Source organism: Paracoccus sp. MA (assembly GCF_020990385.1).
Lineage (GTDB): Bacteria > Pseudomonadota > Alphaproteobacteria > Rhodobacterales > Rhodobacteraceae > Paracoccus.
Genome location: NZ_CP087597.1, coordinates 1,092,394 through 1,140,875, shown reverse-complemented (window position 1 = coordinate 1,140,875; position 48,482 = coordinate 1,092,394). Strand labels below are relative to the sequence as shown.

The 48,482-nt window shown below is 66.4% G+C and carries 75 protein-coding genes and 2 tRNA genes (2 of these 77 only partly in view); 37 read left to right on the top strand and 40 right to left on the bottom strand.

What is annotated here, in order from left to right:
- The 10 genes from LOS78_RS05740 to LOS78_RS05700 form a co-directional block, all read right to left on the bottom strand.
- Positions 1-445: the 5' portion of a hypothetical protein gene (locus tag LOS78_RS05740; protein ID WP_230376068.1), read on the bottom strand. The gene continues 182 nt to the left of window position 1, outside the view; only the first 445 of its 627 coding nucleotides appear in the window; the start codon lies at positions 443-445; the stop codon falls past the left edge of the window.
- A 1-nt stretch (position 446) separates the two neighbouring features.
- Positions 447-812: a hypothetical protein gene (locus tag LOS78_RS05735; protein ID WP_230376067.1), complete on the bottom strand. Its 366-nt coding sequence runs from the start codon at positions 810-812 to the stop codon at positions 447-449.
- Positions 809-1,195, bottom strand: a complete 387-nt coding sequence (locus tag LOS78_RS05730) for a recombination protein NinB (protein ID WP_230376066.1) — start codon at positions 1,193-1,195, stop codon at positions 809-811. The genes LOS78_RS05735 and LOS78_RS05730 overlap by 4 nt, the downstream gene beginning before the upstream one ends.
- Before the next feature lie 2 nt (positions 1,196-1,197).
- Positions 1,198-1,389, bottom strand: coding sequence for a hypothetical protein (locus LOS78_RS05725; RefSeq protein WP_230376065.1), 192 nt, complete (start codon positions 1,387-1,389; stop codon positions 1,198-1,200).
- A gap of 9 nt (positions 1,390-1,398) precedes the next feature.
- Complete coding sequence (locus tag LOS78_RS22080) at positions 1,399-1,629, bottom strand: HNH endonuclease signature motif containing protein (RefSeq protein ID WP_371824708.1); 231 nt, start codon at positions 1,627-1,629, stop codon at positions 1,399-1,401.
- A gap of 202 nt (positions 1,630-1,831) precedes the next feature.
- Positions 1,832-2,275: a single-stranded DNA-binding protein gene (gene ssb / locus LOS78_RS05720; protein WP_230376064.1), complete on the bottom strand. Its 444-nt coding sequence runs from the start codon at positions 2,273-2,275 to the stop codon at positions 1,832-1,834.
- Positions 2,275-2,973, bottom strand: coding sequence for a hypothetical protein (locus LOS78_RS05715; RefSeq protein WP_230376063.1), 699 nt, complete (start codon positions 2,971-2,973; stop codon positions 2,275-2,277). Before LOS78_RS05715 ends, ssb begins: the two co-directional genes overlap by 1 nt.
- A gap of 8 nt (positions 2,974-2,981) precedes the next feature.
- Entirely contained in the window at positions 2,982-3,782 is an 801-nt protein-coding gene (locus tag LOS78_RS05710) for an ERF family protein (RefSeq protein WP_230376062.1), read from the bottom strand.
- Positions 3,783-3,791: 9 nt separating this feature from the next.
- Complete coding sequence (locus LOS78_RS05705; protein ID WP_230376060.1) at positions 3,792-4,124, bottom strand: hypothetical protein; 333 nt, start codon at positions 4,122-4,124, stop codon at positions 3,792-3,794.
- On the bottom strand, positions 4,124-4,327 hold the full coding sequence (locus tag LOS78_RS05700) for a hypothetical protein (protein ID WP_230376059.1): 204 nt from the start codon (positions 4,325-4,327) through the stop codon (positions 4,124-4,126). The genes LOS78_RS05705 and LOS78_RS05700 overlap by 1 nt, the downstream gene beginning before the upstream one ends.
- Positions 4,328-4,799: 472 nt before the next feature.
- On the opposite strand from LOS78_RS05700, the gene LOS78_RS05695 reads away from it, so the two are divergent.
- Positions 4,800-4,988 carry a hypothetical protein gene (locus LOS78_RS05695; RefSeq protein WP_041529929.1) on the top strand — a complete coding sequence of 63 codons (189 nt, stop codon included), beginning with the start codon at positions 4,800-4,802 and terminating at the stop codon, positions 4,986-4,988.
- Positions 4,989-5,226: 238 nt separating this feature from the next.
- Here LOS78_RS05695 and LOS78_RS05690 read toward each other — a convergent pair whose 3' ends face one another.
- The 4 genes from LOS78_RS05690 to LOS78_RS05675 are packed head-to-tail and all read right to left on the bottom strand — an operon-like array spanning position 5,227 to position 7,106.
- Complete coding sequence (locus tag LOS78_RS05690; RefSeq protein WP_230376057.1) at positions 5,227-5,931, bottom strand: DUF3800 domain-containing protein; 705 nt, start codon at positions 5,929-5,931, stop codon at positions 5,227-5,229.
- Positions 5,928-6,122 (bottom strand): hypothetical protein, encoded by a 195-nt coding sequence (locus tag LOS78_RS05685; protein WP_230376055.1) that lies wholly within the window; start codon positions 6,120-6,122, stop codon positions 5,928-5,930. The genes LOS78_RS05690 and LOS78_RS05685 overlap by 4 nt, the downstream gene beginning before the upstream one ends.
- Positions 6,123-6,124: 2 nt before the next feature.
- On the bottom strand, positions 6,125-6,349 hold the full coding sequence (locus LOS78_RS05680; RefSeq protein WP_230376054.1) for a hypothetical protein: 225 nt from the start codon (positions 6,347-6,349) through the stop codon (positions 6,125-6,127).
- A 7-nt stretch (positions 6,350-6,356) separates the two neighbouring features.
- The gene (locus tag LOS78_RS05675) at positions 6,357-7,106 is read right to left on the bottom strand and encodes a S24 family peptidase (protein ID WP_230376052.1); all 750 of its coding nucleotides are present in this window, start codon (positions 7,104-7,106) and stop codon (positions 6,357-6,359) included.
- On the opposite strand from LOS78_RS05675, the gene LOS78_RS05670 reads away from it, so the two are divergent.
- The 8 genes from LOS78_RS05670 (at position 7,105) to LOS78_RS05635 (ending at position 11,591) form a co-directional block, all read left to right on the top strand.
- A complete protein-coding gene (locus LOS78_RS05670; RefSeq protein WP_230376049.1) occupies positions 7,105-7,374 on the top strand; it encodes a hypothetical protein in 270 nt (89 codons plus the stop codon). The genes LOS78_RS05675 and LOS78_RS05670 overlap by 2 nt on opposite strands.
- Entirely contained in the window at positions 7,371-7,547 is a 177-nt protein-coding gene (locus tag LOS78_RS05665; protein ID WP_230376047.1) for a hypothetical protein, read from the top strand. Before LOS78_RS05670 ends, LOS78_RS05665 begins: the two co-directional genes overlap by 4 nt.
- On the top strand, positions 7,544-7,717 hold the full coding sequence (locus LOS78_RS05660) for a hypothetical protein (RefSeq protein WP_230376045.1): 174 nt from the start codon (positions 7,544-7,546) through the stop codon (positions 7,715-7,717). The genes LOS78_RS05665 and LOS78_RS05660 overlap by 4 nt, the downstream gene beginning before the upstream one ends.
- Positions 7,701-7,937, top strand: a complete 237-nt coding sequence (locus LOS78_RS05655) for a hypothetical protein (RefSeq protein ID WP_230376043.1) — start codon at positions 7,701-7,703, stop codon at positions 7,935-7,937. The genes LOS78_RS05660 and LOS78_RS05655 overlap by 17 nt, the downstream gene beginning before the upstream one ends.
- Positions 7,938-8,210: 273 nt before the next feature.
- Positions 8,211-8,480: a hypothetical protein gene (locus LOS78_RS05650; RefSeq protein ID WP_230376042.1), complete on the top strand. Its 270-nt coding sequence runs from the start codon at positions 8,211-8,213 to the stop codon at positions 8,478-8,480.
- A gap of 73 nt (positions 8,481-8,553) precedes the next feature.
- Positions 8,554-10,122, top strand: coding sequence for an IS21 family transposase (istA, locus tag LOS78_RS05645; RefSeq protein ID WP_028717560.1), 1,569 nt, complete (start codon positions 8,554-8,556; stop codon positions 10,120-10,122).
- Positions 10,052-10,780 carry an IS21-like element ISPkr1 family helper ATPase IstB gene (gene istB / locus LOS78_RS05640; RefSeq protein ID WP_024843951.1) on the top strand — a complete coding sequence of 243 codons (729 nt, stop codon included), beginning with the start codon at positions 10,052-10,054 and terminating at the stop codon, positions 10,778-10,780. Before istA ends, istB begins: the two co-directional genes overlap by 71 nt.
- Positions 10,781-11,060: 280 nt before the next feature.
- Positions 11,061-11,591, top strand: a complete 531-nt coding sequence (locus LOS78_RS05635; RefSeq protein ID WP_230376038.1) for a hypothetical protein — start codon at positions 11,061-11,063, stop codon at positions 11,589-11,591.
- Positions 11,592-11,600: 9 nt separating this feature from the next.
- Here the strand turns inward: LOS78_RS05635 and LOS78_RS05630 are convergent, their stop codons facing one another.
- From LOS78_RS05630 to LOS78_RS05620, 3 genes are all read right to left on the bottom strand, one after another.
- Positions 11,601-11,822, bottom strand: coding sequence for a BrnA antitoxin family protein (locus LOS78_RS05630; RefSeq protein ID WP_230376037.1), 222 nt, complete (start codon positions 11,820-11,822; stop codon positions 11,601-11,603).
- Positions 11,806-12,078 (bottom strand): BrnT family toxin, encoded by a 273-nt coding sequence (locus LOS78_RS05625; protein ID WP_230376035.1) that lies wholly within the window; start codon positions 12,076-12,078, stop codon positions 11,806-11,808. The genes LOS78_RS05630 and LOS78_RS05625 overlap by 17 nt, the downstream gene beginning before the upstream one ends.
- 103 nt (positions 12,079-12,181) lie before the next feature.
- The gene (locus LOS78_RS05620; RefSeq protein WP_230376033.1) at positions 12,182-12,493 is read right to left on the bottom strand and encodes an Arc family DNA-binding protein; all 312 of its coding nucleotides are present in this window, start codon (positions 12,491-12,493) and stop codon (positions 12,182-12,184) included.
- A gap of 98 nt (positions 12,494-12,591) precedes the next feature.
- Between LOS78_RS05620 and LOS78_RS05615 the strand changes: the two genes are divergently transcribed.
- The 12 genes from LOS78_RS05615 (at position 12,592) to LOS78_RS05560 (ending at position 17,670) form a co-directional block, all read left to right on the top strand.
- Positions 12,592-12,801, top strand: coding sequence for an Arc family DNA-binding protein (locus LOS78_RS05615; protein ID WP_230376031.1), 210 nt, complete (start codon positions 12,592-12,594; stop codon positions 12,799-12,801).
- Positions 12,802-12,844: 43 nt separating this feature from the next.
- Positions 12,845-13,690 carry an ORF6N domain-containing protein gene (locus LOS78_RS05610; protein WP_230376029.1) on the top strand — a complete coding sequence of 282 codons (846 nt, stop codon included), beginning with the start codon at positions 12,845-12,847 and terminating at the stop codon, positions 13,688-13,690.
- On the top strand, positions 13,687-13,962 hold the full coding sequence (locus LOS78_RS05605) for a hypothetical protein (protein ID WP_230376027.1): 276 nt from the start codon (positions 13,687-13,689) through the stop codon (positions 13,960-13,962). The genes LOS78_RS05610 and LOS78_RS05605 overlap by 4 nt, the downstream gene beginning before the upstream one ends.
- Positions 13,963-14,034: 72 nt before the next feature.
- Positions 14,035-14,418: a hypothetical protein gene (locus LOS78_RS05600; RefSeq protein ID WP_230376026.1), complete on the top strand. Its 384-nt coding sequence runs from the start codon at positions 14,035-14,037 to the stop codon at positions 14,416-14,418.
- 32 nt (positions 14,419-14,450) lie between these two features.
- Entirely contained in the window at positions 14,451-14,633 is a 183-nt protein-coding gene (locus tag LOS78_RS05595) for a hypothetical protein (protein WP_230376025.1), read from the top strand.
- Positions 14,634-14,694: 61 nt separating this feature from the next.
- Positions 14,695-15,708 (top strand): hypothetical protein, encoded by a 1,014-nt coding sequence (locus LOS78_RS05590; RefSeq protein ID WP_230376024.1) that lies wholly within the window; start codon positions 14,695-14,697, stop codon positions 15,706-15,708.
- Positions 15,708-16,058 carry a hypothetical protein gene (locus tag LOS78_RS05585; protein ID WP_230376023.1) on the top strand — a complete coding sequence of 117 codons (351 nt, stop codon included), beginning with the start codon at positions 15,708-15,710 and terminating at the stop codon, positions 16,056-16,058. The genes LOS78_RS05590 and LOS78_RS05585 overlap by 1 nt, the downstream gene beginning before the upstream one ends.
- Positions 16,055-16,303, top strand: coding sequence for a hypothetical protein (locus tag LOS78_RS05580; protein WP_230376021.1), 249 nt, complete (start codon positions 16,055-16,057; stop codon positions 16,301-16,303). Before LOS78_RS05585 ends, LOS78_RS05580 begins: the two co-directional genes overlap by 4 nt.
- A 10-nt stretch (positions 16,304-16,313) precedes the next feature.
- Positions 16,314-16,586, top strand: a complete 273-nt coding sequence (locus tag LOS78_RS05575) for a hypothetical protein (protein WP_230376020.1) — start codon at positions 16,314-16,316, stop codon at positions 16,584-16,586.
- 1 nt (position 16,587) lies between these two features.
- Positions 16,588-16,785: a hypothetical protein gene (locus LOS78_RS05570; protein WP_230376019.1), complete on the top strand. Its 198-nt coding sequence runs from the start codon at positions 16,588-16,590 to the stop codon at positions 16,783-16,785.
- A gap of 61 nt (positions 16,786-16,846) precedes the next feature.
- Positions 16,847-17,446 (top strand): glycoside hydrolase family 108 protein, encoded by a 600-nt coding sequence (locus LOS78_RS05565; RefSeq protein WP_230376018.1) that lies wholly within the window; start codon positions 16,847-16,849, stop codon positions 17,444-17,446.
- Between the two features lie 5 nt (positions 17,447-17,451).
- The gene (locus tag LOS78_RS05560) at positions 17,452-17,670 is read left to right on the top strand and encodes a hypothetical protein (protein ID WP_230376017.1); all 219 of its coding nucleotides are present in this window, start codon (positions 17,452-17,454) and stop codon (positions 17,668-17,670) included.
- 489 nt (positions 17,671-18,159) lie between these two features.
- Here LOS78_RS05560 and LOS78_RS05555 read toward each other — a convergent pair whose 3' ends face one another.
- From LOS78_RS05555 to LOS78_RS05545, 3 genes are read right to left on the bottom strand one after another with little or no spacing between them, the layout of a single operon-like run.
- Positions 18,160-18,465 carry a hypothetical protein gene (locus tag LOS78_RS05555; protein ID WP_230376016.1) on the bottom strand — a complete coding sequence of 102 codons (306 nt, stop codon included), beginning with the start codon at positions 18,463-18,465 and terminating at the stop codon, positions 18,160-18,162.
- Positions 18,462-18,674, bottom strand: coding sequence for a hypothetical protein (locus tag LOS78_RS05550; protein WP_230376015.1), 213 nt, complete (start codon positions 18,672-18,674; stop codon positions 18,462-18,464). Before LOS78_RS05550 ends, LOS78_RS05555 begins: the two co-directional genes overlap by 4 nt.
- Before the next feature lie 31 nt (positions 18,675-18,705).
- Positions 18,706-18,972, bottom strand: a complete 267-nt coding sequence (locus LOS78_RS05545; RefSeq protein ID WP_230376014.1) for a hypothetical protein — start codon at positions 18,970-18,972, stop codon at positions 18,706-18,708.
- A 127-nt stretch (positions 18,973-19,099) separates the two neighbouring features.
- On the opposite strand from LOS78_RS05545, the gene LOS78_RS05540 reads away from it, so the two are divergent.
- Positions 19,100-19,183: transfer RNA gene (locus LOS78_RS05540), tRNA-Leu, on the top strand.
- A 374-nt stretch (positions 19,184-19,557) separates the two neighbouring features.
- On the opposite strand, the gene LOS78_RS05535 is transcribed toward LOS78_RS05540, so the two are convergent.
- The 5 genes from LOS78_RS05535 to LOS78_RS05515 form a co-directional block, all read right to left on the bottom strand.
- A tRNA-Val gene (locus tag LOS78_RS05535) sits at positions 19,558-19,632 on the bottom strand.
- A 56-nt stretch (positions 19,633-19,688) separates the two neighbouring features.
- The gene (locus LOS78_RS05530) at positions 19,689-19,982 is read right to left on the bottom strand and encodes an HU family DNA-binding protein (RefSeq protein WP_028711358.1); all 294 of its coding nucleotides are present in this window, start codon (positions 19,980-19,982) and stop codon (positions 19,689-19,691) included.
- Between the two features lie 70 nt (positions 19,983-20,052).
- The gene (gene lon / locus LOS78_RS05525) at positions 20,053-22,470 is read right to left on the bottom strand and encodes an endopeptidase La (protein WP_230376012.1); all 2,418 of its coding nucleotides are present in this window, start codon (positions 22,468-22,470) and stop codon (positions 20,053-20,055) included.
- A 205-nt stretch (positions 22,471-22,675) separates the two neighbouring features.
- A complete protein-coding gene (locus LOS78_RS05520; RefSeq protein WP_028711356.1) occupies positions 22,676-22,876 on the bottom strand; it encodes a CsbD family protein in 201 nt (66 codons plus the stop codon).
- A gap of 97 nt (positions 22,877-22,973) precedes the next feature.
- Positions 22,974-23,822: a glycosyltransferase gene (locus tag LOS78_RS05515; RefSeq protein WP_230376010.1), complete on the bottom strand. Its 849-nt coding sequence runs from the start codon at positions 23,820-23,822 to the stop codon at positions 22,974-22,976.
- Between the two features lie 63 nt (positions 23,823-23,885).
- Between LOS78_RS05515 and LOS78_RS05510 the strand changes: the two genes are divergently transcribed.
- Together LOS78_RS05510 and LOS78_RS05505 are read left to right on the top strand one after the other, a co-directional pair.
- A complete protein-coding gene (locus LOS78_RS05510) occupies positions 23,886-24,107 on the top strand; it encodes a hypothetical protein (protein WP_156933628.1) in 222 nt (73 codons plus the stop codon).
- Positions 24,108-24,410: 303 nt separating this feature from the next.
- Positions 24,411-25,637 carry a hypothetical protein gene (locus tag LOS78_RS05505; protein WP_230376009.1) on the top strand — a complete coding sequence of 409 codons (1,227 nt, stop codon included), beginning with the start codon at positions 24,411-24,413 and terminating at the stop codon, positions 25,635-25,637.
- A gap of 64 nt (positions 25,638-25,701) precedes the next feature.
- Here LOS78_RS05505 and ileS read toward each other — a convergent pair whose 3' ends face one another.
- Positions 25,702-28,632: an isoleucine--tRNA ligase gene (gene ileS, locus LOS78_RS05500; protein ID WP_230376008.1), complete on the bottom strand. Its 2,931-nt coding sequence runs from the start codon at positions 28,630-28,632 to the stop codon at positions 25,702-25,704.
- Between the two features lie 182 nt (positions 28,633-28,814).
- Between ileS and LOS78_RS05495 the strand changes: the two genes are divergently transcribed.
- The 4 genes from LOS78_RS05495 to LOS78_RS05480 are packed head-to-tail and all read left to right on the top strand — an operon-like array spanning position 28,815 to position 30,117.
- A complete protein-coding gene (locus LOS78_RS05495; protein ID WP_230376006.1) occupies positions 28,815-29,141 on the top strand; it encodes an FAD-dependent monooxygenase in 327 nt (108 codons plus the stop codon).
- Positions 29,120-29,305, top strand: a complete 186-nt coding sequence (locus LOS78_RS05490; RefSeq protein ID WP_230376002.1) for a hypothetical protein — start codon at positions 29,120-29,122, stop codon at positions 29,303-29,305. The genes LOS78_RS05495 and LOS78_RS05490 overlap by 22 nt, the downstream gene beginning before the upstream one ends.
- 40 nt (positions 29,306-29,345) lie before the next feature.
- Positions 29,346-29,747 carry a group III truncated hemoglobin gene (locus LOS78_RS05485; protein WP_230376001.1) on the top strand — a complete coding sequence of 134 codons (402 nt, stop codon included), beginning with the start codon at positions 29,346-29,348 and terminating at the stop codon, positions 29,745-29,747.
- A 46-nt stretch (positions 29,748-29,793) separates the two neighbouring features.
- On the top strand, positions 29,794-30,117 hold the full coding sequence (locus LOS78_RS05480) for a VOC family protein (RefSeq protein ID WP_230376000.1): 324 nt from the start codon (positions 29,794-29,796) through the stop codon (positions 30,115-30,117).
- Here the strand turns inward: LOS78_RS05480 and LOS78_RS05475 are convergent.
- The 6 genes from LOS78_RS05475 to LOS78_RS05450 all read right to left on the bottom strand — a co-directional run bounded on the left by LOS78_RS05475 (position 30,114) and on the right by LOS78_RS05450 (position 34,040).
- Positions 30,114-30,746 (bottom strand): trimeric intracellular cation channel family protein, encoded by a 633-nt coding sequence (locus LOS78_RS05475; RefSeq protein WP_230375998.1) that lies wholly within the window; start codon positions 30,744-30,746, stop codon positions 30,114-30,116. The genes LOS78_RS05480 and LOS78_RS05475 overlap by 4 nt on opposite strands.
- Complete coding sequence (gene rnhA / locus LOS78_RS05470) at positions 30,743-31,210, bottom strand: ribonuclease HI (RefSeq protein ID WP_028711349.1); 468 nt, start codon at positions 31,208-31,210, stop codon at positions 30,743-30,745. Before rnhA ends, LOS78_RS05475 begins: the two co-directional genes overlap by 4 nt.
- Entirely contained in the window at positions 31,207-31,812 is a 606-nt protein-coding gene (locus tag LOS78_RS05465) for a glutathione S-transferase family protein (RefSeq protein ID WP_230375996.1), read from the bottom strand. The genes rnhA and LOS78_RS05465 overlap by 4 nt, the downstream gene beginning before the upstream one ends.
- Positions 31,813-31,890: 78 nt before the next feature.
- Positions 31,891-32,841 (bottom strand): 4-hydroxy-3-methylbut-2-enyl diphosphate reductase, encoded by a 951-nt coding sequence (gene ispH / locus LOS78_RS05460; RefSeq protein ID WP_230375993.1) that lies wholly within the window; start codon positions 32,839-32,841, stop codon positions 31,891-31,893.
- Between the two features lie 39 nt (positions 32,842-32,880).
- Complete coding sequence (locus tag LOS78_RS05455; protein ID WP_051476385.1) at positions 32,881-33,444, bottom strand: adenine phosphoribosyltransferase; 564 nt, start codon at positions 33,442-33,444, stop codon at positions 32,881-32,883.
- Positions 33,444-34,040 (bottom strand): flavin reductase family protein, encoded by a 597-nt coding sequence (locus LOS78_RS05450; RefSeq protein ID WP_028711345.1) that lies wholly within the window; start codon positions 34,038-34,040, stop codon positions 33,444-33,446. Before LOS78_RS05450 ends, LOS78_RS05455 begins: the two co-directional genes overlap by 1 nt.
- Positions 34,041-34,250: 210 nt before the next feature.
- Here LOS78_RS05450 and LOS78_RS05445 point away from each other — a divergent pair, with 210 nt between their 5' ends.
- The gene (locus tag LOS78_RS05445; protein WP_230375991.1) at positions 34,251-34,823 is read left to right on the top strand and encodes a GNAT family N-acetyltransferase; all 573 of its coding nucleotides are present in this window, start codon (positions 34,251-34,253) and stop codon (positions 34,821-34,823) included.
- On the opposite strand, the gene LOS78_RS05440 is transcribed toward LOS78_RS05445, so the two are convergent.
- Positions 34,811-35,326: an Ivy family c-type lysozyme inhibitor gene (locus LOS78_RS05440; RefSeq protein WP_028711344.1), complete on the bottom strand. Its 516-nt coding sequence runs from the start codon at positions 35,324-35,326 to the stop codon at positions 34,811-34,813. The two genes, LOS78_RS05445 and LOS78_RS05440, sit on opposite strands and share 13 nt — an antisense overlap.
- Before the next feature lie 178 nt (positions 35,327-35,504).
- Between LOS78_RS05440 and LOS78_RS05435 the strand changes: the two genes are divergently transcribed.
- Positions 35,505-36,326, top strand: a complete 822-nt coding sequence (locus LOS78_RS05435) for an EcsC family protein (RefSeq protein ID WP_230375990.1) — start codon at positions 35,505-35,507, stop codon at positions 36,324-36,326.
- Here the strand turns inward: LOS78_RS05435 and LOS78_RS05430 are convergent.
- Together LOS78_RS05430 and LOS78_RS05425 are read right to left on the bottom strand one after the other, a co-directional pair.
- Positions 36,323-37,858 carry an ATP-dependent RecD-like DNA helicase gene (locus LOS78_RS05430; RefSeq protein ID WP_230375989.1) on the bottom strand — a complete coding sequence of 512 codons (1,536 nt, stop codon included), beginning with the start codon at positions 37,856-37,858 and terminating at the stop codon, positions 36,323-36,325. The genes LOS78_RS05435 and LOS78_RS05430 overlap by 4 nt on opposite strands.
- A 142-nt stretch (positions 37,859-38,000) precedes the next feature.
- Positions 38,001-38,474 carry an Lrp/AsnC family transcriptional regulator gene (locus LOS78_RS05425; protein ID WP_051416112.1) on the bottom strand — a complete coding sequence of 158 codons (474 nt, stop codon included), beginning with the start codon at positions 38,472-38,474 and terminating at the stop codon, positions 38,001-38,003.
- A gap of 70 nt (positions 38,475-38,544) precedes the next feature.
- On the opposite strand from LOS78_RS05425, the gene LOS78_RS05420 reads away from it, so the two are divergent.
- A complete protein-coding gene (locus LOS78_RS05420; RefSeq protein WP_230375985.1) occupies positions 38,545-39,135 on the top strand; it encodes a LysE family translocator in 591 nt (196 codons plus the stop codon).
- Here the strand turns inward: LOS78_RS05420 and LOS78_RS05415 are convergent.
- Together LOS78_RS05415 and hemE are read right to left on the bottom strand one after the other, a co-directional pair.
- Complete coding sequence (locus LOS78_RS05415) at positions 39,122-40,000, bottom strand: EamA family transporter (RefSeq protein ID WP_230375983.1); 879 nt, start codon at positions 39,998-40,000, stop codon at positions 39,122-39,124. The genes LOS78_RS05420 and LOS78_RS05415 overlap by 14 nt on opposite strands.
- Before the next feature lie 16 nt (positions 40,001-40,016).
- Positions 40,017-41,045 (bottom strand): uroporphyrinogen decarboxylase, encoded by a 1,029-nt coding sequence (hemE, locus tag LOS78_RS05410; RefSeq protein WP_230375982.1) that lies wholly within the window; start codon positions 41,043-41,045, stop codon positions 40,017-40,019.
- 76 nt (positions 41,046-41,121) lie between these two features.
- Between hemE and hemC the strand changes: the two genes are divergently transcribed.
- Positions 41,122-42,063, top strand: coding sequence for a hydroxymethylbilane synthase (hemC, locus tag LOS78_RS05405; protein WP_230375980.1), 942 nt, complete (start codon positions 41,122-41,124; stop codon positions 42,061-42,063).
- Here the strand turns inward: hemC and cbiB are convergent.
- Together cbiB and LOS78_RS05395 are read right to left on the bottom strand one after the other, a co-directional pair.
- A complete protein-coding gene (gene cbiB, locus LOS78_RS05400) occupies positions 42,060-43,001 on the bottom strand; it encodes an adenosylcobinamide-phosphate synthase CbiB (RefSeq protein ID WP_230375978.1) in 942 nt (313 codons plus the stop codon). The two genes, hemC and cbiB, sit on opposite strands and share 4 nt — an antisense overlap.
- Complete coding sequence (locus tag LOS78_RS05395) at positions 42,998-43,564, bottom strand: histidine phosphatase family protein (RefSeq protein ID WP_230375977.1); 567 nt, start codon at positions 43,562-43,564, stop codon at positions 42,998-43,000. The genes cbiB and LOS78_RS05395 overlap by 4 nt, the downstream gene beginning before the upstream one ends.
- A 176-nt stretch (positions 43,565-43,740) precedes the next feature.
- Between LOS78_RS05395 and LOS78_RS05390 the strand changes: the two genes are divergently transcribed.
- Genes LOS78_RS05390 through LOS78_RS05380 form a run of 3 tightly spaced genes read left to right on the top strand, consistent with a single transcriptional unit; the run spans position 43,741 to position 45,895 of the window.
- A complete protein-coding gene (locus tag LOS78_RS05390) occupies positions 43,741-44,901 on the top strand; it encodes an isovaleryl-CoA dehydrogenase (protein ID WP_028716461.1) in 1,161 nt (386 codons plus the stop codon).
- A complete protein-coding gene (locus LOS78_RS05385) occupies positions 44,901-45,413 on the top strand; it encodes a lysozyme inhibitor LprI family protein (protein ID WP_028711333.1) in 513 nt (170 codons plus the stop codon). Before LOS78_RS05390 ends, LOS78_RS05385 begins: the two co-directional genes overlap by 1 nt.
- A complete protein-coding gene (locus LOS78_RS05380) occupies positions 45,410-45,895 on the top strand; it encodes a lysozyme inhibitor LprI family protein (protein ID WP_230375974.1) in 486 nt (161 codons plus the stop codon). The genes LOS78_RS05385 and LOS78_RS05380 overlap by 4 nt, the downstream gene beginning before the upstream one ends.
- Before the next feature lie 50 nt (positions 45,896-45,945).
- Here the strand turns inward: LOS78_RS05380 and LOS78_RS05375 are convergent, their stop codons facing one another.
- Entirely contained in the window at positions 45,946-46,557 is a 612-nt protein-coding gene (locus LOS78_RS05375; RefSeq protein ID WP_084637748.1) for an OmpW family protein, read from the bottom strand.
- Positions 46,558-46,702: 145 nt separating this feature from the next.
- On the opposite strand from LOS78_RS05375, the gene LOS78_RS05370 reads away from it, so the two are divergent.
- Positions 46,703-48,307, top strand: coding sequence for a carboxyl transferase domain-containing protein (locus tag LOS78_RS05370; protein WP_230375972.1), 1,605 nt, complete (start codon positions 46,703-46,705; stop codon positions 48,305-48,307).
- A gap of 5 nt (positions 48,308-48,312) precedes the next feature.
- Positions 48,313-48,482 carry the start of an O-acetyl-ADP-ribose deacetylase gene (locus tag LOS78_RS05365; protein ID WP_028711329.1) on the top strand. The gene runs 340 nt beyond the window's last position, so only the first 170 of its 510 coding nucleotides appear in the window; its start codon is at positions 48,313-48,315; its stop codon lies beyond the right edge, outside the window.

Below are 48,482 nucleotides of genomic sequence, written 5' to 3'. Positions count from 1 at the left end.
CGTGGCCTTCAAGCTCACCGATCCGAACCGTGACTTGTTCGCGGCATGTCTGAAATCCATTTGCCCAGATGCGTTGTTTGTTCAGCGATCCAGCTTGGTCCCGCCAATCAGCGGGGAATGTCAGCGCGGGTGCAATCGCGTCCCACCACGCCACCGGCCCCGCCTCTTGCGCGGTCGGGGTTGCGGCCTGCGGGGCTGGCGTCAGGGCGGCGAGGATGCGGCGCTCGACTTCAAGCGCGATGGCCTCAACGGCCTCAAGGTCGATGCCATACCCCCAATCACCCGCTGCGGCTCGAATGGCCTGCAAGTCATCGAAGGAGATGATCCATCCCGCCTTGCTTTCATCGCCAGCAGCACGGGTCAGCGCCCGCACCTGCCCCGAGGCGCAGAGGTCTGCCGTTTCGATGGGGGCCCGCGGCGGCCCGCCGTGTTGAGATTTGGTCATGTCATTTCTCCAGCAAATGCCGCAGGCGGTCCTGAATGCGCGGCGTGTAATCGAAATCGTTGCCGTAGACCTCGCGCCATTCCGTTTTGGCGAGGTGGATGGCGATCTTGGTCTTGTCGGGGCCGTTGCCTTCGTGATGGTCGAGGCAAAGGGGGACGGCCATTTCGTCAGGCGTCTTGCGTTGGCTAAAACGGCCGTGAAAAACGTGGTGAGCCTCGGTGCGACTAAGCTGCGGCAAGCCCCATTCCTCGCAAATGATGCAGGGCATTTGGCGCACCGCAGCGAGGTAATCAGGGCGAGCCTTGGCCTTGGGCTGCTTGAGTCCAAGAGACGGCTTGCCGGCGAGGTTTCCGAGGCGCGCGTTCATTGCACTGCCCCGTCAGACCATTGGACACCGTGACGGTCGCCATAGGCCATGACGAACGTGATCAGATCCGCGAATTGCGACTTCGACAGTCTAGAGGTGCGAAATCCCGCCGGGAATGGCGGAGCGCCTTCGATGCCGGGCTGCCAGACAATCTCATAGCCAAGCGCCGACATGAATGCCGCTTTCCACATCTCTGGCGACATGGTGCGGCCCTCTGGCTTGGCCCGGGCAATATCGGAAAGCATCGCCCAAAGCTTGGCATTCTGATCCAGCGAGCGCGTTCCCTCCTTGACCGTCACCACCGCGTCAACCGGGGCACGGTCGATGATCGACTTTGCCAATATGCGTTGCACATCGCCACGGATGATAACGGTCTGCGCCATGATCAGCACGCGCCCCCGATGTGGAACCGCTCGTTCCAGACCTTGCGCACAGCCTTCTCGTCAATCGACAGGGTGTAGGCGGTTGCGGTGATCATCCAGGCCGGATCTTCGGCATGGTCGGCATTCAACGCGATCAGGTGGTGGAATTCGTCCACGATGCGCTGTTCCTGACGGGCCTTGGTGAGGGCGGTCATTGGCGGGCCTCAAACCTTTCCGCGCAGGCGCTCGATAAGCGCAGCTTTATATTTCGGCATGTTTAGGTTTTCCTTCTGCGTCCCCCACCGGAGGTTTTCGGGACGGTTGTTGTGTGCATCTTCGTCAAGGTGGAGAACCACCGCGCCGGGAAATGGCTTCGGGCCATGAAATGCCTCGCACACCAGTTGATGAACCTTCCGCGGTTGCTGTCTCGGGCCGTTTCCGACGCGCTTAAGCATGATGTGTCGGTAGGTGTGCTTAGCGTCCTTGTTAGCCCTAGATATTTGGCCGACCTGCGGCTCAGGCGTGTAAAGCCGATACCCACCATTCGGAAGCGGTGCATATACCGGCGATTGGAGGACTCGCCCAAGTGAGCTTGCCATAACTCCCGGTTCGCTCGGGACAGGTTTCCATATTTCGGTGGTGTCCTTCATCCCGACCTCAGAATGGTATCGAATCGTCGTCAAAGTCAGGACGGCTCGGGGGCAGGTTGTCGCCACCGTAGCTTTCCTCCTGACCGCGCGCCGCGCCGCCGCCTTCCGGCCAGTCGATCACGTCAAGGCGCGCGCCAAAGCCCGACAGAACAACCTCGGTCGAATATCGATCATTTCCGCTCTGGTCCTGCCATTTGCGGGTGCGCTGCGGACCTTCCGCATAGACGCGCTTGCCTTTCGCCAGATACTTCTCTGCGATCTGGGCGAGCGGTCCCCAAGCGACGACCGTATGCCATTCTGTGCGCTCTTTCTTCTCGCCAGTGTTCTTGTCCTTCCACTGTTCGCCCGTGGCGATGCGGAAGGTTGCGACCTTCTCCCCGCTCTGGGTCTGGCGGATTTCAGGATCGGCACCGAGACGGCCGAGAAGGGAAACGCGGTTCAGGTCAGCCATCAGAAAGCCTCTTTTTCTTGCCAGACGCGGACGCCATTGATCGACCGAGCCTTGTGGTTGCAGCGCACGTAGTCCTCGATGAATGCGGTGACGGCGTCCCGGTCATTGGTAGCTATGTCGTGTAGGGCGGCACGATGGTCTTCGATCTGGTATTTCGTGACCGTGCGCAGACCCTTCACGGTGTCCTTGCTTGCGGCTGTTGCGCGGCGCTGCGCTTCTTCGGCCTCGCGCTGAGCTTCGGCTGCGGCGCGCTGCGCCTCAATGTCAGCGGTGTTCGCAGCACGGGCGGCTTCTTCGGCCTCGCGCATCTTACGCGCCGCCTCGGCCTTGGCCGCGCGCTCGGCGGCTTCCTTCTCGGCGGCCAGCTTCTTCTTAAAGCCGTCAACCAGAGCGACTAGACCGCCCTCGATGCGCTTAGCGTCGTCAATGCTCGGCTTCCAGCGCGCGCCCTCGGCCTTGTAGGCGTCATAGAGCGGGGCCGTGGCCGATTTCTGACCAGCCTCAAGGCCAAGTCGGAACTCGCGCATTGCCTTGCGCAGCACATCGACTGCTTTCATCTGGCCTTCGTTTTCAACCGGCGTTCCATCCAGCCAGTTTTCTGCTTCCATGCGCTCACTTTCGTATTGAGCGCAAATAGCGTCGATGGGATCAGGAGGGTTGTTGCCTCCCATGACGGCGCGCGGATTCATCTCGTTCATTTTGAGCCTCAATAGGGGATTTCGCTGGCGTCGATCACGTCCGGCTTTCTGGCGTTGATCGTGGCTTGCAGCTTTCGCATCAGCGGCGCGAAGCTGTCTGCGGGAAGGTCGTGCAAATGCTCGATGCCTGCAGCTTTGGTGATCTGGTCCTCGGACACGCCGGCCTCGTCTGCCTTTTCGCGGATCTGGACGAATTGCTCCTGGCTGATCGTTTTCACCTCGGCCTGGTGCCGCATCTGGCTGTCAGGGCGCGGCGCGGCGCTCTGCGCATCGTCGTCAATCTCGGCTGACAGGCCGAGAGCCGCCTTGAGCGTGTATCGCTGCAAATAGGTGACCGCACTTCCAACAGCCTGGAACGGGTTCTTGCTGCCCGAGCCGTCCGGCGCGCACGTCAGCGACGTTTCCTCGCTATGCCCGTGGGCGTGAGCGATGATGCAGGTGACGCGGACACCGCCATTGCCCTGATCGGTTCGGAACCGATACGACAAGCCGAACTCCGATAGGATCGGGTCGATCACCTTGGCGATGCCGGCCAGCGTCTCATGCTTGTAGTGCGTCCGCCCCTTGCTTGACGTGAAATCAACGGTGGCGTCTTTGACAATCGGCGGAATCTTGGCCCGGGCCGCTGCCAGCGCAGCAGCGAACGCAACTCGGGCATTGTCCCGGTCGTGGTCGCGCTTGAGCGCCAGCATCCGTTCCAGTTTGTCGAGATCGGCATCAGGGTTAAGCACCAGCCGCTCGATCATGTTGACCATGGGGTCGGCGGGCAGATGCGTGACAGACCCATCATGCTTTGCGATAGCGTTCATGGAATGCTCCTATTCCGCTGCCAGATCGTGGCGCAGGTCGCGCATCTGATCGGCGTATTCGTCGGCGTCGTCTTGCTCTGCGGTCTGGCGCCATTCGACCAGCGCAAGATCCTCCTGCCGCGCGACCTCATCTTCTCCCAGCAGCGCAACCGCGGTTTCACGGGTCTGCTTGCGACCGTCGAAGGTCCAGCTATCCAGAGAGATGTTGTTGACCCACTGGATGGACCGCATGCCGTAGCGGTCGCGGTGGCGTGACCAGAAGGCATCAATTTCAAACAGCGCCTCGGCCTCGACATAGCCTTCTGCGGCGTCCATGGTCAGGGTGCCGGTGTGATAGTCCATCACCGCTCCCCCATGACAGCAGCGCAATCCGAGCGGGCATAGCCTGCGCAGGCGGCGGGATTGCTGGCGGCCTCTACGATGGCCTTGGCGGCCGGGATGGCGATGAAAGCGATGATCGCAATCCATACAGCGATGGACCAAGCAAGGAGCGCGGACCAGACGAAGGCGCGCAGGCGGTAATCGGCGGGGCTGCGGTAGGTCATTGCCGGACCTCACACACCGGGCGCTCGGGAAGCGGGGCGGAAAGCGTGACGCCGCCCATGCTGATGAAGCAGTGCCGGATCGCGTCAACAACGTCCGGGTTGTCGAGGCAAAGACCGGCAATCAGGCCGGGCGGGACGGGGGATAGCGGGGCTTGCATGGCAGGGGGTGCCTCCATCTCGGGGGTGGGCCGGGCACGTCTTTGTCGCCGGCTGTGAGATGAAGGTAGTGGGGAAACTCCCCCACGTCAACACCAAAGTGGGGGAACGCCCCCATTTTTGTTTTCCGCCATCCCTGCACCCATGCTATACCTGCCGTGCCGGGACTCGGCCGCTCGGCCCGCTGGGGCTGGGTGATTCGTAGCAAAAAGCCCGCCGGTGAGGCGGGCATATGAGTCCGTGCTATTAATGCTGACTCGTGTTACAGTATATCATCCCGGCGGAATTCTCGCCGTGGTGTGATGGAGGACCAGCCATGGTCCGCGAAAGCAAAGTCCCGCAAACCGAGGCCCAGATGCTTCAAACTGCGGTGGATGCCATGGACAACGAGGGCGGCCCCGGCAACGCTACCGAAGTCAAACGCGACAAGGAAAAGGCGGCGCAAGCGGCTCACGACGCCAAGGTCGATGCCTGGAACAAGGGATACGAAGCCTTGGCCGACTAGCGGCGCGTTCATGGGCAAGTCGGCGGCGGGGGAAGCCTCGCCGCTTTTCGTTTGAGCCATGAAGAAGCCCCGCCGGAGCGGGGCTGGCTGTGGGGATTGGCGGTTTACTCTGGCTTAGTATCTATATAAGATTCCATCACTCCGGTGCGGTGCCTCCTCCGCCAGCCTTCGGGCGTAAGAGCGAAGCGAGCCTACCCCAGGTAGGGGCTGATTTGGTTCAGCAGCCGCACCGGACCCTTCATCTTAGCCGGCGATGCCAGATGCAGAACTTTCCTGTCACGGCAGTGTCCTGAAATGGGTTCTGGACAGAAGCTCGCCCGAGGATATGCCGACAAAGGTCCTGCTTCGATGAGCTAGCGCCTTCGGCAGTGTCTCGTGCGTTCAGGCGATAGGCCAGCGCGCCATTCATCAAGTCTGGCAACGCCAGCATCGGAGTGCTTTTCGAGCACAAAAACTGGCACCTTCGGAAGGGATGGCGTCGAGCATCACCGGCTCTAGCCCGGCCCCTGTTCAAGATGATCCGCAGTTCCTCCGGCGTGTTGTTCGTGGATCGCTGATCAAGATACAGGTTGAACGGTCCGCTGGTGTAATGCTTCGCCAGTTTGTTCGCTAACTGGTAGATTTCTTTATTGAACCCTACATCCGATGAGCCGCCGTTGAAGTCTTCATGGCGCTGCTTCTGCCGGTCTACGACCACGCAATAGTAGTGCAGACGGTCATACTGGAACAGAACGTCGCAGACACGCTTATACGCTTCCAGCTTGGCACGGGATACCTTGCCCCACTTCAACTCACCCTTGGGCAAGTCCGGCAATCTCGCTGCGCTAAGTCGAGCCAGTATTTCTGGCTCCTCAGACGCTCGAAGAATAACGCCGCCAATTATCAGGTAGCGGGATTTCGTCTGGCTGCTTTCGTCTACATAGACATTATACGATTCACTCAAGGGGATCGAAGCCTCTCCGCCGCCTCCCTGAACACCTCGGCCACGGCGGGGTGCGCCCGCTCGGCCTGGTCCAGCATCGACCGCGCCGCCTCGGCCCGCCCTTCCGGCGAGGTCAGCAGCACCGTTCCCATGTTCACCAGCGTCTCCAGCAGCGCGGCGCGCAGGGCCTGCTCGGCGGTTTGTTCTGGCATAGCTAACCCTCCCAGTCCCTCAACACATCCGCCCAGTCACACAGCATCCGCTCGGCGCCATAGTCGCCCTGGCGGTGGCGTTCCTCGGCCGCTTCCAGCAGCAGGAAGGGCAGGGCCTTCATCTCTACGGACCCCGGATGCTCGACCAGGCTGCGCACCAGCCCCAGCACCACGCGGGCGGCTATCGCGACTTGCTCAGCATCCTCCTGGTCGTGGTCGATGGGCATGGGCGTCTCAGTCTACCCGCTGCACGAACTCGGGCGGCAAGCTCAACCGAACAGGCGCGGCCCACTTTAGCCGAACGCCGTGCATGTTCTCGGTTTCCGGGTTGATCGAAAGCAGGCTGAACTTGCCGTCCTCTCGACCGACCTTTACCTGCTTGACCCAAACTTTTCCGTCCTCGTCCTCACAGACGCATACCTTCCCGATAGCCTCGGTCGGGACTCCTAGGGCATCGCGTGAGTAGAAGAGAATCGAGCCGGGCTGATAGGCTGGCATCATGCTGTCCCCGACCACTTCGACGGCAACGATCCCTTTGGGGCTGATCTGCGGCGGGCAGGCGACATGGTAGATCCCATCGCCTTTCTCGTATGCGTCCACCAACTCAACCTTGGCGCCGGCCCCCACCTGCCCGGCAACAGCAATGACCGCTCGGGCCGGGATCACATCCATGGAACCGGCCTCGCCGATGCGCACCAGTTCATCAATTGACCGCCCCAAGACGGAAGCCAATGCGTAGGCGTTGACCACCTTAGGCGAAGAATCGTTTCGGAATAGATCGCGAACGCCGGACTCGCCCATTCCGGCGGCCAGAGACAACGGCTTCATCTTCCATCCGTCCGCGTCCATTGCAATTTTCAGGCCGCGAACGAAGGCATCAAGGTGCTGTTTTTCCATGTGGGGAAAATACCCCACATGATAACTGGCCGCGATGGGGAAGTTCCCCTTGCCTAAGTGGGGGTGTTCCCCCATAATGCCGGCCATGGAACAACTCATCTCAGACATTGAGGCTTACTGCGCCCGGGCCGGGATCAGCCCTCAGAAGCTGCTGCGCGATGCGATCAACGCGCAGTGGGGTCAATGGCAGAAGTGGAAGGACGGCGAAGCCAGCCCGACGATGAAGGTGGCTGATCGCATCCGGGAACACATGAAGCAAAACAGTGGGGTGCATGCCTTGGCACGTGGGGAGCGATCCCCCACCCGTCAAGTGCAACGCCGCAACACCCAAGCCGGAAAGCGAGGTGCGGCATGATGCGCGCACCCCAAAGCTACAAGCTCACGGTTGCCGGCCTGATCGCTGGCCTGGGCGTCGAGGATATCGCCTGCCAACACGGCTTGGACGTGAGCCTGATCCGCCGCCACGTCGAGGCAATGCGCCGCAACGGCGTCCTCGCGTCCATCATCCAGCAGGCGAGGGCGGCATGATCGAAACCCTCACCGACGAGCAATGCGATCAGATCGCGGACGCCATCCTTCGGGCGTCTGGCTCAGCCCTTCGCCACTACACCTTGCAGAAATCGCGGGACGACATTCGCGCCGCGGTTCGTTTGTCCGTCTCCCAAACCATGGAGAACTGCAATGCCCATCGGGATTAACGCCGTTCGTTCGGCGCTGGAATCCGGCGACTGCATCATGGTCACGCTTCGCCGCTTTGACGAACAGCCCGCCAAGCAAGGCTTGCTCTACACCCTGAAATCCACAGGGCAGGCCATCCCCAACCGCACGATGATGAAGCTGCGGGGCGATCTGGAACCTATGGACAAGGGCCTGTTCGATGACGCGCCGCAGTCGTTCGTCCTCAAGCAGGGCGCCTAGATATGACGCCTCGGCAAACGCAAAGCCGCCAAGGCAGCACATGTGCGGAAGGTGCGGAGCCGTCGCGCCGTTCGGCTTTTCAGCGCCTGATGGCAGCAGCGACCGAGGCACGTTCTGGGCTTGCTCGGCGCATCGAGCCGACGCCGAGGCTCACTGGCGCGAAACCTACCACGCCGGACCTGACCGCGAGAGCCTACCGCCTGAGCAACCGTCGAAAGGACGCGGCAGAGCGGTATCTGTCGCTGCACCGGACCCTCGGCAGGAAAGCCTGATATGATCCTCGCCAAAGTATGCCTGCCATGGCCTCCCCGCGCCACCAGCCCGAACGCAAGCGGGCAGGGGCAATGGCGTCGCAAGGCATCGGCAGCCAAGGGCTACAAGCTGGCCTGCTGGGCGCTGTGCGAGGCCGAGAAGATCCGCCCAGTCGATGCAATCGCCGTTGACGTGCTGGTGACGTTCTGCCCGCCGTCCCGCCGCCGGTTTGACCTCGATAACGCGCTGTCCTGTGAACCGGCGTGCAAAATTGACCCCGTAACGGGGTAATCGGCTTCCAAAAATGACCCCCTTACGCTGATGGTCATGATGCCTCCGAGGCTATCGGGGGGCACAGTGTGGGATGCTGGTTGTGGAGACGATTGCGAAGATCCGCCGGGCGTATTTCCAGGACAAGAAGTCGATCAAGCATATCTGCCGAGAGCTGCGGGTATCGCGGAACACGGTTCGGAAGGTGATCCGGTCCGGCGCAACGGAGATGACTTACGAGCGAACCGTCCAACCGCAGCCGAAGATCGGTCCCTGGAAAGGCAAGCTCGACGAGATGCTGGCGGCGAATGCGCGCAAGCCGAAGCGCGAGCGGCTGACCCGCATCCGGATTTTCGAAGAGCTCAGGGCCCTCGGATATGACGGCGGCTACGACGCGGTCCGACGCTATGCGGCTTCGTGGTCGCAGGCGGAGCAGGAAGCGTCAGCCGCCGCCTATGTGCCACTGAGCTTCGATCCGGGTGAAGCCTACCAGTTCGACTGGAGTCACGAGGTCGTTCTGATCGACGGCGTGACCACCACGGTGAAGGTGGCTCACGTCCGGCTTTGTCATAGCCGGATGCTGTTCGTCCGGGCCTACCCGCGAGAGACGCAGGAAATGGTGTTCGATGCCCATGACAAGGCCTTTGCCTTCTTCGGCGGCGCCTGTGCGCGTGGGATCTACGACAACATGAAGACGGCGGTGGACACGATCTTCGTCGGCCGCGACCGCGCGTATAATCGCCGGTTCCAGCAGATGTGCGGACACTACCTTGTCGATCCCGTCGCCTGCACCCCCGCGTCCGGCTGGGAGAAGGGACAAGTAGAGAACCAGGTTGGCGTTGTCCGGCGGCGGTTCTTCGTGCCGCGGCCGCGCTTCAAGAGCTACGCGGAACTCAACGCCTGGCTTCAGGATCGCTGTATTGCCTGGGCCAAGGCCCATCCGCACCAGGAATTGCGTGATCGGACAATCTGGGACGTGTTCCAGGATGAGCGGGCGAGCCTGGTGCCCTACGTCGGCCCTTTCGACGGATTCCATGCCGTGCCGGCCTCGGTGTCCAAGACCTGCCTCGTTAGGTTCGACAAGAACCGCTACTCGGTCGATGGTCGCGCCGTCGGCCGTCCGGTCGAGATCCGCGCCTATGCCGAGCGGGTCGAGGTCTGGCAGGACGGCAAGATCGTCGGCCGGCACGACCGCGCCTTCGGGCGCGACAAGGCCATCTATGACCCGCTGCACTACATCCCGGTGCTGGCCCGCAAGCCCGGCGCCCTTCGAAACGGCGCTCCCTTCAAGGAATGGGAACTGCCGCCGGCGATACGACGCGTCCAGCGTAAGCTGGGGCGCGTGCCGAACGGTGACCGTCAGATGGTCCAGATCCTGAGCATGATCCCAACGGATGGACTGGAAGCCGTCGAGGCTGCCTGCGTCGAGGCCCTGACCGAAGGCGCCCCGGCGGCATCGGTCGTTCTGAACATCCTGGCCCGACATCGCGAGCCACCACCTCCGTTGACCATCGCCACGCCGGACGCGTTGCGCCTGACCTGCGAGCCCGTGGCCGACTGCAAACGCTACGACAGCCTCAGGAGACCCCGCCATGGAAAGATCACAGGTGCTGGACGCGATGGGCCAGTTGAAGCTCTACGGCATGAAGGCCGCCTACGATGAGATCATCGCCACGGCGGTGAAGCGACAGCACGAACCGCAGCAAATCGTGGGCGACCTGCTGAACGCCGAGATCAGCGAGAAACAAGCTCGCTCGATCAAATACCAGATGACCATCGCCAAGCTGCCCTTGGCCAAGGAAGTCGACGAGTTCAGCTTCGAAGACACGCCCGTAAACGAAACGCTGGTGCGCGATCTGGCCTCCGGAGAGTTCCTCGAGCATCAGCGTAACGTCGTCCTCATCGGCGGCACCGGGACCGGCAAATCCCACCTTGCCGTCAGCATCGCCCGGGCCTGCATCCGCCGTGGCAAGCGCGGCCGCTTCTTCAACGTCGTGGACCTGGTGAACAAGCTGGACGCCGAAGCCCGCGCCGACCGACAGGGACGCACTGCGGATCTCCTGTGCCGCCTCGACTTCCTGATCCTCGACGAGTTGGGATATCTGCCGTTCGCCCAGACGGGTGGCCAGCTCCTGTTCCACCTCATCAGTCGCCTTTACGAACGCACCTCGATCATCGTGACGACGAACCTCGACTTCGGCGAATGGCCGACCGTCTTCGGAGACGCGAAGATGACAACGGCGCTCCTCGACCGACTGACCCATCACTGTGACATCGTCGAGACCGGCAACGAGAGCTGGCGCTTCAAGACGCGGGAATGACCGAGACGCCGCTGGCCCGATCCGGTTGCGCTGTATGGAGGCTACACCGCATCGGGCCAGCTACCCGTGCTGACCAAGCGGGGTCATTATTGGGCGCCGAAAGGGGGTCAAAGTTGCGTGCCGATTGACAGTTTCTCTGCGCCGTGGGTGAGGCCGTGGGACAGGTCGCTGTAGAGTCGGTGGTTTCCGGCGTGCCCATGGCGCGGCTGTCCTATGCCCCGGTCAAGGCGCGACTACAGGGTGCCGGACTCAAACTGTCCCGCTTCGAAGGAGTATCGCCGTGAGTTTCATCAGCTATCCGCCGGGCGGCGCGGGCATGTCGTCGGCGCCCCGGTCCGCCCCGCAACGCCGGCTGACCACATCCGGCCGGCTGCGGCTGAGCCGGGACGGCGGGCATCTCGTCTCGGTCGATGCCATCGGCGGCGCCCTCATCGACCTCGCCAGCAGCGACCCGGCCAACCTGGTCGTGCCGATCTGGGCGCAGGGCAAGTATGTCCTCAACGAGATCGTGTTTTTCGATCACCGCGGCGGGGACCTGGGCGATGTAGCCATCGACGTCCGCACGCTCGACGCCGCGAGGGGCGGCGGCCGCCTTTTGTCGTCGGGCGTGCCGCTATCGGCCTTGTCCAACCGGAAGGCCGCCGTCCGGCGCTTCTTCAACGTTCAGGCCAGCGTCGTTCTTTCGGCACCGCACCTCTACCTGACCATCAACGGCACGGGGACCGGAACGGTGATGATGCGGGTAATCGGCGGCGTCGTCTCGACCGAGGATCCGGAGCATCCGCTGAGCGATCCGCGCAGGCTGGGGTAGTCTGGGGGCTCAAACCCCGGCGACCTTGCGCAAGGCTTCGTCAATGCGGCTCTGCCAACCGGGGCCGCCGGCCTTGAAATACTCGATCACCTCGGGGCTGAGGCGGATCGTGGTGCTGACCTTCGGATTGTCCAGTTTCGGCCGGCCGCGCTGGACGGTGGCCTTGACGGCGCGCTTCTGCCAGTAGGGCGTGGAAAGATCGGGCGCGTCGTCGTCAAAATCGGGGGGCATAGGCTTTCTGTTCGCGGGCATTGGCTTTCCTCATGCTGATGACGTGGGCGGTTTCGCCGCGGGGTGTCCAGACCATGACCATCATGCGGCCCTTGAGGTGGCCGATGGAGATCAGTCGGGTTTCGCCGTAGTCGTAGCGGTCGTCCTCGAACGTCAGGGTTGCACCGGCGAGGATTTCAGCGCCGTCTGCTTCAAGGTCCAACCCGCGTTCCGCGAGGGTCTTGGCGCGCTTTGCTGGGTCGCTGGTGCATTTCATGTAGTAACAAATAATGCGCCGCGCCCGGCTTGTCAATAAGCGTAGTAACGAAAAATGGGATAGGGGTCAGTCGCAAGAGGTGCGATGGTGGAGGCCGATCCGGTTAGTCTTCCTTAATGAAGGGGCCGAGTAGCGCCAAAAGGCCAGCGTCCGCTCTGCCGCCATCAAGTTGTCGGATCATGTTTGCGCGAACCTGCTGAAGCGCAGCATCGATCCCGCGAATGGTGATCGCGCGATGGGAAAGCTCTACATCGCTCCGATCTGGGATCGGGGGATACTTCTCTTCCAGCGTGGCCACTAGCTCTGCTGTGGTCGTCCGGTTGTTGGCCTCTGCTGCCGCCTCGATCCGGGCTTTGAGATCAGCAGGCATGCGGAAGTTGACCTGAACCTGTTCTGATGCTGGTGGGCGAGCCATGGGGATTCTCCTTTGGCAAGCAACATGCTTTATTTTTTGCTTGACGCAAGACATAGCGTGATGCTTTATAGCTGTGTGCTTTACGAAAGGAGACAGCGATGCAGACCATCATTCCAGCGCACGGGCAGGAGGGCATCGCGCAGATCGCGTTGCGCGTCCCTGTGTCGCTGCGGGATGAACTTAAATCTGAGGCTCGTCGCCAAGGGCGTTCGTTGAACACCCATCTGGTGATGACCTTGAGAGCGGCAGCGGGGGAAGGGGCCGTCCAAAGCTCGACCCCCGCTGCCGGAAACGAAAACGCTGCCTGACGGGGCGGCATCTTCTGTCAACAACGGTTGAAAAGGAACCGACATGACTGCCTATGATCGTAACATGAACCTGCCGGTCGTGCAAATCGCGGACACGCAGGTGCAGCAGATCGCCTACAAGGGCGAACCTGTCGTCACCTTTGCCATGGTGGACGAGATCCACCAACGCGCGGACGGCACGGCGAAGCGTAACTTCAACGAGAACCAAGAGCGGTTCCAAGCGGGCCGCGATTTCATCGAACTAACTTCGGACGAAATTCGTACCAACCTCCCTGATGGGGTGTTTTCGAAGTTTGCACCCAAGGGCATCCTCCTGACCGAGCGCGGCTATCTCAAGCTGGTGAAGCCGATGCAGGACGACCGCGCTTGGGAAGTGCAAGGCGAGATGATCGACTGCTACTTCAAAGTGAAGAACGCGGAACCGCTGGCCGCGCCCGTCGCCTCGGCTGTCCTGTCCCGCGAGGTCAGGCTGCAAACCAAGATGTTCGCGAAACTGGCGAAGGATATGGGGCTGGAAGGCAACCAAGCCATCCTGTCGGTCTGCCGGGGCGTCGAGAACATGACCGGCGTGAACCCGATGGCCGCTATGGGCATCAAGCGGCTGGAAGCCGAGCAGAACGAGGACATGCTGAACGTGCGCGACCTCGGGGCCAAGATCGGCGTCACCGCGCAGGAGATGAACCTCAAGCTGATCGGCCGGGGCTTGCAGACCTCCTACCGGAACCGGAAGGGCGATCTGAAATACGAACTGACCGAAGAAGGCAAGGCGCACGGCGGGACGTGGCACGATGTGCAGAAGGCGCAGGGCGGTCGCCCCGTTCGTCAGCTTCTGTGGCCGGCGCAGGTGGCGGACCTGTTCAAGACCGATCTCGGCGGAGTGCTGGCATGACCCCGGAGTATGTCACGGGATCTGCTGTTGGCCTGCTGTCCGATTTCCTGGTCCTTTACTCCATCCATAATGGCGGTCAGGTCGATGTGGGCGCCTTGTTCGATCAGCTTTATCTGATGAACCAGAGGGCGCCGGAGGAATGGGACCGGGCGCGGGATAAGGTGATCCCCATGGTCCATGACCTGTTCGTAGCCTACCTGCACGACAGCAAAATTGACCTGCCCGGCATGATCGATTCCCATACCAGCCGCATCAACGGCATCGTCAGCTAACAAAACGGCCTCCGGCGCGTGTGCAGCGCAACCGGAGGCCTAACCCCAACAGTTCTTTCTAGGAGAACCATCATGGCTTCTGCCAAACATAACGACGCGCCTGCGGGTTTCAACCGCCGCGCCCTCCTGAAACTGGCCCCTGTGGCTCTGGCCGCTGGCGCTGTTCCGGTGGCTGCGGTCGCGTCCGAGGAAACCCCGGTGATGAAGCTGTTCCGGGAATGGGAGACAATGATGCGGATCGAGAACAACAGCTTGGACCTGGACGATGACGCATTCGACGCGCTCGTAAGCAAGCGCAACGACCATGAGGCAGTGATGATGCGGGAGCCGTGCCAGACCGCGACCGACTGGATCATCAAGGTTGCGGTCTGGACCGATTACGGCGGCTTCAACATTCAAGATCGCGGGGAGAACCCGCAACTCTGGGCCGAAGCCCGCGCGCTGGTGGCGGCATGAAGTGGTTCGGAAAGAGGCAAGAGGCTGCCCCGGTGCCGCGCACCATCGTCACCTATAAGAACGGCCATGATCTGACGATCATCGGTGATCCAGCCGGTGCATTCAATATCCTCCTTGATCATGCAAGGGATCACGGCATGCAGGGGTGGCGCCGCGTGGGCGCGGCCATAATCAACATGTCCGAGGTTCAGCAGGTCTTTTACGTCGAAGCCTGAACCCACTGAAATCACTACCAACTAGCCCCGCTTCGGTGGGGCTTTTTTGCATGAGGCCCGCATGGCAATCCTGTCCTTCAATCCCAATCGCGCAATCGACCTGTCCGGCTTCACTGTGCCCGGCGCGCTTGCGACGTTCTACGACAGCGGCACCAGTCAGGAGCGGATCGTCTACAGCGACCCGGACTGCACGCTGCCGCACCCCTCGCCCTTGGCCGCTGACGGGGCGGGGGTGTTCCCGGCGGTCTACGACACGGGCAACGGCGACGTGAAGGTAGAGGTGAGAACCCCCGATGGCGTCATGCTGGCCGGCTATCCCATGGACCCGGCGATGATCGTGGATTCCGACCAGATCGGCGCGGCTGCGATCCAGTTCGATCCGACCGATGATATCCCGGAAACCAACGTTCAGGAGGCCATTGAGCGCGTGCAGGCCAACATGATCCAGCCGCTGCTGGACTACGGCCTTGGCGTGACGGGCAATGCCCCGCTGCTGGCGGACATCGACGGCACTGGCATCGCTTCCGGCATCTATCGCTTCGGCACCGAGACGGCTGGGACGTTCCCGCCGGGCATCACGGCCGGCCTTGGCGGCATCGTGCGCGTCTGGAGGGAAAACTCCGGTTCGGCCATCATGATCCTTGTCGATCCTCCGGGCCGGCGGCATTGGGTGCGCTCCTTCGGCTCCGGCTCGTGGAACGGCTGGACCTACATGATGCAGTCCACAGACACGGCGGATAATGCGATCTGGGCCGCCGGTTCGTCCACGACGCCATACACAGCCACCCCTGCGGGTGTTCGGGCTGGTGTGGCGGCCCTTGCCATCGGCATGGGGCAGACATGGACGGCCGTAGGCAGGAACGTCGGGCAATCCTACCAGAACACCACTGGACGCCCGATCATGGTCAGCATCGATTACGAGGGCGGAAACAACGACCACGTTCAGGTTTCGGCAAACGGCTCGTCCTGGGTGACATTGTCGTGGCGAGACAGCGTAGTCAACTTCGTCGTCCCTCCGGGCCATTACTACCGGCTGACCAGCGGGCAGTTGGCCTATTGGGTGGAGCTTCGCTGATGCGCGCCCCGGTCCAGATTCCCCCGCTGAACCTCTGGCCCGACCGGGACACGGTGCAATCGTGGCGCTATCTCGAAGCGCAGACCCCGGTCGATTTCACGCAGACGCTGAACGGCGTCGGTTATTCCGGAGAAATCCTGATCCTGCGCTGCGGATCCGTCCTGTGGCAGGCCGCGCTGTCCCTTGATGCGGACGGCTATATCACCGTCACGGTCCCCCAGACCATCGGCCAGACGCTGCGCAGCCCGCGCCGTGTGGACGCAACCTATCAGATCAACATCAACTCTCCGATCCCCGAAATGTCTGTCGTCTGGATCGGCCCCGTCTCCGTCTATGAGGTGCATTCATGAGCGCGATCAACCGGACCATCGTCGTCAGTGAGGACAGCCGCTATCTGACGCAGCGGGTAACAGACCTTCTCGAAGCCATGGAAGGGCAGATGCAGATCGGCCCGAGCCGCGTGACCTTCAATCACGTGGTGCGCCTGACACCGGGAACTGCGCCGGTTTCTCCGCTGAACGGGGATATCTACTACGACGAGGCAACGCACAAGTTGAGGCTCCGAGCCAACGGCGCTTGGGTCGATCTGAACTGAGGTCCGAGCAATGAACGATCCCGACGCACACGGCCTTCTTGGCCTGATCCAGTCCGGTTGGACGCAGATCATGGCTATTGTCGGCATCATCTGGTGGAGCCGGAAAATCGACCTGCGCACCAAAGACCACGCCGACCGGCTGGACCGGCACGAGGCACGACTGCGCGGCATCGAGCAAAACCAGCAAGCGCAGGCGATCCTGCAAGCCCGGATCGAGGAAGCCCTGAACGGCATCAAGCTGACGCTGGACCGGCTCTATTCGGCCATCAACAGGAGAGAGTGACATGAACCGCTGGTGGGCCGCATCTCTGCTCATCAACCGCGCCCTGTGCGGCAGCGCGTCGGAGCCGCTGTGCTCGCGCGTCTACCGCCAGCCGCCCAGCCGGTGGCGCGCGGTGTTCATGTTCTGCGCGGATATCGCATTCGGCGAGTATCGGCATTGCGAGAAGATCCACCGCCGCTGGAAGGCGCTGACCGACTGACCGACCAGAAACTGGACGCATCCGCCCCGCTTTGCCGGGGCTTTTTCTTTGCGAGGACGACATGAAAACGAACTTCGACCGCTGTCTGGCGGAAGTGCTGCGCCACGAAGGCGGTTACGTGAACGATCCGCACGATCCTGGCGGCGAGACCAACATGGGCATCAGCAAGCGCTCATATCCGCAGGAGGACATCAAGGGCATGACCCGAGCGCGGGCCGCGGAAATCTACCGGCGCGACTACTGGAACCCGGTGCGCGGCGACGACCTGCCCGCCGGCATGGATCTGGTGGCCTTCGACGCCGCAGTGAATTCGGGCGTGTCGCGCGGCGCAAAATGGCTGCAAACCGCTCTTGGCGTGTCGGCTGATGGCAAGATCGGCCCGCAGACCATCGCAGCGGCGAAAGAAGCGCACCCCGAGGCGGTGATCGACCGCGCTGTCAGTGCGCGCTTGGCGTGGCTGCGCACGCTCAAGACGTGGAGCCGCTTCGGCAAGGGCTGGACCAGCCGCGTGGAGAGCGTGCGTGAGGTGGCGACCGCCATGGCGAAGGCTGTCCCGGTCCATGAGCCTGCCTTCAGCGCCGGGGTGGACGCGGTTCTCAAGCCGTCCGGCTTTATCGCGGCGCTGCTGGCGCTGCTGCAATCCATCTTCAAAGGGAGATAACCACCATGTTCGCACTCATCATCCGAGTGATCTTCTACGCCGTTGCAGGGGCTACCGCCTGGACCGGCGCAATCACCATGACCGGCCCGGACAACGCCTGCCTCAACATCCCTGCGCTGGCCGAGGCCATCAGCGGCGGCGTAGGTCTCGCAGCCGGCGGGGGTCTGGCGGTCGGCACGTTCGTGTGGTCGCGGATCGCCAAGCGGCTTGGCGGAGTGACCTGACGCCAACTGCCAGATTCCGATGCAGATTTTCGGCTTGTTCCCGGGTTGTTCTTGATTGGAAATCTGACCGATGCTAGACAGAAATATGCCTCGGCGGTGCTGAAACACCCCGAGGCCGATGCCGGTTTAAAGCGCGACACTCCCGGCATGGACATTGTGTATCACATCCTGTGATCACAAATCCACCCCAAAAATCGCGTTCACGGTTTGCCGCCTTCCCGTGCCAAAGGCGGATACGATCCGGGGCTTACCCCATCCCGGCAGGAACCGGCTCCTTCTAGGCCTGCCAGAAGCGCGACACTAAATCCCACCGGCCTCGTCCGGGGACCGCACCGGAGCAAGGCTGCAAAGGGCGGGGCAGGAGCGAAGCCTGCGGGGAAGCGGCTGGGCCACGATACGGTCATCGCGTAGATACGGATCGGGCAGGAAGGGCCTTCCCCTGTATAGCGGGGGGAAGGTAGCGGGGGCCGGCTATTGCCTAACGCCATGTCACCCCTGACGCCGGGCGCGGTGGGCTCGCAACGCATTGTCCCGCATTTCGCAGTCGATATTTTGCAGGCCGTCCATGCCCGCCAGGGTATCCGCCAGCGCGTCCGCATGCGCCCTCTCGTCGGATAGGGCGGCGGTCAGCCTCTCCACCTCGGCGCGGAGGCGGGAGAGTTCGGTTTCATGCGCCCGCACCGAGTGGATGATGTGATCGGCGTAGGGGCCAACCGCGTCCCGCCGACGATCAATCCAGTCTGCAAGATTCAGCACGACCTCGCCATTGACCTTGCCGTCATAGTCGTCACTCATCGCGCGTTCTCCGGGGGCTGGGGGATATCGCCGATGAGTTCACCATCCTGGTCCTTCGCCAGCTTTACCCCGTCCGCATAGACCGCATACCGATCCCCGGCATGGTAGGCTCCATACCAAGCCATGATCTTGGGGACTGATATCGGGTCGCAGTGGATCGTCACCTTCTTCGGCGTGGCGTCCGAGTTCACAAATTCCAGCATGATCATTCGGCTCTCTCCTTCTGGTCGCGGGGGTGGGTCAATGGATCGCTCCGGCAAGTATCCAGCCGAGGCAGGTGAGGCAGAAACACACGATGAACAGGTCGCGGATGATCAGCTCGTTTCGCTCCTCCATGCGGCGCCTGCTCTCGCGCCAGTCGGCCATGATCAGGTCAATTCGGCGCGGGGATTGCTCCAAATCCTCAAGGAGCTTGATCAGCACCAAGGCAGCTTCCCGGCTGATGGTGATCTGGCCTCCGAGCGCCAGGCCGACGCGGATTCGCTCCGATAGTCGCAGATCGCTCATGGCGTCATTCCTCTGTGGTGGGGCGTGGAACGGAACGCGCACGGAACATGAATGTTGAGAGCCATGTTGAGAGCGCCCCTTGCGCCAATTGCGGATTGTGGTCTAAACCGCACGCAGGCAACGGTTTGCCCGAGTGGCGGAATGGTAGACGCAGCGGATTCAAAATCCGCCGCCGCAAGGCATGTCGGTTCGAGTCCGACCTCGGGTACCAGTTTTCGCAAGAAATCGATATTTCCGCAGATTCGTCGTGGATCCGCCGGCGACGCAGCGCGCCGGCCTGCACCGCTTGAAACGCCCGGTTCGCCACGACGACCCGACAAATGGCAGTGGTGGAGGCCGGGCGCAGAAAAGCAGGCCCAAGCAGGTCAACCAGCCTTGGCAGGTTGGTCGAGGCGCGATGCCACGCAGCGGCCGGGGGCGCAGGATAGGCGCATGATCCTGCTAGGCTCGGCTGCGCGTGTTCCGGCACCGGCAACCTTGACACGGCGGACGGTCGACCACTGCAAGGGGCAGAGGGCTACAGGGCGGAAGCATACGAAAAAGGCGCTTGGCGGTCGTCGGACCGGCCAGGCGCCTTTGGAATCATGGTGGGCGATAACGGATTTGAACCGCTGACATCTTCGATGTGAACGAAGCGCTCTACCGCTGAGCTAATCGCCCGATGCGCGCTAGATAGCCGCTGCCGGCACGGGCCGCAAGAGGCTTCGGGCGAAAAATCACGCCTCGCCCGAAGCGCGGCGGCGCAGGCGCAGCGTGATGACCTCGCCGCCCGAACTGTCGCATCGCCGGCTGATCCGGGCGCGGCCAAGCGGCGGCAGAGCCAGCGTCATGCCCGAGGCGATGGCCTCGCCCAGCTCGGCCAGCGTCGCCTCGACGACCGTCTTGACCTCGCTGCTGCGCAGGCCGGTCCGGCGCGCCACCTGGGCCAGCAACTGCCGCTTTTGCAGGACCTTCGCCGCCTCCGGGTCGGCGAATCCTTCTCTTTCCGGTTTTCCCTCCGATCTTGCCATGAGCGAACTCCTTTCTGCTGGAGCCCCGGTCAAGAAAAAACCGCGCGGGAAGGCCCGCGCGGTTCCGGTTTCAGTGGGCGACCGCCGCGCCGCCACTGCCCTGTTCCCGGGTGGCGGCAAGGCGGTTGGCCTCGGCCGCCTCCTCGGCGGCCTCATCCCATTCCACGGGCTCGGGCATCCGCACCAGCGCGTGCTGCAGCACCTCGCGCACATGGCTGACCGGGATGATCTTCAGCCCTTCCTTCACATTGGCCGGGATCTCGGCCAGGTCCTTCTCGTTATCGGCCGGGATCAGCACCGTCTTGATGCCGCCGCGCAGCGCCGCCAGCAGCTTTTCCTTAAGCCCGCCGATGGCCAGGACGTTGCCGCGCAAGGTGACCTCGCCGGTCATGGCGACGTCCTTGCGGACCGGGATCTGCGTCAGCACCGAGACGATCGAGGTGACCATGGCGATACCCGCCGAGGGACCGTCCTTGGGCGTCGCGCCTTCCGGGACGTGGACATGGATGTCCACCGTCTCGAATTTCGGCGGCTTGACCCCCAGTTCGGGGCTGATCGAGCGGACGAAGGAGGATGCGGCGTCGATCGATTCCTTCATCACCTCGCCCAGTTTCCCGGTCGTCTTCATGCGGCCCTTGCCGGGCAGCTTCAGCGCCTCGATCTGCAGCAGGTCGCCGCCGACCTGCGTCCAAGCCAAGCCCGTCACCACGCCGATCTGATCGTCCTTTTCGGCCAGGCCATAGCGATGGCGGCGCACGCCCAGGTATTCCTCGGCCTTCTCGGGCGTCACCTCGACCGACTTGACCTTGCCCTTCAGGATCTCGGTCACCGCCTTGCGGGCCAGCTTGGCGATCTCGCGTTCCAGCGACCGCACGCCCGCCTCGCGGGTGTAGTAGCGGATCACATGGGTCAGCGCCTCGTCGGTCACCGAGAATTCGCCCTTGCGCAACCCGTTCGCCTTGATCTGCTTGGGCAGCAGGTGCTGGCGCGCGATCTCGCGCTTTTCGTCCTCGGTATAGCCGGCCAGCGGGATGATCTCCATCCGGTCGAGCAGGGGGCCCGGCATGTTGTAGCTGTTGGCCGTGGTCACGAACATCACGTTGGACAGGTCGTATTCCACCTCAAGATAGTGGTCCACGAAAGTCGCGTTCTGTTCCGGGTCCAGCACCTCGAGCATGGCCGAGGCCGGGTCGCCGCGGAAATCCTGGCCCATCTTGTCGATCTCGTCGAGCAGGATGAGCGGATTCGTGGTCTTGGCCTTCTTCAGCGCCTGGATGATCTTGCCGGGCATCGAGCCGATATAGGTCCGGCGGTGGCCGCGGATCTCGGATTCGTCGCGCACCCCGCCAAGGCTGATGCGGATGAACTCGCGCCCCGTGGCGCGCGCCACCGAACGGCCCAGCGAGGTCTTGCCGACGCCCGGAGGGCCGACGAGGCACAGGATCGGCCCCTTCAGCTTGGTCGAACGGTTCTGCACCGCCAGGTATTCGACGATCCGCTCCTTGACCTTTTCCAGACCGTAATGGTCGGCGTCCAGCACCCCCTCGGCCTTGCCGAGATCCTTGCGGATGCGCGACTTGACGCCCCAGGGCAGCGACAGCAGCCAGTCGAGATAGTTGCGGCTGACCGTGGCCTCGGCCGACATCGGCGACATCGACTTCAGCTTCTTCAGCTCGGCCTCGGCCTTTTCGCGGGCCTCCTTGCTGAACTTGGTCGCGGCGATCTTCTCTTCCAGCTCGGTGATCTCGTTCGAGCCGTCCTCGCCATCGCCCAGCTCCTTCTGAATGGCCTTCATCTGCTCATTCAGGTAATATTCGCGCTGGGTCTTCTCCATCTGCGTCTTGACGCGGGACTTGATCTTCTTCTCGACCTGCAGCACCGACATCTCGCCCTGCATCAGGCCATAGACCTTCTCCAGCCGCTCGGCGGTCACCAGAGTCTCAAGCAGTTCCTGTTTCTTGTCCAGCGCGATGCCCAGATGGCCGCTGACCAGATCGGCCAGGCGGGCGGAATCGCGGGCCTCGGCCACGGCCGAGACGACCTCCTCGGGGATGTTCTTGCGCACCTTGACGTAACGCTCGAACTCCTCGGCGACGGCGCGGGTCAGCGCGGTCAGCGTGTCCTGATCCCCGGGTTCCTCGGCCAGGGTTTCGCAACCCGCCTCGAAATAGGCGTCGTTCGGCACGAAATGGGTGATGCGCACGCGCTCGCGGCCCTCGACCAGCACCTTCACGGTGCCGTCGGGCAACTTCAGCAACTGCAGCACATTGGCCAGCACGCCGGTGCGGAAGATCCCCTCGGCGGCGGGCTCGTCCACCGCGGCATCCTTCTGCGCCGCGAGAAGGATCGGGCGGTCCTGTTCCATCACGGCCTCGAGCGCCCGCACCGATTTCTCGCGCCCGACGAACAGCGGCACGATCATGTGCGGAAACACCACGATGTCCCGCAAGGGCAGGACCGGATGGGTGGTTTGGGCGAATTCGTTCATGGAATCAGTCCTTTCTCGCCAAGAGGCGCAACCCCTAAGGCAGGCAGTCTGCGCCCCCTGCTGGCTGACAAGATAGGAAGCCGCCGCAGGAGGTTCAATGGGCGATTGGTTCGCATTTTGTTCCTGAACTGCGACGGGCCCGGCATGGCAAAGGCCCCGGCGCGGACCGGGGGCCTGGCGGTCTTCCGACCTGGGCGGGATCGGCTCAGACCCTGTCGCGGAAGAAGCTGTCGATCTGCTCGTCGGCCTGTTCCTTGGTCCAGCCGTATTTCTCCTGCAGCTTGCCGACCAGCCTGTCCTTCTTGCCGTCGACCTCGGTCAGCTCGTCATCGGTCAGGTCGCCCCATTTCTCTTTCACGCTGCCCTTGAGCTGGTTCCATTTGCCTTCGACGATATCCCAATTCATCGCGCGCTCCTTTCGCTGGATGGCGTTTGCGGTATGGGAATTGAACACATGTTTCCGCGCAAGGTTCCCGAGCGGGCGCGCAAAAGCCGGGGCCGGATCAGTCCCGACCGGCCTGCAGCGCCATCAGCCCCGCCAGATGCGCCTGATCCAGAAAGGGAAAATGCCCCGCGAGCTGGGCGCGGAAATCCGCCTCGGCCATGGCCGTCACGCCGCTGCCCGGCGTGGGGGCGACGATGCGCGAATCGTGACCCTGGAATTTCAGCTGCAGCGAACCGAAGGGCCCGTGATCGACTAGGGCCGGAAATCGCCGCATCAAGGCGTAATGACCGAAGGCGAAGATGCTGCGCCCGGGCTGGGACAGGCGCGCGGCGGCGCCCGCGGCGTGAAAGGGCCGGACGAATTCGCAATATTGCGGCGCCGCGCCGGCGTAATGCGCCACCAGCAGCGCCCGGGGCAGGGAAAAGGCGAAGGGGCCATAGTCCCGCATCGCCCGGGCAGCGCGGGCGAGATGCGCGATGTAATCGGCGCAGAGGCAATCGTCGTCGTCCAGCCGGAACTGCACCGCCGGCCCGTCGCCCTGCGCCAGCCCGGTCAGCAGCGGCGCCAGGGCGCTGCCCACGTCCCCCGCCTCGGAAAAGACCAGCCGGACCTGCGGCACCGTCGCGCAGAGCGCCCGCAGGCGCTCCTGCCAGGGCCGGGGCATGGCGGCCGAGCTCAGCACGACGAAGCGGAAATCCGGCTCGGTCTGCGCCCGCAGCGGGGCCAGCGTCAGCCGCTCGAAGCTCTGGAAGCGAAAGCGCAGCCGGGCATCGTCATAAAGCAGGTCGCGGCTGCGGCGCATGGCTTCGGCCTCTTCCTCCGAACCGGGCCGGGTGCGGAGATAGGCGCTCCAGTCCCCGCGGCCCAGAAAGGAAAAGCGGCAGATGCCGACGATCGGCGCGACCATGAAACCCCCTGCGGACGGCGGCATCCGGCGCCGCCTTCGGGTGATCCCCGATCGGTGCGCGAAATGCAATCGCTGCTTGCAGAGGCTGCGCGCCCGGCATTGATCAATCCAGCCGCGATGAAGGAGCGGCTTTCGCGCAATGCGTGCATTATCCGGATATGCATATGGAACAGGCGACAAAACAGGCAGTGGGAAAATGGTTTCCCCAAGGGCATCGGCGGAAAAGTGCCGCTGCCTGATCGAAACAATCGACAAGCTCAGGGGGGAATGCCAGATTTGATTTAACGAAGCGACCGGGTGAGGACCGTGCCCACGTCTCACCCGGTCTCGCCGTACCTGTAAAAGAGGAAATCGTTCAACGGCTAGGGGTACCCTGCATTGAAAGCCGTGAATCGAGAACCTGCCTTTTTGGTGAGGTCGGTTCAAATTCTTGCCCGGCCGCAGCAATTGCGGCGAGGATTTAATTAACCTCCGGTTGCATTTTTCTTATTCAAGTTGAAACAGCCCGTTCAAATTCACCTCTGGAACGAGGCCGGCCCTTGTTGCTATGAGCGGATGCCAAGGGGATTCGCTGTTCGGGGGCAGGCCATGGCGCAGAATGGGCCGGGGGACGACCAGGGCGGGGGCAGGGAAGCTGCCTCCGCCCGCGCCGCCCGGCGTGCGGCCGAACGCGCCGCCCGCCAAGCTGCCAACCGCGCCGAGCGCCAGGCCCGCCGCGCCGCCCGACAGGCCGAACGCGCCGGCCGCCGCGGCGCCGACGCCGAAGAGGACCGGGCGGAAGCCGGCGGGCTGTCCGGGGGGCAGCACCATCCGCCCCCGGCCGCTGCAACCCGGCCCTTCAACATCCTGCTGGTCGGGCAGGGCATGCGCCTGGGCGGCCAGGCGGCGCTGTTCGCCGCCAGCCTGCGCCGCAATGCCCACGGCTGGCGCGGCCGGCTGATCGTCGCCGAGCCCCAGCCCGAGGGCGCCTGGAGCGGGGCGCAGACCCGGATGCCCGAGGCGGCGCGCGCAGCCCTGGCCGCATTCGGCGCCGAGATCCTGCCCTTCACCGCCACGCATTTCGGCGCCGGCTATCCCTATGGCAACAAGATCGAGGCGCTGGCCCTGCTGCCGCCCGGCGAGCCCTTCGTGTTTTTCGACAGCGACACGCTGGTCACCGGGCCGCTGGAGCGGCTGAGCCTGGATTTCGCGCGCCCCTCGGCCTCGATGCGGCGCAGCGCGACCTGGCCCGAGCCGCCGCCCTACGGGCCCGGCTATGGCGCCATCTGGAAATCGCTCTACGACCGCTTCGGGCTGGATTACGAAAGCTCGCTCGACCGCAGCCAGCCGGACGAGCATTGGGAGCGTTACCTCTATTTCAACGCCGGCTGGTTCTTCGGTGCCGATCCGCAGGAATTCGGCCGCCGCTTTCTCGACTGGGCGCTGGCGATCCGCGACGACCCGGGCGAGGCCCTGGCCTGCCAGAGCCTGGATCCCTGGCTGGATCAGGTCGCGCTGCCGCTGGTGATCCATTCTCTGGGCGGTGGCCGCCCGGGACCGGAACTGGCCGGGCTGGACGGCTGGGCGACCTGCCATTACCGCAACCTGTCGCTGCTCTATGCCCGCGAATCCGATGCTGTGGTGGCGCTGATCGAGGAACTGGCGGCCGATCCGCGCATCGCGCCGCTGCTGGCGGATGACGAGGCCGCCCGCCACCTGATCGCGGAGGGCGCCGGGCGCAGCCGGATCCGCCCGCTCTTTGCCGGCGAAGACCCGCCGCCCACCGAAAAGGCGATGCGCCAGCGGTTGCGCCGCGCCGGGCTGTGGTTCCGCTGAGGCAGCCTGCCGGCTGCCCCGCAGGGGGCCGCTCGGGCGCACCCTGCCAAGGGGCCGGGGTCGGCTAGTCCCGGGCCAGCACCGCATCGCAGCGGGCGCAGGTGCCCGGGTGGCCGTGGCTGCCGACATCGGGCAGGATCTTCCAGCAACGCTGGCATTTCTCGCCCTCGGCGGTCTCGAAGACCACGCCGATGCCCGGCACCTCGGACAGCCGGAATGCCTCGCCCGGGGCCGGATCGGGGGTCAGGCTCAGCCCGGAGGTGATGCAGATATCGGCGAAATCCACCGATTTCAGCGCCCTGAGCTCCTCGGCATCCTCGACATGCACCACCGGCGCGGCCTCGAGGCTGGCGCCGATCACCTTGTCGCTGCGCTTGATCTCCAGCGCGGCGGTGACGACGCGGCGGACGCGGCGGATGGTTTCCCATTTCCGGGCCAGCGCCTCGTCCAGCCATTCGGCCGGGGTGGCGGGGAAGTCCTGCAGATGCACCGAGCCGTCCTCGGAAGGGAAGCGCGCCAGCCAGACATCCTCCATGGTGAAGGGCAGGACCGGCGCCAGCCAGGTCACCAGCCGGTGGAACAGCAGGTCCAGCACCGTCCGCGCCGCCCGCCGCCGCAGCGCGTCGGGGGCATCGCAATAGAGCGCATCCTTGCGGATGTCGAAATAGAAGGCCGAAAGGTCCACCGTGGCGAACTGGAACACGGCCTGGAACACGCCCTGGAAATCGTAGCTGTCATAGCCGCGGCGCAGCTGCCCGTCGATCTGCGCCAGCCGGTGCAGCACCCATCGCTCCAGCTCGGGCATTTCCTCGACGCCGATGCGCTCGGCCTCGGTGAAACCGTCCAGGTTGCCCAGGACGAAGCGCAGCGTGTTGCGCAGCCGGCGATAGCTGTCGGCCGTGCCCTTGAGGATCTCCTTGCCGATGCGCAGGTCCGCCGTGTAGTCGGACTGCGCCACCCAGAGCCGCAGGATGTCGGCGCCGTATTCCTTGATCACATCGGCCGGCGCCACGGTATTGCCCAGCGACTTGGACATCTTCATGCCCTTTTCGTCCAGGGTGAAGCCATGGGTCAGCACGCCCCGATAGGGCGCCCGGCCCTTGGTGGCGCAGGCCTGCAGAAGCGAGCTGTGGAACCAGCCGCGATGCTGGTCGGTGCCCTCCAGATAGAGGTCGGCGATCCCGTCGGGGCTGCCGTCGGCGCGGTCGCGGATCACGAAGGCATGGGTCGAGCCGGAATCGAACCAGACGTCCAGCACGTCCATGACCTGCTCGTAAGCCTCGGGATCGGCCAGGCCCTCCAGCATCCGCGCCTTGAAATCGGCGTGATACCAGACATCGGCACCGTCCTTCTCGAAGGCCGCGATGATGCGGTCGTTGACGCGCTGGTCGCGCAGCAGGAATTCCGGATCGGTGGGCCTGGCGCCCTTCTTCACGAAACAGGTCAGCGGCACGCCCCAGGCGCGCTGGCGCGACAGCACCCAGTCCGGCCGGTTCTCGACCATGGAATACAGCCGGTTGCGCCCAGTCTGCGGCGTCCAGCGCACCAGCTTGTCGATCGAGGTCAGCGCCCGCCGGCGGATGGTGTCGCCATATTCGCCCATGCCGTCGTCCAGCACCTTGTCGATGGCGGCGAACCATTGCGGGGTGTTGCGATAGATCAGCGGCGCCTTCGAGCGCCAGCTATGCGGATAGGAATGCTTGATCCTGCCCTTGGCCAGCAGCGTGCCCGCCCAGGCCAGCTGCTTGATGACGCTGACATTGGCCGGGCCTTCCTTGCCGTCCGGCGCGATGATCGCCTGGCCGCCGAACAGCGGCAGGTCGGCGCGATAGGCGCCGTCCGGCTCGACGTTGTAGGTCATCGGCAGCCCGTATTTCAGGCCAAGCTGATAGTCGTCGTCGCCATGGCTCGGCGCGGTATGCACGAAGCCGGTGCCGGCGTCGTCGGTGACGTGATCGCCGGGCAGCATCGGCACGTCGTAATCCCATTCGCCGGCGCCGCCCTCGACGCCGCGCAGCGGATGCGACAGCACCAGCCCCTCCAGATCGGCGGCCGTCACGTCGCGAAGCCGCTGCCAGTCCTCGATCCGGGCGGCCTGGCGCACGCTTTCGGCCAGCGCATCGGCCAGCACCAGCAGCTCGCCGCTTTTCGCCGTCGCGTTCTCGGCCACCGCGCCCACGCGATAAAGCCCGTAGGCGATGGCCGGATGATAGGCCACGGCGCGGTTCTGCGGGATGGTCCAGGGCGTGGTGGTCCAGATCACCACGCTGGCGGGTTTCTCCGTTGCCCAGATACCCTGCGAGGATTCCACCGGGAAGCGCACCCAGATGGTGTGGCTGGTATGGTCGTGATACTCGACCTCGGCCTCGGCCAGGGCGGTCTTCTCGACCGGCGACCACATGACCGGCTTCGAACCCTGATAGAGCGAGCCGTTCATCAGCAGCTTCATGAACTCGGCCGCGATCACCGCCTCGGCATGGTAGTCCATCGTCAGATAGGGATCGTCCCATTTTCCGGTGACGCCCAGCCGCTTGAACTCCTCGCGCTGGATGCCGATCCAGTGCTCGGCAAAGCGGCGGCATTCCTGGCGGAACTCGACCACGTCGACGGCATCCTTGTCCTTGCCGGCGCCGCGGTATTTCTCTTCGATCTTCCATTCGATCGGCAGGCCGTGGCAGTCCCAGCCCGGCACATAGCGCGCATCGCGGCCCATCATTTGCTGGCTGCGGGTGATGAAGTCCTTCAGCACCTTGTTCAGCGCGTGGCCGATATGCAGGTTGCCGTTCGCATAGGGCGGGCCGTCATGCAGGATGAAGGGCGTCCGCCCCCGGGCACGCTCGCGCAGCCGGTCGTAGATGCCGATGCGCTCCCAGCGGGCCAGCCAGTCCGGCTCGCGCTGCGGCAGGCCGGCGCGCATCGGGAAATCGGTCTGGGGCAGGAAGACGGTGTCGCGGTAATCGGGCGCGGCTTGGGTTTCGGCGGTCGTGTCGCTCATCTGGCGGGAATCCTTCGGTGGCTGGGCAGGCATGCATGACCCGGCGGCGAGGACATCCTACGCCGCCGGGCGAATAATTCGAAAAATTCCGGCCCTGCTGAACATGCGCGGGTTATAGGAAACCGCCCGGACCCCTGCAAGCGCGGCTTGCACCCGCGCCGCGCCTCGGGGAGCTAGCGGCGATGAGCTACAGGATCGCCATCGCGGGCGCCGGGATCGGCGGCCTCGCCGCTGCCACGCTGCTGGCCTGCGAGGGCCACGAGGTCGCCCTGTTCGAGCGTTTCGCCGCGCCGCGCCCCTTCGGCTCGGGCCTGGTGATCCCGCCCGTGGGGCTGGCCGTCCCGGACCGCATCGGCGCGGGCGAGGAGGCGCGTCGCCTCTCCAGCCCGATCGCCCGGATGCACCGGCACGAGGTGCGGGGACGCCAGGTGCTGGATGTCTCCTATCCGGCGACCGCGCCGGGCCGCGGCATCCACCGGGCTGGCATGTGCGCATCTACCAGGCGATGAGCGCGGCCTTCACCCCGATGTATCAGTCGGGCAGCCGCAGCCTGCCCTGGCTGCGCGACTTGGTGCTTGCCCCGCTCTCGACCCTGCCGCTGCTGCGGGGCGGGCTGACGCATCTGGTCGCGGGCACCATGATCCCGCCGCTTTCCGGGACGCGCGATCCGTGACGGGCTTGCAGGACCGGCCCCGGGGGTCCATATCCGCGCCATGATCCCGCCCCGTTTCGACGTCACCCCCGAACAGATCGACCGCGTCGTCGCCACCTTCTACGCCGCGGTCCGTCGGCACGAGGTGCTGGGCCCGGTCTTCGCCGCCCATGTCGCGGACTGGCCCGAGCACGAGGCCAAGATCGCCCGCTTCTGGCGCAACGCCATCCTCTACGAGCGCGGCTATGACGGCAATCCGATGCAGGTGCATATGCGCGCCGGCGACGTGAAGGCCCAGCACTTCGCGCCCTGGCTCATGCTCTTCGACGAGACCCTGCGCCGGACGCTGCCGCCCGAGACGGCGCGGGCCTGGTCGGCGCTCGCGCATCGCATCGGCGCCGGGCTGCGCATGGGGGTCGAGGACCTGCGCGAGCGGCGCCCCGGCCCGCCGGTCTTGCGCTGAGCCGCGCGCGGGTGTAAACAAAACGGGAACATCCGAAGGGATTCCCATGAAGATCGACTATCTCGAATTCTCCTCGCCCGACCTGCCGGCCACGAAAGCCTTCTTCAGGGAAGCCTTTGGCTGGCGCTTCAACGATTACGGCCCCGACTATCAGGAGATGGCCGATGCTGGCCTGTCGGGCGGCATCGCCGCCGGCCCTCTGGCGCCGCCGCTGGTGATCCTCAAGGCCGACGACCTGGAAGCCGCGCTGGCACACGTGACCGAGGCGGGGGCGACGATCACCCGGCCGATCTTCGGCTTCCCCGGCGGCCGCCGTTTCCAGTTCCGCGAGCCGGGCGGCACCGAAATGGCGGTCTGGTCCGAAGGCTAGCGTCGCGGCGGCCGCGCCTTGTAGGCCGGCAGCCGCCAGCCAAAGCTCATGCTGCCCGCGCGCAGCAGCAGCACCATGGCGGCGCAGCCGATCAGCGCCCAGCCGCGGCCGGTCCCCAGCGCCAGCAACAGCAGCGCCGTCACTGCCCCGCCAAAGGCGGCGGTGACGTAAAGCTCGCCCTGCTTCAGCACCAAGGGCACCTCGTTGCCGACCACGTCGCGCATCAGCCCGCCGAATGTGCCGGTCATCACCCCCATCAGCACGGTCACGACGGGGCTGACCCCGGCCTCCAGCGCCACGCCCACACCGGCGGGCACCGCCACGGCCAGGGCAAAGGCATCCAGCCACAGGATGGCGCGATAGCGGCTTTCCAGCCGATGCGCGGTAAAGAACACCACGATCGCCGCGCCGGCGGTCAGCAGCAAAAGCTCCGGCCGGCCGACCCAGAACACCGGCGCCCGGCCCAGCACCAGGTCGCGCAGGGTGCCGCCGCCGATCCCGGTCAGCGTGGCGAAGAAGATGAAGCCCACGACATCAAGCTGCCCGCGGCTGGCGACCAGCGCCCCGGTCAAGGCAAAGACCAGCACGCTGGCATAATCCAGCAGCGGGATCAGCGCCTCAAAGCTCACCCCGAGACCTTCGCCGGCTTGAAGGGCGCCATTCCCGCCCGCGCCAGCGCGTCGGCGCGTTCGTTCTCGGGATGGCCGGCATGGCCCTTGATCCATTCCCAGCGCACCTTGTGGCGGGCCTGCGCGGCGTCCAGCCGCTGCCACAGCTCGGCATTCTTCACCGGCTTGCGGTCGGCGGTGCGCCAGCCGTTCTTCTTCCAGCCGTGGATCCATTGCGTCACGCCGTTCTTCACATAGGCGCTGTCGGTGACGACGGTGATCTCGCTCGGCCGGGTCAGCGCCTCCAGGGCCGAGATCGCCGCCATCAGTTCCATGCGGTTGTTGGTGGTCTCGGCCTCGCCGCCGGACAGCTCGCGCTCCTTCAGCACCGTCTCGCCCTCCAGGGCGCGCATCAGCACCCCCCAGCCGCCGGGGCCGGGATTGCCGCTGCAGGCGCCGTCGGTCCAGGCGAAGAGCGCGCTCATGCCTCCAGCCCCTTGTAGCCGGGCAGGGCGGCGATCCGGTCGAGCCAGCGCCCGATGCCGGGGAAACGCGCCATGTCGAAGCCGCCCAGGCTGCCCGCCGTATGGGTATAGCCGTAAAGGCAGATATCGGCGAGGCTGACGGTATCCCCCACCAGCCAGTCATGCCCGGCCAGCCGGTCCTCCATCACCTGCAGCAGCGCATGGCCGCGCTCAAGCAGCTCCGCCATGCGCTCGGGCGTCGCCTGCGCACGGCGATGCGGATAGGTCCGCAGGGCCGCCCGCACGGCGACGACGCCCTCGTGCTGGTTCTGCTCCCAGAACATCCAGCCCAGCATGGCGGCGCGCCCGAAGGCATCCTTCGGCACGAAGCGCGTGCCCTCGCCCAGCCAGCACAGGATCGCGTTCGATTCCGGCAACAGCCGGCCGTCATCCAGTTCCAGCACCGGCGCCTTGCCGAAGGGCAGCCGCCCCTCGGCCTTGGCGCGTTCCAGCGCCTCGGTCTGGTATTCCACGTCCAGGATCTCGCAATCGCGGCCCAGCAGCGCCAGCAGCAGCCGCACCTTGTAGCTGTTGCCCGAGGACGGCATAGACCACAGTTTCATCCCGCAACCCTTCTTTCTTGTCCAAATATCCTGGGGGAGCCCCGCAGGGGCGGGGGCAAAGCCCCCACGGGCGAGTGCTCAGGCCTCGCGCAGGACCCGCGGCACCTTGAACTCGACATTCTCCCGCGCCGTCTCGACCATCTCGACGGTCAGGTCGTAGCGTTCCCGGAAGGCCGCGACCACCTCGTCGACCAGCACCTCGGGGGCCGAGGCGCCGGCGGTCACTCCCACCGCCCGCGCGCCCGCGATGGCGCGCCAGTCGATCTGGTCGGCGCGCATCACCAGCTGCGAATAGGCGCAGCCGGCGGCGCTGCCGACCTCGACCAGCCGGCGCGAGTTCGAGCTGTTCGGCGCCCCGATCACCAGCAGCGCGTCGATCCGCCCGGCGATGGCCTTGACCGAGGCCTGGCGGTTGGTCGTCGCATAGCAGATGTCCTCCTTGGCCGGGCCGACGATGTCCGGAAACCGCGCCTGCAAGGCGGCGACGATGGCGGCGGTGTCATCGACCGACAGCGTGGTCTGGGTGATGAAGGCCAGCCGCGAGGGATCGCGCGGCGCGATTTTCGCCACGTCCTCGACCGTCTCGACCAGCAGCACCTCGCCCTCGGGCAATTGTCCCATGGTGCCCAGCACCTCGGGGTGGCCGGCATGGCCGATCATCACCATCTGCAAGCCCTCGGCATGGTGGCGCTCGGCCTCGACATGCACCTTGCTGACCAGCGGGCAGGTGGCATCGACAAAGACCATCTCGCGCCGCCGCGCCTCGGCCGGCACGGCCTTGGGCACGCCATGGGCCGAGAAGATCACCGGCCGGTCGTCGGGGCACTCGTCCAGTTCCTCGACGAAGACCGCGCCCTTGTCGCGCAGGCTGTCCACGACGAATTTGTTGTGCACGATCTCGTGGCGGACATAGACCGGCGCGCCCCATTTCTGCAGCGCCATCTCGACGATCTTGATGGCGCGGTCCACGCCGGCGCAGAAGCCGCGCGGCGCGGCCAGGTAAAGGGTCAGGGGCGGTTTCTTGTCCATGGGCTTCACCTAACCCCGGCCGGGGCCTGCCGCAAGGGATCAGGCGCCCTCGAAACTGGTCAGGGCATGGACCTCGTGGCCCAGCCCTTCCAGCAGCGTCCGCCCGCCCAGCTCGGGCAGCTCGATCACGAAGGCGCAGCCCACGACCTCGGCCCCCAGCCGCTCGCAAAGCGAGATGCCGGCCGCGGCGGTGCCGCCGGTGGCCAGAAGATCGTCGACGATCAGCACCCGCTCGCCGGGCTTCAGGGCGTCGTCATGGATCTCCATCACCGCCTCGCCATATTCCAGCGCATAGGCCTGGCTGATGACGGCGCCGGGCAGCTTGCCCTTCTTGCGGATCGGCACGAAGCCCACGGAGAGCTGATGCGCCACCGCGCCGCCCAGGATGAAGCCGCGCGCCTCCAGCCCGACGACCTTGTCGATATCCTCGCCGGCATAGGCGGCCAGAAGCTGGTCCACCGCCATGCGAAAGCCGCGCGCATCGGCGAACAGCGTGGTCACGTCGCGAAACAGGATGCCCTCATGCGGGAAATCGACGATGGTGCGGATATAGTCGCGCACCGTGCGGCTGTCGCGGCGGCGCTTTTCCGGCCGGTTCTCCATCAGGGGCGCTCCATCTCGAAGGTCTCGGTGGTGATGGTGTAGTCCTTGTAGCCCATGCGCGACAGCCAGCCGGTGCCGTGCAGGTCGAAGCGGCCGTCCTTCAGGCAATCCTCGCGCAGGTGGATGCCGGTGACCACGCCCAGCACCATGTAATTCGCTTCGCCCGCCAGCCGCAGGATGCGCGTCGCACGGCATTCCAGCGCCGCGGCGGCCCCGGCGACACGCGGGCAGTCGATGCTTTCGCATTCCGCGGCCTCGATGCCGGCCGCCTCGAATTCGTTCACCCCGGCCGGGAAGGCGGCCGAGCTGGCATTGACCTGATCCTTCAGCGGCCCGTCGGCGATGTTGACGCAGAACACCCGCGACTGCGCGATCTGCGCCACGCTGTCCTTGGTGCCCTGCCGGTCCGGCTTGGCCGAGGTCGATGCGAACATGACCTGCGGCGGCACATAGGCGGTCAGGTTGAAGAAGGAATAGGGCGCCAGGTTGTCGCCCTGCCGGCCGCGGGTCGAGATCCAGCCGATGGGCCGCGGCGCCACGATGGCGTTCAAAGGGTTGTGCGGCAGCCCGTGGCCGTCCTGGGGTCGGTAGAACATGGCTGCCCTCGCTGTTCCCTGGGTGATGCGGGCCCCAGAAGTGACCCCATGCACGCGGCGCGTCAAGCCTCGCCGTTCTCGCCGGACCTGCCGCGGGGATTTTGCATCTTGTGATCCCGCAGGCGGTTTTCGTCGCCGCGGCTGCATGTTACGCGGTCCCTGCGCCGCGCCAAGACCCACCCGAATCCCGACCCCATCAGCGGAGGCAGGATGTACGAACTTTGCCCCGAGACCCCCGCCGACACGCCCGAGGTCGAGGCCCTGCTGGACCTGTGCTTCGCGCCGGGGCGCACGGCGCTGTCCTCCTACCGGCTGCGCGACGGGGTGGCGCCGGTCCGCGCGCTTTGCCTGATGCTGCGCGACGATTTCGGCGCGCTGATGGGGGCGATCCGCTACTGGCCGGTGCGCGTCGGCGGCCGGCCGGTGCTGCTGCTCGGCCCGGTGGCGGTGCATCCGACGACGCAGGGCGAGGGGCTGGGCGGGCTTCTGATGCGCGAAAGCCTGACGCGGGCGGCCGAAATGGGCTGGCAGCGGGTGATGCTGGTCGGTGATCTGCCCTATTATCAACGCTTTGGCTTCTGGAAGCTCGAGGACGTCGAGATGCCGCCGCCCACCAATCCCGACCGGGTGCTGGGGATCGAACTGATCCCCGGCGCCTGGGACGGCGTCACCGGGCAGGTCGAGCGCGAAACCGGCGAAGCCGCCGGTCTGCACGAGATGCGCCGCGACCCGCCCGAGGATCGCGGCGGCACCGGGGGCGTGCCGCCGGTTCACTCGGGATAGACGAAAGCCTCGGGGTGGTTGGCCAGGCTGCCGGTCAGCGCCGCGTAAAGGATGGTGCGGCCGTCGATGGTCTCGGGTCCGCCGGCCATGCCCAGCCAGGTCAGCAGCTCGGCCCCCTCGCCGTCGCGCACCGAAAGCACGCCATAGGCCGCGCCGCCATCGGGCGCGTAAAGCACCGCCATCTGGTTTTCCGCGCAATCATGCTGCTGGCAGGCGGTCATCGCCAGGTATTCCTTGCCGCCGAAGCCGACCTTCTGGCCGGGCGTCACCACCGCGCCCTCGCGCAGCCAGCCGGGCAGCTGATGCCCCTCGGCCATCTTCTCGACGGCCGCGGTCAGCGCCTCGTCCTTGCCCAGGTCGGCCAGCGTCAGCCCGCCCTCCTGCGCGGCCTCGGGCGCCGCCGGTTCCGCGGGCTGCCCGGCGGCATCCTGCGCCGTCGCGGCCTGTCCCAGGGCCAGCGCGGCGGTTACGGTCAGCATCGGGATCATGCGGCGGATGGTCATTTCCGGTCTTCCTTGTCCTTGTCCCACCGACGGAGGCCGCCAAGGCGGCACCGGTGCGGCGGGTATGGGTTCTGCGGTCGGAACCCGCCGGGCGGCTTGCGGGTTCCCTTGCCAATGCCCAGATGCTTGCGCAGAGGAATTCCCGGCGCAAGCCATGACAATCCAAGGTGTCCACAGGATGACCGAGCAGACCCAGATCCCCGCCCGGCAGGTCGTGCTGCCCCCGATCGACGATCCGACCGTGCATGCCGAGATCGACCGCCTTGCCCGGCGCTACCTGCAGGCGGGCGGCGTGGCGATGGAGCTCATGGCCGCCGTCGGCGGCAAGGCCGAAGGGCTGATCGAGCGCCTGCCGGCGTCGGTGCGCGGGCGCATGGACCGCATCACCCTGGCGGCGCTGAACCGTGCCTTCGACGCCGCCTCGCGCTCGCGCGGGGTAATGCGGGATCGCGGCGACCTGTTCAACCGCATGCTCTCGACCACCTCGGGCGCGGTCGGGGGACTGGCGGGGATCGGCGGGGCCATGCTGGAACTGCCGGTCACGGTGACGCTGCTTCTGCGCGCGATCATGGACATCGCCGGCGAACACGGCTTCGATCCCGTCTCGGACGAGGCGCGGCGCGAGGCGCTGCATGTCTTCGCCTCGGCGGGGCCGCTTTCGGATGATGACGGCACCGATCTCGGCCTGCTGGCGGCGCGCATGACCATCACCGGCCAGACCGTGCAGGCGCTGATCGCGCGGGTGGCGCCGCGGCTCTCGGCCTCGCTGGCGCAGAAGCTGGCGGCGCAGGCGGTGCCGCTGCTGGGGGCCCTGGCCGGGGCTTCGATCAATTACAGCTTCACCCGCTATTACCAGGAACTGGCCCGGGTGCATTTCGGCCTGCTGCGGCTGTCGCAGGAAACCGGCATCCCGCGCGAGGCGCTGGCCGAGGCGCTGGAGCTGCGCATGATCCAGCTGCGCCCGAACACGGCGGCGCGGAAACTGTCCCGGCGCGGCTAGGCCTCGGTTTCGGCGGCCAGTTCCAGGACCCCCGCCGGGGCTTCCAGATGCGCAATGTCCAAGGGGGCCGAGGGCCGGGCAAGGCGCGACTTCACCACCCAGTGCAGCCGCTCCTGCGCGCGGGTGATGGCGACATAGGCCAGCCGCTTCCACAGCGCCACCCCGGCCTCGCTGCGGCCCGACCAGGCGGCTGCGGCGATGTCGGGGGCAAAGACCTGCACGTCGGGCCACTGGCTGCCCTGCGCCTTGTGGATGGTCACCGCCGCGCCATGCAGGAAGGTGGCGCCCATGCGCGCGGCGAAGGGGATGAAGGGCTCCTCGACATCCGGCATCTCGATCTTGACGATGCTGGCGGCGGACAGCCGCGGCTCCTCGGCGCCGACGACATGCAGCCGCGAGAAGCCGGGCCTGCGCCCCGGCCCCAGATAGACCACTTGCGCGCCCTTGATCAGCCCGCGCGCCTCCAGGTCGATGCGCTTCTTGCGGTGCTTCAGCGGCAGTTCCAGCCCGTCGCAGATCAGGGGCTCGCCCGGCAGCAGCGCATCGCCCGGCGCGCCATAGGCGGAACGAAAGGCCTGGATCAGCTTGATGCGGGTGACGTTGCGCCAGACCAGCACCGGGCTTTGCGCCATCAGGTCGCTCTCGACCCGCTCGGCCCAGATCACCCGCGGGTCGCGGGCGGCGGCCTGGCGGATCATGCGCTCGAAGGCGTCGAATTCCAGCGCCGGATCGGCCAGCGCATGGGCAAGGTCCAGGATCGGGCTGTCGCCTTCCTGCCTGTGGATGCGGCTCAGCATCAGCCGCTGCGGGCCGGCCAGCCGGTCGAAGACCATCTCGCCCGATTGCCCGACCGGGGCCAGCTGCGCGGGGTCGCCGAACAGGATCAGGACCGGGAAGATCTCGCGCAGGTCCTCGAACTGGCGCTCGTCCAGCATCGAGGCCTCGTCGACCAGTCCGATGTCCAGCCCGTCCTCGCGCCGCTTCCAGCCGCGGATGAAATCCGAACCGCGCAACCCCGCCGCGGCCAGCGCCCCGGGGATCGAGGCATGCTGGTCGTAGAAGGCCTTGGCCCGGTCCAGCGCCGCCTCGGTCAGCCCTTCCATCAGCCCCTCGACGGAAGGCCGCTCGCCGGCGCCGGTCAGCCAGTCGGCGATGCGCTCGTATTCCGGATCATAGACCGGGGTATAGAGGATGCGGTGGATCGTCGTCGCCGGCACGCCGCGCATGCGCAGCACGAAGGCTGCCTTGTTGGTCGGGGCGAGGATGGCGACGGTGCGACGGTCCTTGCGCTTCTTGCCCTCGTAATCGCCCGAGACGATATCGACCCCGGCCGTCTTCAGCGCCCTGGTCAGTTCCGCCAGCAAGAGGGTCTTGCCCGAGCCGGCCTTGCCGATCACCGCCATGACCCGGCCCTTGCCGGGCTTCGGCGGCGCGATTTCCTCCGAGACCAGGTCGATGCCGGATTCTTCCAGCACGGCGGCAAGCGCGTCCCAGGCTTCGGCCTGATCGGGGGAAAGGGCGGGCAGGGTCATGCGCCCTTGTTATCCCGCGGCGCGAGGGGCGGAAAGGCCGTTCCGGCGGCCCCGCCGCGATTTGGGTATTTGAAGAACGAAGAAGGAGCCATCCCGGCCCGGTCTTCTCTGTTTCCCAAATACCCATGCAAGGCTGACGCGTTCAGGCCCGCTCGTCCTTGGGCGAGCCCATGACGACATGGGTGGTGATGGTGGCGATCTGCGGGAAGGCGCCCAGCACCTCGGTGTGGAAGCGGCGATAGGCGTCCAGGTCGCGCACCTCGACCCGCAGCAGGTATTCGACCGAGCCGGTAATGTTGTGGCATTCCCGCACCTGCGGCGCGGCAAGGCAGGCGCGCTCGAAGGCCTGCTGCGCCTCGTTGGAATGGCGGGCGAGGCCCACGGTGACATAGGCGGTGAAGCCTGCCGCGCGGGCGGCGGGGGCGATGATGGCGCGATAGCCCTGGATGGCGCCGCGCCGTTCCAGATCCTGCACCCGGCGCAGGCAGGCCGAGGGCGACAGCCCGACCTCGGCGGCAAGCTGCTGATTCGGCATGCGGCCGTTCCGGGCAAGGATGCGCAAGATCCGCGCGGATACCGGGTCTATATCGAAGTCTGATTGTCCCTTTTCTGCCATCGCTCGCAAATCAGGCCAGAAATTGCATGAACATGACAATATCATTGCGGGATCTTCAGGGAAATCCGCAATGTCGCACCAGATCCTTTTGGCGCTTGTCGCCTTCGCCTTCGTCACCTCGGTCACGCCCGGGCCCAACAACCTGATGCTGATGGCGTCCGGGGCGAATTTCGGCATTCGCCGCAGCGTTCCGCATCTGCTGGGCGTGGCGCTGGGTTTCGGCGCCATGGTGGCGCTCTTGGGGCTGGGCGTCGACCGGCTGGTCGCCGGCGCGCCGCGTCTGGCCGAGGCGCTGAAGTGGGTCAGCATGGCCTATGTTCTGTGGCTGGCCTGGAAGATCGCCCATGCCTCGGCCCCCGGGACCGAGGGTGTGGCGGCGCGGCCCATGGGCTTTCTGGCCGCCTGTGCCTTTCAATGGGTGAATCCCAAGGCCTGGATGATGGCGCTGGGGGCGCTTTCGGCCTATTCGGCCGGGGTGGGCGGCACGCTGGTGGTGGCGCTGGTCTTTACCCTGGTGAACCTGCCCTCGGTCGCGCTTTGGACGGCGATGGGGCAGGGGCTGCGCGGCGTCCTGTCCCAGCCGGCGCGGCTGCGGCTGTTCAACCGGGTCATGGCGCTGTTGCTGGTCGGCTCGATGCTGCCGGTCGTCACCGGGCACTGACCGCGATCAGCGCGGCGACGCCCAGCACGATCAGGGCCATGCCGGCCAGTTGCCGCGGGCGGATGCCCTCGCGGAACACCCGGCCCGAGACGAGCTGCGCCATCACCACCTCGACCAGCGCCAGGGTGCGGACATTGGCCGCTGCGGTCAGCGCGAAGCCCAGGAACCAGAACAGCGAGGCCAGCGCCCCGAGCGCGCCGGCGCCCAGCGAGCCGCGCCAGTGCCGGGCTATGCCGGCCAGCGCCGGGCGGTCCAGCGCGCCCAGCCAGGCCAGCATGATCGCGCTTTGCAGGGCCAGGCTGAGGACCAGCACGGTCGCCGCGCGAACCGGTTCCGCGCCGAAGGGCAGGGCGAGGATCGCGCCGCGAAAGCCGATGGCCGAGAGGCCGAACAGCGCCCCGGCCGCGATGCCCAGACCCGCCGCGCGCCAGCCGCCGCGCCGCCAGTCCGCGCCCGACATCAGCACCACGCCCAGCGTCGCCGCGGCGATCGCCGCCATGCGCGTCGGGCCCAGCGGCTCGGCCAGGATCAGGGTGCCGATCAGCGCCAGCGTCACCGGTTCGGTCTTGATCAGCGCCGTGGTGACGCCGAAGCCGCGGCTTTCCATCGTCAGCAGCATCAGCGCGGTGGCCGCGATCTGCGATGCCGCCCCCAGCGCCGCCCAGCCCAGCACCGTGGCGTCGGGCAGGGGCACCGGCACCAGCGCCGCCATCCCCGCCAGCACCAGCACCGCGAAGGGCAGGCCGAAGAGGAAGCGCACGGCGGTCGCGCCCATGGTGCCCAACTCGGCGGTCAGCCGCCGCTGCGCCGCATTGCGCCCGGTCTGGGCCGCGGCGGCGATCAGCGTGGCGAGGATCCAGCTCAAGCCCCGACCCCGCCCATCAGCCCCGGATCGCCTCCAGCATCCGCGTGACGTTTTCGGGATCGGCCTCGGGGGTGATGCCATGGCCGAGGTTGAAGATATGCGGGCCCTGCGAGAAGGCCCGCACGATCCGGCGCGTTTCGGAGACGAGTTCCTCGCCGCCGCTGACCAGCAGGCGCGGGTCCAGATTGCCCTGCACGCAGCCGTCCTTCTGCACCTCGGCCGCCGCCCAGTCGGCGCTGACCGAATTGTCCAGCGCCACGCAATCGGCGCCGGTGGCGCGGGCGAAGCCGGCATAGCGCGGCCCGGCCTCGCGCGGGAAGGCGATCACCGGGATGCCGGGGTGGCGGGCCTTCAGCGCGGCGATGATCCGGCGCGCGGGCTCGACGGCGAAATCGTCGAAGTCCCGCCCCTTGAGCGAGCCGGCCCAACTGTCGAACAGCTTCACCACCTCGGCCCCCGCCTCGATCTGGGCCGAGAGATAGTCGATTGTCGCTTCGGTGATCCGGTCGATCAGCGCGGCGAAGGCGGCGCGGTCCTCGGCCTTGAAGCCGTGGGCCGGGGCCTGGTCGGGGGTGCCGCGGCCGGCCACCATGTATGTGGCGACGGTCCAGGGCGCGCCGGCAAAGCCGATCAGCGTGGTTTCCCGCGGCAGCTCGCGCGCCAGGATGCGGACGGTTTCATAGACCGGCGCCAGCGTCTCGTGGATCGCCTCGGCGGGTTTCAGCGCCGCGACCCCGGCGGCGCTGGTGACGGTGGAAAGCCGCGGCCCCTCGCCGGTGACGAACCACAGGTCGAGCCCCAGCGCCTGCGGCAGCAGCAGGATGTCGGCGAAGAGAATCGCCGCGTCGAAGCCGTAGCGGCGGATCGGCTGCAGCGTCACCTCGGCCGCCAGGTCCGGCGTGTAGCACAGCGACAAAAAGTCGCCGGCCTGGGCGCGGGTGGCGCGGTATTCCGGCAGGTAGCGGCCGGCCTGGCGCATCATCCAGACGGGCGGAACGGGCAAACGCTCGCCCTTCAGCGCGCGCAGGATGGTTTTTTCGGACATGGTTCACCTCTTGCGGCCCTTCATGGCGCGCACGGCCCCGTTGTCAAGGCCGAGGGGGGGCGCTAAGCCCTTTGCCATGACCCAGATGCCCGACCCCCAGAACCCCATCCGCATCGGCACCCGTGGCTCGGCCCTGGCGCTGGCCCAAGCGCACGAGACCCGCGACCGGCTGATGGCCGCGCATGGCCTTGCGGCCGATGCCTTCCAGATCGTGGTGATCAAGACCACCGGCGACCGGGTGCTGGACCGGCCGCTGAAAGAGATCGGCGGCAAGGGCCTGTTCACCCGCGAGATCGAGGATGCGCTGCTGGCGCAGGACATCGACATCGCCGTGCATTCGATGAAGGACATGCCGACGATCCAGCCCGAGGGCCTGCTGATCGATTGCTATCTGCCGCGCGAGGATGTGCGCGACGCCTTCGTCAGCGCGCAATTCGCGGCGATTTCCCAGCTGCCGCAAGGCGCTGTCGTCGGTTCCTCAAGCCTGCGGCGGCGGGCGCAGCTGGCGGCGCGGCGGCCGGATCTGAAGCTCGTCGAGTTTCGGGGAAACGTCCAGACACGATTGAAAAAGCTGGAAGATGGAGTCGCGGTAGCGACCTTTCTGGCCATGGCCGGGCTGACGCGGCTGGGCATGCTGCATGTCGCGCGCGGCGCGGTCGATCCGGACGAGATGCTGCCCGCCGTGGCGCAGGGCTGCATCGGGGTCGAGCGGCGCGCCGATGACGCGCGCATCGCGGCGCTGTTGGCGGCAATCTCGGACCGGGACAGCGCGCTGCGGGTGACGGCCGAGCGCGCCTTCCTCGCCCGGCTCGACGGTTCCTGCCAGACGCCCATCGCCGGGCTGGCGGAACTGCAGGGCGACCGGCTTCGGCTGCGCGGCGAGATCCTGCGCCCCGACGGCAGCGAGGTGATCGCGGGTGAGCGTATCGGTCCGGCCTCGGACGGCGCTGCCATGGGCACCGACCTGGCCGAGGAATTGCGCGGCCGGGCGCCGGCCGATTTCTTCGACTGGTCCTAGGCCAGCAGCAGCGCCGCAAGGCCCAGGCCCAGCAGCGCCATGGCGCGGCGATAAAGCCGCAGCCCGGCCATGAGGTCGCGCGCCTGCGGGTCTCGGGCATTTCCGTTCAGCCAGGGCTCGGGCGTCTCGATGCCGTGATAGCGGCGCGGGCCGGACAGGCGCACGTCCAGCGCCCCGGCCATGGCGGCCTCGGGCCAGCCGGCATTGGGCGAGCGGTGGCGGCGGGCGTCGCGCCGGATCACCCCTGCCGCGCGTCCCCCGGCAGGCGGCGCGGCCAGCAGGAACAGCAGCGCCGTCAGCCGCGAGGCCGGCAGGTTCACCAGGTCGTCCAGCCGTGCCGCCACCCGCCCGAACAGCGCATGGCGCGGGTTCATGTGGCCGATCATCGAATCGAGCGTGTTGATGGCCTTGTAGGCCGCGATTCCCGGCAGGCCCGCGACCGCCGCCCAGAGCAGGGGCGCGACCACGCCGTCGGACGTGTTCTCGGCCAGGCTTTCCAGCGCGGCGCGGGCGATGGGCGCCGGCCGGTCGTCCAGGTCGCGGCCGACGATCATCGCCACCGCCGCTTTCGCCGCCGGGACATCCCCCCCGGCCAAGGGCCGCGCCACCGCGGCGACATGGTCGTGCAGCGAGCGGATGGCGACCAGCGGCCAGGCCAGCACGCCCAGCAGGACGGGGCCCAAGGGCAGCGGCGCCAGCGCCCGGGTCAGCAGCAGCGCCGGGAGCAGCGCCGCGCCGACCGTCACCCCCACCGCCAGCGCGCCGCGGGCGATGCGATGCCCGCCCCGGTTCCAGCGGGCGTCCAGCGCCGAGATCAGCCGCCCGATCCAGACCACCGGATGCGAGACGCGGCGATAAAGCGCCTCGGGCCAGCCGATCAGCGCATCGACCAGCAGCGCCACCAGCGCAATGGTCAGCGTGTCCTGCGACAGGATCATGGCGCGACCTTGGGCGCGACCCGGTTGACGGCCTCGACCGCCCAGCCGGCGGGGCTGCGCGACAGGACGGTCAGCGACAGCGGCGCCACGGAAAAGGACAGCGCCGCCGGCCCGACCGCCAGCGCCAGCGCCGCCCGCACTGTGCCGGCATGGGCGACGATGGCCACCGTGCCGCGCGCCCGGTCCAGGAGCGGCTGCACCCGCGCCGCCATGTCGAGGAAGCTTTCGCCGCCGGGTGGGCGCTGACGTGCCAATTGCTCGGGCGGCAGCGGGCCGAGGTCGGGGATGATCGCGCCGGGCTCTTCCCAGGCGCCGAAATCCTGCTCCCACAAGGCGGGTTGCCATTCCGGGGCCAGCCCCAGGGCCGCGCAGGTCTGGCGGCAGCGCAGGGCGGGGCTGGACCAATGCGTCCCGGCCCCATCCAGCGCCGCGCGCGCCCAGTCGAGCGCCGCGCCGTCGCTGCAATCCGCCTCGACATCGCGGCGCCCCGCAAGCCCCGGCCGGGCCAGCGGGGCGTGGCGCAGGATCAGCAGCCGCGCGGCGGCATCGGGAAGCGGGCTCATCGGGCATCCTTGCGGCTAGGCGCGGCAGGAATGGCGCGCGGCCGCAGGCTTGTCAACGCGGCCCCCGCAGGCGCAGGATCGCCCTGAACCGCCGAGAACAGGCTTGACGCAGGCCCCGGCTTGGCGGCATAAACCAGTTAAATGAACACTCGTTCAATAAATGGAGGAGATGGCCGATGTTCACCGCGGGAATGCAGTTCGACCTGGGCGAGGACGTGAACGCCCTGCGCGACACCGTCCATCGCTGGGCGCAGGAGCGGGTGAAGCCCATCGCGGCCGAGGTGGATCGCAGCAACGCCTTTCCGAACGAGCTGTGGCGCGAGATGGGCGATCTGGGCCTTCTGGGCATCACCGTGCCCGAGGAATTCGGCGGCAGCGGCATGGGCTATCTGGCGCATGTGATCGCCACCGAAGAGATCGCCCGCGCCTCGGCCTCGGTCAGCCTGTCCTATGGCGCGCATTCCAACCTGTGCGTGAACCAGATCAAGCTGAACGGCACTGACGAGCAGCGGGCGAAATACCTGCCGGACCTGTGCAGCGGCAAGGCGGTCGGCGCGCTGGCCATGTCCGAGGAAGGCGCGGGCAGCGACGTGGTCGGCATGAAGCTGCGGGCCGAAAAGAAGAACGACCGCTATGTGCTGAACGGCAGCAAATACTGGATCACCAACGCGCCCGACGCCCATACGCTGGTGGTCTATGCCAAGACAGACCCCGAGGCCGGCAGCAAGGGCATCACCGCCTTCATCGTTGAGCGCGGCATGAAGGGCTTCTCGACCAGCCCGCATTTCGACAAGCTCGGCATGCGCGGCTCGAACACCGGCGAGCTGATCTTTCAGGATTGCGAGGTGCCCTTCGAGAACGTGCTGGGAGAGGAGGGCAAGGGCGTGCGGGTGCTGATGTCCGGCCTCGATTACGAGCGGCTGGTGCTGTCGGGCATCGGCACCGGCATCATGGCCGCCTGCCTCGACGAGGTGATGCCCTATGTCAAGGAACGCAAGCAGTTCGGCCAGCCGATCGGTTCGTTCCAGCTGATGCAGGGCAAGATCGCCGACATGTATGTCGCGCTGAACACGGCGCGGGCCTATGTCTACGAGGTGGCGAAAGCCTGCGACGCCGGCAAGGTCACGCGACAGGATGCGGCGGGCGCGGTGCTTTACGCCAGCGAACAGGCCATGGTGCAGGCGCATCAGGCCGTGCAGGCGCTGGGCGGTGCCGGCTTCCTCAACGATTCTGTGGTCAGCCGGCTGTTCCGCGACGCCAAGCTGATGGAGATCGGCGCCGGAACTTCGGAAATCCGCCGCATGTTGATCGGGCGTCAACTGATGGAGATCGCCTGATGCGCCTGCTTGTCCTTTTCCTTCTGCTGGCCGCCGGCCCGGTGCTGGCCCAGGATGGCCCGCGATACGATACCGATGGTTTCGCGAAATGCATCGCGGATGCGGAAGCCGATGCCAGCGCCGCGCCGGGGCTGCGAAGCTGCATTGGCGAGGCCTCGACGCAATGCATGGCGACGCCGGGCGGCGAGACCACCGTGGGCATGGTGGAATGCCTTGGCCATGAGGCGAAGGATTGGGACAAGCTGCTGAACGGCTATTACGAGCGGGCGCTGAAAGCCGCCAAGGCGGCGGATGCGGATCTGGCCGAACTCGGCTCGGCCGCCGAGCCCGCTGCCCCGGCCCTGCAGCAGGCGCAGCGCCACTGGATCGCCTTCCGCGATTCCTCGTGCCGCTATGAGAGCCTGCGCTATCAGGGCGGGACGTTGGGCGGTCCGGCGGCGCAGGATTGCGTGCTGCGCCTGACGGCCGAACAGGCCCTGCGCCTGCGCGACATCGCGGAGGGGATGGAATGAAGCGCCTGGCCGGATGCGCCCTGGCCCTGCTGCTGGCGGCGCCATGCTTCGCCGGCGATGCCTCGGGCTTCGACCCCGCCGCCATCGACCGATGCCTTGGCGCTGCCTCGACCCAGGGCGCCCGCGCCGATTGCGCCGGGACCGGCATGGAAGCCTGTCTCGACTATGCGCGCGGCAAATATACCGGCGACGACCCGGATTTCCCGATGGCCAACTGTCTCGACGCCTCGCATCAGGCTTGGGAGGCGAAGCTGACCGGGGTCTACGAGGCGGCGCTGAAGACGCAGGGGGAGAAGGGCGCCGATCCGCAGGAGAGCCTGCGCCAGGCCGAGCGCAGCTGGCTGCAGTTCCGCGAGGACCTGTGCAACCAGGCCCGGGACGCGGCGGCCGAGGGCAAGGGCGATCTGGCCCGCACCCGCTGCATCCGGGACGAGACCGCCCGGCAGGTCGCGCTGCTCATGGCGCTGGGATCCGCCGAATGAGCCGGTCCCCGGAGCAGGGGCGCCCCGTCGCGGAACGCCCCGGTGGCGGCCTAGAACTTCATCACATAGCTGATACCGGCGACGACCGGATCGACCTCGACCTCGCCGATCTTGGCGCCGTTCAGCTCGACATCGGCATTGATGTCGATCCAGCGCAGGTCGGCGCGGATCGCCGCCCGGTCGTTGATCCAGTAATCGGCACCGGCATGGGCGGCCAGGCCCCAGCTGTTCTTGACCCGCAGGTCGGAACCGGCCAGCGGCCCCCTGGCGTCGCCGTCCCAGAAGCCGGTGAAGTTCACGCCCAGGCCAACGAAGGGCTTGAATTGCGGCGTCGCGTCGAAATGGTATTGCAGCGAGACGACCGGCGGCAGGTGCTTCACCGTGCCGATCTCGGTGCCGTTCGACCGGATCGAGTGCTTGAAGGGCAGGGCGCCCAGCACCTCGATGCCGATATTGTCGCGGATGAAATATTCGAAGGTGATGCTGGGACGGGTGCTGTCGCCGATGCTGGTCGGATAGGCGCCGCCGGCGAGGTCGCCGTTGTCGGATTTGGGATTCACATGCGCGATCCCGAAGCCAAGCGTCCATTCCCCTTGCGATTGCGCCAGCGCGGGCGAGGCCAGCGCGGCGAGCGCCGCGGCGAGGGCAAGCTTCTGTCTCATGGCGATCCTCTCTTCTTGTCGCATGCCCGCTCATGCCGCCCCGGGCGCGGATGCGGCGTTGATCTGGATCAAGAATTTCCCGCCCGGGCCCTGCCTGCGTCAAACTGGCGCAAGGCCCCGGCGCCCCGACCGAAAGGATGACGCGATGAAACTCGGCACCTCGGCCCTGCCGTCTTCGGAGGCCTTCCGCGCCAATCGCGCGGCGCATCTCGCCATGCTGGACACCGTGCGCGAGGCGGCGCTGGCCGCCGCAGCCGGGGGCGGCGCCCGGGCCGTCGAGCGTCATGTGGCGCGCGGCAAGATGCCGCCGCGCGAACGGGTGGCGAACCTGCTCGATCCCGGCTCGCCCTTCCTGGAGATCGGCGCCACGGCGGCGCATGGCATGTATGACGGCGCCGCGCCCTGTGCGGGCGTGATCGCCGGCATCGGCCGGGTGCATGGGCAAGAGGTGATGGTGGTGGCCAACGACGCCACGGTCAAGGGCGGCACCTATTACCCGATGACGGTGAAAAAGCACCTGCGCGCGCAGGAGATCGCCGAGGAATGCCAGCTGCCCTGCGTCTACCTGGTCGATTCCGGTGGCGCCAACCTGCCCAACCAGGACGAGGTCTTTCCCGACCGCGACCATTTCGGCCGCATCTTCTACAACCAGGCGCGGATGTCGGCCAAGGGCATCGCGCAGATCGCCGTGGTCATGGGCAGCTGCACGGCGGGCGGCGCCTATGTCCCGGCCATGTCCGACGTGACGATCATCGTCCGCAACCAGGGCACGATCTTCCTCGCCGGCCCGCCCTTGGTCCGGGCCGCGACGGGCGAGGTGGTCTCGGCCGAGGACCTGGGCGGCGGCGACGTGCACACCCGGCTTTCGGGCGTGGCCGACTACCTGGCCGAGGACGACGCCCATGCCCTCGCCCTCGCCCGCCGCGCCATCGGAAACCTCAACCGCAGCCTGCCCGCGACCGTGCAATGGCAATCCCCCGAGCCCCCGGCCCATGACCCCGAGGAGATCCTGGGCGTCGTCCCCGCCGACCTGAAGATCCCCTATGACATCCGCGAGGTGATCGGGCGCGTCGTGGACGGCTCGCGCTTCGACGAGTTCAAGGCCCGTTTCGGCGAGACGCTGGTGACGGGTTTCGCCCATCTGGAAGGCTGCCCCATCGGCATCGTCGCCAATAACGGCGTGATCTTCTCGGAAGCCGCGCAGAAGGGCGCGCATTTCATCGAACTCTGCTCGATGCGGGGGATTCCGCTGGTCTTCCTGCAGAACGTCACCGGCTTCATGGTCGGGCGCAAATACGAGAACGAGGGCATCGCCCGGCACGGCGCCAAGATGGTGACGGCGGTCGCCACCACCAGCGTGCCCAAGATCACCATGCTGGTCGGCGGCAGCTTCGGCGCCGGCAATTACGGCATGGCCGGCCGCGCCTACGGGCCGCGCTTCCTCTGGACCTGGCCCAATTCGCGCATCTCGGTGATGGGCGGCGAACAGGCGGCGGGCGTGCTCGCCACCGTGCGCCGCGAGGGGATCGAGCGCCAGGGCGGCAGCTGGTCGCCCGAGGAAGAGGCCGAGTTCAAGCGCCCCACCATCGAGATGTTCGAGCGCCAGTCGCACCCGCTCTATGCCTCGGCGCGGCTCTGGGACGACGGCATCATCGACCCGCGCAAGACCCGCGACATCCTCGCCCTCAGCCTGCGCGCCAGCCTCAACGCCCCGATCGAGCCGACCCGCTTCGGCATCTTCCGGATGTGACGGCCATGGACCGGCCCCGCCTCACCACCCTGCAGGGCGACATCACCCGCCTCGCCATGGACGCCATCGTCAACGCCGCCAATCGCAGCCTGCTGGGCGGCGGCGGGGTGGACGGCGCCATCCACCGCGCCGCCGGGCCCGAACTGCTCGACGAATGCCGCAGCATCGGCGGCTG

Excerpts from the sequence above, each read along its gene's own strand:
- LOS78_RS05735 (WP_230376067.1), bottom strand. The coding sequence starts at position 812 with ATGAACGCGCGCCTCGGAAACCTCGCCGGCAAGCCGTCTCTTGGACTC.
- LOS78_RS05730 (WP_230376066.1), bottom strand. The coding sequence starts at position 1,195 with ATGGCGCAGACCGTTATCATCCGTGGCGATGTGCAACGCATATTGGCA.
- LOS78_RS05725 (WP_230376065.1), bottom strand. The coding sequence starts at position 1,389 with ATGACCGCCCTCACCAAGGCCCGTCAGGAACAGCGCATCGTGGACGAA.
- LOS78_RS22080 (WP_371824708.1), bottom strand. The coding sequence starts at position 1,629 with ATGCTTAAGCGCGTCGGAAACGGCCCGAGACAGCAACCGCGGAAGGTT.
- ssb (WP_230376064.1), bottom strand. The coding sequence starts at position 2,275 with ATGGCTGACCTGAACCGCGTTTCCCTTCTCGGCCGTCTCGGTGCCGAT.
- LOS78_RS05715 (WP_230376063.1), bottom strand. The coding sequence starts at position 2,973 with ATGAACGAGATGAATCCGCGCGCCGTCATGGGAGGCAACAACCCTCCT.
- LOS78_RS05710 (WP_230376062.1), bottom strand. The coding sequence starts at position 3,782 with ATGAACGCTATCGCAAAGCATGATGGGTCTGTCACGCATCTGCCCGCC.
- LOS78_RS05705 (WP_230376060.1), bottom strand. The coding sequence starts at position 4,124 with ATGGACTATCACACCGGCACCCTGACCATGGACGCCGCAGAAGGCTAT.
- LOS78_RS05700 (WP_230376059.1), bottom strand. The coding sequence starts at position 4,327 with ATGACCTACCGCAGCCCCGCCGATTACCGCCTGCGCGCCTTCGTCTGG.
- LOS78_RS05695 (WP_041529929.1), top strand. The coding sequence starts at position 4,800 with ATGGTCCGCGAAAGCAAAGTCCCGCAAACCGAGGCCCAGATGCTTCAA.
- LOS78_RS05685 (WP_230376055.1), bottom strand. The coding sequence starts at position 6,122 with ATGCCAGAACAAACCGCCGAGCAGGCCCTGCGCGCCGCGCTGCTGGAG.
- LOS78_RS05680 (WP_230376054.1), bottom strand. The coding sequence starts at position 6,349 with ATGCCCATCGACCACGACCAGGAGGATGCTGAGCAAGTCGCGATAGCC.
- LOS78_RS05670 (WP_230376049.1), top strand. The coding sequence starts at position 7,105 with ATGGAACAACTCATCTCAGACATTGAGGCTTACTGCGCCCGGGCCGGG.
- LOS78_RS05675 (WP_230376052.1), bottom strand. The coding sequence starts at position 7,106 with ATGGCCGGCATTATGGGGGAACACCCCCACTTAGGCAAGGGGAACTTC.
- LOS78_RS05665 (WP_230376047.1), top strand. The coding sequence starts at position 7,371 with ATGATGCGCGCACCCCAAAGCTACAAGCTCACGGTTGCCGGCCTGATC.
- LOS78_RS05660 (WP_230376045.1), top strand. The coding sequence starts at position 7,544 with ATGATCGAAACCCTCACCGACGAGCAATGCGATCAGATCGCGGACGCC.
- LOS78_RS05655 (WP_230376043.1), top strand. The coding sequence starts at position 7,701 with ATGCCCATCGGGATTAACGCCGTTCGTTCGGCGCTGGAATCCGGCGAC.
- LOS78_RS05650 (WP_230376042.1), top strand. The coding sequence starts at position 8,211 with ATGATCCTCGCCAAAGTATGCCTGCCATGGCCTCCCCGCGCCACCAGC.
- istA (WP_028717560.1), top strand. The coding sequence starts at position 8,554 with ATGCTGGTTGTGGAGACGATTGCGAAGATCCGCCGGGCGTATTTCCAG.
- istB (WP_024843951.1), top strand. The coding sequence starts at position 10,052 with ATGGAAAGATCACAGGTGCTGGACGCGATGGGCCAGTTGAAGCTCTAC.
- LOS78_RS05630 (WP_230376037.1), bottom strand. The coding sequence starts at position 11,822 with ATGCCCCCCGATTTTGACGACGACGCGCCCGATCTTTCCACGCCCTAC.
- LOS78_RS05625 (WP_230376035.1), bottom strand. The coding sequence starts at position 12,078 with ATGAAATGCACCAGCGACCCAGCAAAGCGCGCCAAGACCCTCGCGGAA.
- LOS78_RS05620 (WP_230376033.1), bottom strand. The coding sequence starts at position 12,493 with ATGGCTCGCCCACCAGCATCAGAACAGGTTCAGGTCAACTTCCGCATG.
- LOS78_RS05615 (WP_230376031.1), top strand. The coding sequence starts at position 12,592 with ATGCAGACCATCATTCCAGCGCACGGGCAGGAGGGCATCGCGCAGATC.
- LOS78_RS05610 (WP_230376029.1), top strand. The coding sequence starts at position 12,845 with ATGACTGCCTATGATCGTAACATGAACCTGCCGGTCGTGCAAATCGCG.
- LOS78_RS05605 (WP_230376027.1), top strand. The coding sequence starts at position 13,687 with ATGACCCCGGAGTATGTCACGGGATCTGCTGTTGGCCTGCTGTCCGAT.
- LOS78_RS05600 (WP_230376026.1), top strand. The coding sequence starts at position 14,035 with ATGGCTTCTGCCAAACATAACGACGCGCCTGCGGGTTTCAACCGCCGC.
- LOS78_RS05590 (WP_230376024.1), top strand. The coding sequence starts at position 14,695 with ATGGCAATCCTGTCCTTCAATCCCAATCGCGCAATCGACCTGTCCGGC.
- LOS78_RS05585 (WP_230376023.1), top strand. The coding sequence starts at position 15,708 with ATGCGCGCCCCGGTCCAGATTCCCCCGCTGAACCTCTGGCCCGACCGG.
- LOS78_RS05580 (WP_230376021.1), top strand. The coding sequence starts at position 16,055 with ATGAGCGCGATCAACCGGACCATCGTCGTCAGTGAGGACAGCCGCTAT.
- LOS78_RS05575 (WP_230376020.1), top strand. The coding sequence starts at position 16,314 with ATGAACGATCCCGACGCACACGGCCTTCTTGGCCTGATCCAGTCCGGT.
- LOS78_RS05570 (WP_230376019.1), top strand. The coding sequence starts at position 16,588 with ATGAACCGCTGGTGGGCCGCATCTCTGCTCATCAACCGCGCCCTGTGC.
- LOS78_RS05565 (WP_230376018.1), top strand. The coding sequence starts at position 16,847 with ATGAAAACGAACTTCGACCGCTGTCTGGCGGAAGTGCTGCGCCACGAA.
- LOS78_RS05560 (WP_230376017.1), top strand. The coding sequence starts at position 17,452 with ATGTTCGCACTCATCATCCGAGTGATCTTCTACGCCGTTGCAGGGGCT.
- LOS78_RS05555 (WP_230376016.1), bottom strand. The coding sequence starts at position 18,465 with ATGAGTGACGACTATGACGGCAAGGTCAATGGCGAGGTCGTGCTGAAT.
- LOS78_RS05550 (WP_230376015.1), bottom strand. The coding sequence starts at position 18,674 with ATGATCATGCTGGAATTTGTGAACTCGGACGCCACGCCGAAGAAGGTG.
- LOS78_RS05545 (WP_230376014.1), bottom strand. The coding sequence starts at position 18,972 with ATGAGCGATCTGCGACTATCGGAGCGAATCCGCGTCGGCCTGGCGCTC.
- LOS78_RS05530 (WP_028711358.1), bottom strand. The coding sequence starts at position 19,982 with ATGGCAAGATCGGAGGGAAAACCGGAAAGAGAAGGATTCGCCGACCCG.
- lon (WP_230376012.1), bottom strand. The coding sequence starts at position 22,470 with ATGAACGAATTCGCCCAAACCACCCATCCGGTCCTGCCCTTGCGGGAC.
- LOS78_RS05520 (WP_028711356.1), bottom strand. The coding sequence starts at position 22,876 with ATGAATTGGGATATCGTCGAAGGCAAATGGAACCAGCTCAAGGGCAGC.
- LOS78_RS05515 (WP_230376010.1), bottom strand. The coding sequence starts at position 23,822 with ATGGTCGCGCCGATCGTCGGCATCTGCCGCTTTTCCTTTCTGGGCCGC.
- LOS78_RS05510 (WP_156933628.1), top strand. The coding sequence starts at position 23,886 with ATGCAATCGCTGCTTGCAGAGGCTGCGCGCCCGGCATTGATCAATCCA.
- LOS78_RS05505 (WP_230376009.1), top strand. The coding sequence starts at position 24,411 with ATGGCGCAGAATGGGCCGGGGGACGACCAGGGCGGGGGCAGGGAAGCT.
- ileS (WP_230376008.1), bottom strand. The coding sequence starts at position 28,632 with ATGAGCGACACGACCGCCGAAACCCAAGCCGCGCCCGATTACCGCGAC.
- LOS78_RS05495 (WP_230376006.1), top strand. The coding sequence starts at position 28,815 with ATGAGCTACAGGATCGCCATCGCGGGCGCCGGGATCGGCGGCCTCGCC.
- LOS78_RS05485 (WP_230376001.1), top strand. The coding sequence starts at position 29,346 with ATGATCCCGCCCCGTTTCGACGTCACCCCCGAACAGATCGACCGCGTC.
- LOS78_RS05480 (WP_230376000.1), top strand. The coding sequence starts at position 29,794 with ATGAAGATCGACTATCTCGAATTCTCCTCGCCCGACCTGCCGGCCACG.
- rnhA (WP_028711349.1), bottom strand. The coding sequence starts at position 31,210 with ATGAGCGCGCTCTTCGCCTGGACCGACGGCGCCTGCAGCGGCAATCCC.
- LOS78_RS05465 (WP_230375996.1), bottom strand. The coding sequence starts at position 31,812 with ATGAAACTGTGGTCTATGCCGTCCTCGGGCAACAGCTACAAGGTGCGG.
- ispH (WP_230375993.1), bottom strand. The coding sequence starts at position 32,841 with ATGGACAAGAAACCGCCCCTGACCCTTTACCTGGCCGCGCCGCGCGGC.
- LOS78_RS05455 (WP_051476385.1), bottom strand. The coding sequence starts at position 33,444 with ATGGAGAACCGGCCGGAAAAGCGCCGCCGCGACAGCCGCACGGTGCGC.
- LOS78_RS05450 (WP_028711345.1), bottom strand. The coding sequence starts at position 34,040 with ATGTTCTACCGACCCCAGGACGGCCACGGGCTGCCGCACAACCCTTTG.
- LOS78_RS05445 (WP_230375991.1), top strand. The coding sequence starts at position 34,251 with ATGTACGAACTTTGCCCCGAGACCCCCGCCGACACGCCCGAGGTCGAG.
- LOS78_RS05440 (WP_028711344.1), bottom strand. The coding sequence starts at position 35,326 with ATGACCATCCGCCGCATGATCCCGATGCTGACCGTAACCGCCGCGCTG.
- LOS78_RS05435 (WP_230375990.1), top strand. The coding sequence starts at position 35,505 with ATGACCGAGCAGACCCAGATCCCCGCCCGGCAGGTCGTGCTGCCCCCG.
- LOS78_RS05430 (WP_230375989.1), bottom strand. The coding sequence starts at position 37,858 with ATGACCCTGCCCGCCCTTTCCCCCGATCAGGCCGAAGCCTGGGACGCG.
- LOS78_RS05425 (WP_051416112.1), bottom strand. The coding sequence starts at position 38,474 with ATGGCAGAAAAGGGACAATCAGACTTCGATATAGACCCGGTATCCGCG.
- LOS78_RS05420 (WP_230375985.1), top strand. The coding sequence starts at position 38,545 with ATGTCGCACCAGATCCTTTTGGCGCTTGTCGCCTTCGCCTTCGTCACC.
- hemE (WP_230375982.1), bottom strand. The coding sequence starts at position 41,045 with ATGTCCGAAAAAACCATCCTGCGCGCGCTGAAGGGCGAGCGTTTGCCC.
- hemC (WP_230375980.1), top strand. The coding sequence starts at position 41,122 with ATGACCCAGATGCCCGACCCCCAGAACCCCATCCGCATCGGCACCCGT.
- cbiB (WP_230375978.1), bottom strand. The coding sequence starts at position 43,001 with ATGATCCTGTCGCAGGACACGCTGACCATTGCGCTGGTGGCGCTGCTG.
- LOS78_RS05395 (WP_230375977.1), bottom strand. The coding sequence starts at position 43,564 with ATGAGCCCGCTTCCCGATGCCGCCGCGCGGCTGCTGATCCTGCGCCAC.
- LOS78_RS05390 (WP_028716461.1), top strand. The coding sequence starts at position 43,741 with ATGTTCACCGCGGGAATGCAGTTCGACCTGGGCGAGGACGTGAACGCC.
- LOS78_RS05385 (WP_028711333.1), top strand. The coding sequence starts at position 44,901 with ATGCGCCTGCTTGTCCTTTTCCTTCTGCTGGCCGCCGGCCCGGTGCTG.
- LOS78_RS05380 (WP_230375974.1), top strand. The coding sequence starts at position 45,410 with ATGAAGCGCCTGGCCGGATGCGCCCTGGCCCTGCTGCTGGCGGCGCCA.
- LOS78_RS05375 (WP_084637748.1), bottom strand. The coding sequence starts at position 46,557 with ATGAGACAGAAGCTTGCCCTCGCCGCGGCGCTCGCCGCGCTGGCCTCG.
- LOS78_RS05370 (WP_230375972.1), top strand. The coding sequence starts at position 46,703 with ATGAAACTCGGCACCTCGGCCCTGCCGTCTTCGGAGGCCTTCCGCGCC.